The sequence below is a fragment of the Paraburkholderia sp. RL17-383-BIF-A genome, from assembly GCF_046028015.1.
Lineage (GTDB): Bacteria > Pseudomonadota > Gammaproteobacteria > Burkholderiales > Burkholderiaceae > Paraburkholderia.
The window spans coordinates 57,672-115,342 of record NZ_JARESR010000007.1 but is presented as its reverse complement, the minus strand read 5'-3'; the positions used below and the strand labels follow the sequence as shown (position 1 = coordinate 115,342).

The 57,671-nt window shown below is 63.1% G+C and carries 49 protein-coding genes (2 of these 49 cut by a window edge); 27 read left to right on the top strand and 22 right to left on the bottom strand.

Features of this window, described 5'->3' with window-relative positions; translation table 11 throughout:
• The 5 genes in view from P0D71_RS10830 to cobC are tightly spaced (at most 36 nt apart) and all read left to right on the top strand, a layout consistent with a single transcriptional unit that may run on beyond the window.
• Positions 1-574 carry the 3' portion of a FecCD family ABC transporter permease gene (locus P0D71_RS10830; protein WP_408479942.1) on the top strand. 491 nt of this gene lie to the left of the window's left edge, so the window shows 574 of its 1,065 coding nt (coding positions 492-1,065); the start codon falls outside the window, past its left edge; its stop codon occupies positions 572-574.
• A complete protein-coding gene (locus tag P0D71_RS10825; protein ID WP_408479941.1) occupies positions 574-1,410 on the top strand; it encodes an ABC transporter ATP-binding protein in 837 nt (278 codons plus the stop codon). The genes P0D71_RS10830 and P0D71_RS10825 overlap by 1 nt, the downstream gene beginning before the upstream one ends.
• A 36-nt stretch (positions 1,411-1,446) precedes the next feature.
• Entirely contained in the window at positions 1,447-2,508 is a 1,062-nt protein-coding gene (gene cobT, locus P0D71_RS10820) for a nicotinate-nucleotide--dimethylbenzimidazole phosphoribosyltransferase (protein ID WP_408479940.1), read from the top strand.
• 33 nt (positions 2,509-2,541) lie between these two features.
• Positions 2,542-3,318: an adenosylcobinamide-GDP ribazoletransferase gene (locus P0D71_RS10815; protein ID WP_408479938.1), complete on the top strand. Its 777-nt coding sequence runs from the start codon at positions 2,542-2,544 to the stop codon at positions 3,316-3,318.
• On the top strand, positions 3,303-3,893 hold the full coding sequence (cobC, locus tag P0D71_RS10810) for an alpha-ribazole phosphatase (RefSeq protein ID WP_408186375.1): 591 nt from the start codon (positions 3,303-3,305) through the stop codon (positions 3,891-3,893). Before P0D71_RS10815 ends, cobC begins: the two co-directional genes overlap by 16 nt.
• A 28-nt stretch (positions 3,894-3,921) precedes the next feature.
• On the opposite strand, the gene P0D71_RS10805 is transcribed toward cobC, so the two are convergent.
• The 4 genes from P0D71_RS10805 to cobU are packed head-to-tail and all read right to left on the bottom strand — an operon-like array spanning position 3,922 to position 7,454.
• Complete coding sequence (locus P0D71_RS10805) at positions 3,922-4,833, bottom strand: cobalamin-binding protein (RefSeq protein WP_408479936.1); 912 nt, start codon at positions 4,831-4,833, stop codon at positions 3,922-3,924.
• A gap of 59 nt (positions 4,834-4,892) precedes the next feature.
• Positions 4,893-5,972: a threonine-phosphate decarboxylase CobD gene (gene cobD, locus P0D71_RS10800; protein ID WP_408479934.1), complete on the bottom strand. Its 1,080-nt coding sequence runs from the start codon at positions 5,970-5,972 to the stop codon at positions 4,893-4,895.
• Complete coding sequence (cbiB, locus tag P0D71_RS10795; RefSeq protein WP_408186373.1) at positions 5,965-6,900, bottom strand: adenosylcobinamide-phosphate synthase CbiB; 936 nt, start codon at positions 6,898-6,900, stop codon at positions 5,965-5,967. Before cbiB ends, cobD begins: the two co-directional genes overlap by 8 nt.
• Positions 6,900-7,454: a bifunctional adenosylcobinamide kinase/adenosylcobinamide-phosphate guanylyltransferase gene (cobU, locus tag P0D71_RS10790; protein WP_408479932.1), complete on the bottom strand. Its 555-nt coding sequence runs from the start codon at positions 7,452-7,454 to the stop codon at positions 6,900-6,902. The genes cbiB and cobU overlap by 1 nt, the downstream gene beginning before the upstream one ends.
• 278 nt (positions 7,455-7,732) lie before the next feature.
• Between cobU and P0D71_RS10785 the strand changes: the two genes are divergently transcribed.
• Positions 7,733-9,193 (top strand): cobyric acid synthase, encoded by a 1,461-nt coding sequence (locus P0D71_RS10785; RefSeq protein ID WP_408480079.1) that lies wholly within the window; start codon positions 7,733-7,735, stop codon positions 9,191-9,193.
• Positions 9,194-9,336: 143 nt separating this feature from the next.
• Positions 9,337-9,753, top strand: a complete 417-nt coding sequence (locus P0D71_RS10780) for a DoxX family protein (RefSeq protein WP_091796431.1) — start codon at positions 9,337-9,339, stop codon at positions 9,751-9,753.
• Between the two features lie 79 nt (positions 9,754-9,832).
• Here P0D71_RS10780 and P0D71_RS10775 read toward each other — a convergent pair whose 3' ends face one another.
• Positions 9,833-10,252 (bottom strand): PaaI family thioesterase, encoded by a 420-nt coding sequence (locus P0D71_RS10775; protein WP_091796430.1) that lies wholly within the window; start codon positions 10,250-10,252, stop codon positions 9,833-9,835.
• Positions 10,253-10,462: 210 nt separating this feature from the next.
• On the opposite strand from P0D71_RS10775, the gene P0D71_RS10770 reads away from it, so the two are divergent.
• Positions 10,463-11,101 carry a ParA family protein gene (locus tag P0D71_RS10770; RefSeq protein WP_408186370.1) on the top strand — a complete coding sequence of 213 codons (639 nt, stop codon included), beginning with the start codon at positions 10,463-10,465 and terminating at the stop codon, positions 11,099-11,101.
• A 158-nt stretch (positions 11,102-11,259) separates the two neighbouring features.
• Here the strand turns inward: P0D71_RS10770 and panD are convergent, their stop codons facing one another.
• From panD to P0D71_RS10750, 4 genes are all read right to left on the bottom strand, one after another.
• Positions 11,260-11,646 carry an aspartate 1-decarboxylase gene (gene panD, locus P0D71_RS10765; RefSeq protein ID WP_012432059.1) on the bottom strand — a complete coding sequence of 129 codons (387 nt, stop codon included), beginning with the start codon at positions 11,644-11,646 and terminating at the stop codon, positions 11,260-11,262.
• Between the two features lie 51 nt (positions 11,647-11,697).
• Positions 11,698-12,531 (bottom strand): pantoate--beta-alanine ligase, encoded by an 834-nt coding sequence (gene panC, locus P0D71_RS10760; RefSeq protein ID WP_091796428.1) that lies wholly within the window; start codon positions 12,529-12,531, stop codon positions 11,698-11,700.
• A gap of 187 nt (positions 12,532-12,718) precedes the next feature.
• Positions 12,719-13,594 carry a segregation and condensation protein A gene (locus P0D71_RS10755; RefSeq protein WP_408186369.1) on the bottom strand — a complete coding sequence of 292 codons (876 nt, stop codon included), beginning with the start codon at positions 13,592-13,594 and terminating at the stop codon, positions 12,719-12,721.
• A gap of 4 nt (positions 13,595-13,598) precedes the next feature.
• The gene (locus tag P0D71_RS10750; protein ID WP_007175923.1) at positions 13,599-13,784 is read right to left on the bottom strand and encodes a DUF3460 family protein; all 186 of its coding nucleotides are present in this window, start codon (positions 13,782-13,784) and stop codon (positions 13,599-13,601) included.
• A 584-nt stretch (positions 13,785-14,368) separates the two neighbouring features.
• On the opposite strand from P0D71_RS10750, the gene P0D71_RS10745 reads away from it, so the two are divergent.
• Together P0D71_RS10745 and P0D71_RS10740 are read left to right on the top strand one after the other, a co-directional pair.
• The gene (locus tag P0D71_RS10745; protein ID WP_408299272.1) at positions 14,369-16,204 is read left to right on the top strand and encodes an autotransporter assembly complex protein TamA; all 1,836 of its coding nucleotides are present in this window, start codon (positions 14,369-14,371) and stop codon (positions 16,202-16,204) included.
• A 28-nt stretch (positions 16,205-16,232) separates the two neighbouring features.
• Positions 16,233-20,537 carry a translocation/assembly module TamB domain-containing protein gene (locus P0D71_RS10740; protein ID WP_408479929.1) on the top strand — a complete coding sequence of 1,435 codons (4,305 nt, stop codon included), beginning with the start codon at positions 16,233-16,235 and terminating at the stop codon, positions 20,535-20,537.
• 106 nt (positions 20,538-20,643) lie between these two features.
• On the opposite strand, the gene metG is transcribed toward P0D71_RS10740, so the two are convergent.
• Positions 20,644-22,776, bottom strand: a complete 2,133-nt coding sequence (gene metG, locus P0D71_RS10735) for a methionine--tRNA ligase (RefSeq protein WP_408186366.1) — start codon at positions 22,774-22,776, stop codon at positions 20,644-20,646.
• Between the two features lie 389 nt (positions 22,777-23,165).
• Positions 23,166-23,819: a YiaD family glycine zipper/OmpA-like lipoprotein gene (locus tag P0D71_RS10730; RefSeq protein ID WP_408299278.1), complete on the bottom strand. Its 654-nt coding sequence runs from the start codon at positions 23,817-23,819 to the stop codon at positions 23,166-23,168.
• A gap of 349 nt (positions 23,820-24,168) precedes the next feature.
• On the opposite strand from P0D71_RS10730, the gene apbC reads away from it, so the two are divergent.
• The 5 genes from apbC (at position 24,169) to P0D71_RS10705 (ending at position 29,976) form a co-directional block, all read left to right on the top strand.
• A complete protein-coding gene (gene apbC, locus P0D71_RS10725; RefSeq protein ID WP_408479927.1) occupies positions 24,169-25,257 on the top strand; it encodes an iron-sulfur cluster carrier protein ApbC in 1,089 nt (362 codons plus the stop codon).
• 141 nt (positions 25,258-25,398) lie between these two features.
• Positions 25,399-25,932: a superoxide dismutase family protein gene (locus P0D71_RS10720; RefSeq protein WP_007175917.1), complete on the top strand. Its 534-nt coding sequence runs from the start codon at positions 25,399-25,401 to the stop codon at positions 25,930-25,932.
• A 367-nt stretch (positions 25,933-26,299) separates the two neighbouring features.
• Positions 26,300-26,869: a dCTP deaminase gene (gene dcd / locus P0D71_RS10715; RefSeq protein WP_007175915.1), complete on the top strand. Its 570-nt coding sequence runs from the start codon at positions 26,300-26,302 to the stop codon at positions 26,867-26,869.
• An 87-nt stretch (positions 26,870-26,956) separates the two neighbouring features.
• Positions 26,957-29,242: an arginine/lysine/ornithine decarboxylase gene (locus P0D71_RS10710; RefSeq protein WP_091796420.1), complete on the top strand. Its 2,286-nt coding sequence runs from the start codon at positions 26,957-26,959 to the stop codon at positions 29,240-29,242.
• 2 nt (positions 29,243-29,244) lie between these two features.
• Positions 29,245-29,976, top strand: coding sequence for a lysozyme inhibitor LprI family protein (locus tag P0D71_RS10705; RefSeq protein ID WP_408479925.1), 732 nt, complete (start codon positions 29,245-29,247; stop codon positions 29,974-29,976).
• Positions 29,977-30,012: 36 nt separating this feature from the next.
• On the opposite strand, the gene P0D71_RS10700 is transcribed toward P0D71_RS10705, so the two are convergent.
• A complete protein-coding gene (locus P0D71_RS10700; RefSeq protein ID WP_408186363.1) occupies positions 30,013-30,939 on the bottom strand; it encodes a bestrophin family protein in 927 nt (308 codons plus the stop codon).
• A 70-nt stretch (positions 30,940-31,009) separates the two neighbouring features.
• A complete protein-coding gene (locus P0D71_RS10695; RefSeq protein ID WP_408186362.1) occupies positions 31,010-31,852 on the bottom strand; it encodes an EamA family transporter in 843 nt (280 codons plus the stop codon).
• Positions 31,853-32,042: 190 nt separating this feature from the next.
• Between P0D71_RS10695 and gcvA the strand changes: the two genes are divergently transcribed.
• Together gcvA and P0D71_RS10685 are read left to right on the top strand one after the other, a co-directional pair.
• Complete coding sequence (gcvA, locus tag P0D71_RS10690; protein ID WP_408479923.1) at positions 32,043-32,963, top strand: transcriptional regulator GcvA; 921 nt, start codon at positions 32,043-32,045, stop codon at positions 32,961-32,963.
• Between the two features lie 544 nt (positions 32,964-33,507).
• Positions 33,508-34,659, top strand: coding sequence for a porin (locus P0D71_RS10685; RefSeq protein WP_408186360.1), 1,152 nt, complete (start codon positions 33,508-33,510; stop codon positions 34,657-34,659).
• Positions 34,660-34,801: 142 nt separating this feature from the next.
• On the opposite strand, the gene P0D71_RS10680 is transcribed toward P0D71_RS10685, so the two are convergent.
• From P0D71_RS10680 to P0D71_RS10660, 5 genes are all read right to left on the bottom strand, one after another.
• Positions 34,802-37,627, bottom strand: coding sequence for a 2-oxoglutarate dehydrogenase E1 component (locus tag P0D71_RS10680; RefSeq protein ID WP_408480077.1), 2,826 nt, complete (start codon positions 37,625-37,627; stop codon positions 34,802-34,804).
• Between the two features lie 493 nt (positions 37,628-38,120).
• On the bottom strand, positions 38,121-39,662 hold the full coding sequence (locus P0D71_RS10675) for an efflux transporter outer membrane subunit (RefSeq protein ID WP_408479921.1): 1,542 nt from the start codon (positions 39,660-39,662) through the stop codon (positions 38,121-38,123).
• On the bottom strand, positions 39,659-40,735 hold the full coding sequence (locus P0D71_RS10670) for an HlyD family secretion protein (protein WP_408479919.1): 1,077 nt from the start codon (positions 40,733-40,735) through the stop codon (positions 39,659-39,661). The genes P0D71_RS10675 and P0D71_RS10670 overlap by 4 nt, the downstream gene beginning before the upstream one ends.
• A gap of 11 nt (positions 40,736-40,746) precedes the next feature.
• Entirely contained in the window at positions 40,747-42,372 is a 1,626-nt protein-coding gene (locus tag P0D71_RS10665; protein WP_408479918.1) for an MFS transporter, read from the bottom strand.
• 104 nt (positions 42,373-42,476) lie between these two features.
• Positions 42,477-43,151 (bottom strand): antibiotic biosynthesis monooxygenase family protein, encoded by a 675-nt coding sequence (locus P0D71_RS10660; protein WP_408479916.1) that lies wholly within the window; start codon positions 43,149-43,151, stop codon positions 42,477-42,479.
• A 422-nt stretch (positions 43,152-43,573) separates the two neighbouring features.
• Between P0D71_RS10660 and P0D71_RS10655 the strand changes: the two genes are divergently transcribed.
• Positions 43,574-44,506: a LysR family transcriptional regulator gene (locus P0D71_RS10655; protein ID WP_408186356.1), complete on the top strand. Its 933-nt coding sequence runs from the start codon at positions 43,574-43,576 to the stop codon at positions 44,504-44,506.
• Here P0D71_RS10655 and mug read toward each other — a convergent pair.
• Positions 44,467-44,997, bottom strand: a complete 531-nt coding sequence (mug, locus tag P0D71_RS10650) for a G/U mismatch-specific DNA glycosylase (protein ID WP_408186355.1) — start codon at positions 44,995-44,997, stop codon at positions 44,467-44,469. The genes P0D71_RS10655 and mug overlap by 40 nt on opposite strands.
• Positions 44,994-46,019 (bottom strand): GlxA family transcriptional regulator, encoded by a 1,026-nt coding sequence (locus P0D71_RS10645; protein ID WP_408479914.1) that lies wholly within the window; start codon positions 46,017-46,019, stop codon positions 44,994-44,996. Before P0D71_RS10645 ends, mug begins: the two co-directional genes overlap by 4 nt.
• A 509-nt stretch (positions 46,020-46,528) precedes the next feature.
• On the opposite strand from P0D71_RS10645, the gene P0D71_RS10640 reads away from it, so the two are divergent.
• The 7 genes from P0D71_RS10640 (at position 46,529) to P0D71_RS10610 (ending at position 54,671) form a co-directional block, all read left to right on the top strand.
• Positions 46,529-47,107, top strand: coding sequence for an AraC family transcriptional regulator (locus P0D71_RS10640; protein ID WP_408479912.1), 579 nt, complete (start codon positions 46,529-46,531; stop codon positions 47,105-47,107).
• A gap of 76 nt (positions 47,108-47,183) precedes the next feature.
• Positions 47,184-49,049, top strand: a complete 1,866-nt coding sequence (gene ilvB, locus P0D71_RS10635) for a biosynthetic-type acetolactate synthase large subunit (RefSeq protein ID WP_408479910.1) — start codon at positions 47,184-47,186, stop codon at positions 49,047-49,049.
• A 122-nt stretch (positions 49,050-49,171) separates the two neighbouring features.
• Entirely contained in the window at positions 49,172-49,471 is a 300-nt protein-coding gene (locus P0D71_RS10630; RefSeq protein WP_408480075.1) for an ArsR/SmtB family transcription factor, read from the top strand.
• 230 nt (positions 49,472-49,701) lie between these two features.
• A complete protein-coding gene (locus tag P0D71_RS10625) occupies positions 49,702-50,139 on the top strand; it encodes a MarR family winged helix-turn-helix transcriptional regulator (RefSeq protein WP_091796389.1) in 438 nt (145 codons plus the stop codon).
• Positions 50,140-50,177: 38 nt separating this feature from the next.
• Positions 50,178-51,719, top strand: a complete 1,542-nt coding sequence (locus P0D71_RS10620) for an efflux transporter outer membrane subunit (RefSeq protein WP_408479909.1) — start codon at positions 50,178-50,180, stop codon at positions 51,717-51,719.
• A 44-nt stretch (positions 51,720-51,763) separates the two neighbouring features.
• Positions 51,764-53,017: an HlyD family secretion protein gene (locus tag P0D71_RS10615; protein WP_408479907.1), complete on the top strand. Its 1,254-nt coding sequence runs from the start codon at positions 51,764-51,766 to the stop codon at positions 53,015-53,017.
• A gap of 94 nt (positions 53,018-53,111) precedes the next feature.
• Positions 53,112-54,671, top strand: coding sequence for a DHA2 family efflux MFS transporter permease subunit (locus P0D71_RS10610; protein ID WP_091800719.1), 1,560 nt, complete (start codon positions 53,112-53,114; stop codon positions 54,669-54,671).
• A 42-nt stretch (positions 54,672-54,713) separates the two neighbouring features.
• Here the strand turns inward: P0D71_RS10610 and P0D71_RS10605 are convergent, their stop codons facing one another.
• Positions 54,714-55,247 (bottom strand): cytochrome b, encoded by a 534-nt coding sequence (locus tag P0D71_RS10605; protein ID WP_408299309.1) that lies wholly within the window; start codon positions 55,245-55,247, stop codon positions 54,714-54,716.
• Entirely contained in the window at positions 55,244-56,305 is a 1,062-nt protein-coding gene (locus P0D71_RS10600) for a catalase family peroxidase (protein ID WP_408479905.1), read from the bottom strand. The genes P0D71_RS10605 and P0D71_RS10600 overlap by 4 nt, the downstream gene beginning before the upstream one ends.
• Positions 56,306-56,636: 331 nt before the next feature.
• Here P0D71_RS10600 and P0D71_RS10595 point away from each other — a divergent pair, with 331 nt between their 5' ends.
• Positions 56,637-56,939 (top strand): hypothetical protein, encoded by a 303-nt coding sequence (locus P0D71_RS10595; protein WP_286161975.1) that lies wholly within the window; start codon positions 56,637-56,639, stop codon positions 56,937-56,939.
• 78 nt (positions 56,940-57,017) lie between these two features.
• Positions 57,018-57,671, top strand: the 5' portion of a protein-coding gene (locus P0D71_RS10590; RefSeq protein WP_408479904.1) for an IS630 family transposase. The gene runs 435 nt beyond the window's last position; only the first 654 of its 1,089 coding nucleotides appear in the window; it begins with the start codon at positions 57,018-57,020; its stop codon lies beyond the right edge, outside the window.

Here is a 57,671-nt window from a genome sequence, read left to right as displayed (position 1 = left end):
CGGCGAGCCGCAGGACACGTCGCCGCGTCTGCTGCTCACCGGCGCGGTGATCGCCGCGGGTTGGGGCGCGCTCATCACCTTGCTGCTCAATCTCGCGCCCGACAACCGCTTGCGCGGCATGCTGTTCTGGCTCACGGGCGACCTCAACGGCGGCACGATGCCGTGGACGGCGCTCGCCGCGCTCGTCATCGTGCTGGTTGCGATCGTGCCCGCCGCGCCGCGTCTGAACGTGCTGCTGCGTGGCGACGCCGCCGCGCAGGCGTTAGGTGTCGCGGTCATGCCCTTGCGTTTGCGCGTATATCTGGTGGCGTCGCTGGCGGCGGCCGCGGCGGTGACGACGGCGGGCACCATCGGCTTTGTCGGACTGGTCGTGCCGCACATGCTGCGGCTCGCGTTCGGCAACGATCAGCGCATGCTGCTGCCGGCCGCGGCGCTCGGCGGCGGCGTCGCGGTGATGGGCGCGGACCTGATCGCGCGCACGGTGATTGCGCCGGCGCAATTGCCGGTTGGCGTGATCACCTCGATCATCGGCGTGCCGGTGTTTCTGTGGATGCTGTTGCATAGGCGCCGATAATGCAAACCTTCAACGCATCTCAAGCCACACTCAGCGCGCAACATCTGACCTTGCGTGCCGGCGCGCGCACTTTGCTCGACGCCTTCACGCACACGTTCTACGAAGGCGAGATCTGGTGCGTGGCCGGACCGAACGGCGCGGGCAAGACGACCTTGCTCTCCACCCTTGCGGGTCTGTTGCAACCGTCGGCGGGCCATGTCGAACTCGACGGCGTACGCGTGGCCGACTGGCCGCCGCTCGCGCTCGCGCAGCGCCGCGCGCTGATGCCGCAAAGCGCGCCGGACGCATTCAGCGCGAGCGTGTTCGATATCGTGATGCTGAACCGCTTTCCGCATCTCAGCGGCTGGGGCTGGGAGCGCGCGGCCGATCGCGCAGCGGCGCATGCGGCGCTGGACCTGCTGGGCCTCGCCGCCTTTGCCACGCGTGATGTGCTCTCGCTCTCCGGCGGAGAGCGTCAACGCGTGGCGCTCGCGGCGGTGCTGTGCCAGGACGCGCCGTTGCTGCTGCTCGACGAACCGTTGTCGCATCTCGATCTGCATCATCAGATCGACTGCCTCGAGGCGCTCGCCGCGTGGACGCGCGAGCCTCGGCGTACCGTGATGTTCTCCTGCCACGACCTGAACCTCGCGCGCCGCTTCGCAACGCATGCGCTGCTGCTCGACGGCGCCGGCGGCGTTTATGCCGGACCGGTCCGCGACGTATTGACGCCCACGCTCGCGAGCCGGGCGTTCGGTTACCCGTTGATCCTGATTCGCGACGGCGAACACGAGGCGCTGATTCCTGCGCCGCGCGCCCGTCACGAATCGCCTGCCGGTCATGACACAGCCGCAGGCTGATTGCTTCATCCCAACATACTCTTTGCAGACACGCTTATGACTTCATCGCCACGCTTGCCCGGACTGCCCGAAGTCGAACCGCTCGATCAAACGCTGCGTGCCGAGCTGCAGCACATCATCGATACCAAGACCAAGCCGCCCGGCAGTCTCGGCCGGCTCGAAACGCTCGCGCGTCAGATGGGCCTGATTCAGCGCACCACGCATCCCACCGTGACACGTCCGGCGATGATCGTTTTCGCCGGCGACCACGGCGTGGCCGACGAGGGCGTGAGCCCGTATCCGCAAGCGGTGACCGCGCAAATGGTCGCCAACTTCCTCGCGGGCGGCGCGGCGATCAATGCATTGAGCCGCGTATCTGGCATCGAGCTCGAAGTGGTCAATGCGGGCATCGCGACGCCGCTGCCTTCGGTGGAGGGACTCGTCGACATTCCGATTGCGGCGGGCACGCGCAACTTCGCGCGTGAACGGGCCATGACCCGCGACCAGGCACTCACCGCCATGCAAGCGGGCGCGGCGCGCGTGCGGCATCACGCGGCGCTCGGCACCAATGTGATCGGCTTTGGCGAGATGGGCATTGCGAATACGTCGGCGGCTGCGTGTCTGATGAGCCGCTTGTGCGGCGTGCCGATCGACGAATGCGTCGGCCGTGGGACGGGTCTCGACAACGCGGGGCTCGCGAGGAAGCGCAACGTGCTGGCCTCGGCGCTTGCGTATCATCCGGTGTCCAGCGATCCGCTCGACGTGCTCGCCACCTTCGGCGGCTTCGAGATCGCGATGATGGCGGGCGCCTATCTCGCGGCGGCCGAGGCACGCATGACGATTCTCGTCGACGGCTTCATCGCGGGCTCGGCCTTGCTGATCGCCGACGCACTCACGCCGAGCGTGCGCGAGTACTGCGTGTTCGCGCATGCGTCGAACGAAGCGGGGCATCGTCGCATGCTCGATCATTTCGGCGCGCTGCCGTTGCTCTCGCTCGATATGCGGCTCGGTGAAGGCACCGGTGCGGCGCTTGCGGTGCCGCTGCTGCGCGCGGCAGTGGCGTTCGTCAACGAGATGGCGAGCTTCGAATCGGCCGGCGTCGCGAATCGCGATGCGTGATCGTTCGGATAGACACGCTCGCGCGGCACAGTCATGAACCCGCTCACGGAGTTGCGCTATTTCTTCACGGCGCTCGGCTATTTCACGCGCGTGCCGGTGCCGCGCTGGGTCGGCTATGAACCGCATTATCTGAATGCGGCGGCGCGTTATTTTCCGCTCGTCGGCGTATTGATCGGCGGATTGAGCGCGCTGGTCTATCTCGCCGCGCTGCACGTATTGCCGGCTGGCGTGGCGGTGCTGCTCTCGATGGCCGCGTCGCTCATCGTGACCGGCGCGTTCCATGAGGACGGCCTCGCGGATTGTGTCGATGCGTTCGGTGGCGCCTATACGCGCGAAGATGCATTGCGAATCATGCATGATTCGCGCATCGGTGCTTTCGGCGCCATCGCGCTCGTGATTGCGTTGGCATTGAAGTGGCAAACGCTCGCCGCCATGCCGCCGATGCGTGCCGCAAGTCTGATGATTGCCGCGCATGCGGCGAGCCGAACGTGTGCGATCAGCTATCTGGCCACGCTCGACTACGTGCGAGCCGAAGGCAAAGCCAAACCGGTGGCGCAACGCCTGAACGGCGGTGCGTTGGTGTGCGCCGCGCTATTCGGCTTGCCGTGGCTGCTGTGGCCGAACGGACTCGCTGCGCCGGACTGGCGCTTCGCGGGCTCGGCGCTGGTGGTTCTGGTCGTACTTCGCGTGGCAATGGGCCGTTATTTCGTCAGACGCATCGGCGGTTATACCGGCGACTGCCTCGGTTTCGCGCAGCAAATTTTTGAGTTGAGCATTTATCTGGTGGGGCTGATATGGATATCGTCCTGATTCGTCATCCCGCGGTCGCGCTCGATGCGGGCGTGTGTTACGGCCACAGCGACGTGGCGCTCGCCGAAGCTGCCGAGGTGTCGTCGACAGCGCTCGCCTTGAAGCTCGCCACTTTGCAGGTGCCCGCGCCACGCGTGCTGTTGTCGAGTCCTTTGAAGCGCTGCTCGGCGCTGGCTGCCGAGATGGCGAACGACTTCGGCTGTGTGATCAGTCACGACGATCGTCTGATGGAAATGAACTTCGGCGATTGGGAGGCGCAACGCTGGGACGCCATCGATCGCGAGCTACTCGACGACTGGGCGGCCAACTTCGAACATGCGCGTGCGCACGGCGGCGAGAGCGTGGCGCAGTTCGTCGCGCGGGTGCGGGCATGGCTCGACGCCTTTGCGCTCACGCGCGAGTTGTCGCCCGCCTATGTGGTTACGCACGCCGGCGTGATGCGGGCCATCGCGTCAATCGTGCTGGACGTGCCGCTGGAGCGCTGTCTGCGATGGTCGCTCGATATGAGCGGCATTGTCTGGTTGCGCAGAAACGATGAGACGCAGCACTGGTCGCTGGTGCGGTGGAATGCGTAAGTGGTGCAGGGCGCTGATCGCCCTGGCATCATGGCGTGGCGGACTTTCTGCGTGAGCGCGCCGCGTCGAGGTCTTCGCACATTTGCTTCGCGCCTTGCGCGATGCGTGGCGCCGGGCGGTTGATCAGATCGCCGTCGATCGCAAAGAGGTTGTTGTTCGTCACCGCGGTCAGGCTCGGCCACGCTCGCCATGCGCCGAGTTGCGGCAAGGTGGTATCCGGTTTCGTCGCGCCCGGTGCTGCGGTGACGATGGCTTCCGGATTCGCCGCGAGCACCGCTTCGGTCGAGACGGTCGGCACCAGCGGTTCGAGTCTCGCGAATACATTGCGGCCGCCGCACAGCGCGATCACGTCGCTGACCATATGCTCGCCGTTGAGCGTCATCAACGGTTGATCCCACACCTGATAGAACACGCTGACGGGCGGCCGGCTCGCATACCGGCTGCGCAGCGCCGCGATGTCCTGGCGGTAGGCGGCCGCCGCGGCATTCGCCACTGGCGACGTGCCGAGCAATTGTCCAAGCTTCGTCAGCGAAACGGCCACGTCGTCGAGATGGTGCGGTTCGCTGAAGAACAACGGAATGTGCATTTCGCGCAGGCGATCGAGCTGACGCTGCGCATTGCCGTGCCGCCACACCACGATCAGATCGGGCTTCAGCGCGACGATGCGCTCCAGATCGAGCGCCTTGTTATCGCCGACGCGCGGCAACTGTTTTGCTTCCGGCGGATAGTCGCTGTACGACACCGCACCGATCACCTTGGCGCCGCCGCCCGCCGCATACAGCAATTCGGTGACGTGCGGCGCGAGGCTGATCACACGTTGCGCGGGAGCGGGCAGGGTGACGGTCGCGCCGGTGTCGTCAGTCACTGAGATGGCGGCAAACGCATGCAACGCGTAGCTGAAGAGCGCAGTGGCGAGGGTGAAGCGGACGAGTCGGTTCATCGGGCGAAATTGCGGCAGACGTTTGATGAGCGTGGCAAGAATGCGAGGTCTGTGCTGCATCAACCCGCTCGCGTGGGATCGATCTCTCGAACGGCGTCGCGCAAACTCTCGTTAAAGCGGGTCCATTCGGTCTCGCTCGCAGGCAAGCCGAATCGAACGCTGCCCGAGGGCATGAACAGACGCGTCCACACGCCGCGCCGCGCCAGCGCTTCATGCAAAGCGGCGGCGCGTGCGTCGACGGTCCACGCGAAGAGCGGCGTGCTGCGCGTGTCGAAACCTTGCGCATGCAACAGGCCGACGAGGCGCGCGCTTTCGGCGTCGAGCCGGGTTCGCATGTGCCGTTGCCAGGCTTCGTCGGCAAAGGCGGCTTTAACGGCGTGACGGGCCGGGCCACTGACCGTCCACGCGCCGAGCGTGCTGCGCAAACGTTCGAGCAGCGCAGGCGCGCCGAGCACGAAACCCGCGCGTACGCCCGCTAGGCCAAAGAACTTCCCTGGCGAGCGCAGCACGAGCAGGCCGTCGCGATAGGTGCTCGCCGCTAGCGACGCCGCCGGCATCGTATCCGCAAAGGCTTCGTCGACCAGCAGCGTGCCGCCGCGCGCGCTCAACTGGGCATGCCAATGCAACAGCCTGGCGGCGCTCAAACGGGTAGCGGTCGGATTGTTCGGATTCACGACGACTGCATGCGTGAGCGCGTCGGGCAACGTTTCGTGAGAGACGTCGAGCACCATCGTCTGATGGCCGGCGCGTTCGAATGCGGGCGCGTATTCGCCGTACGTGAGCGGCGCGATGCCAACCCGTGCACGCGGCAGCAGCGCGGGCAGTGCGCGAATCGCCGCCTGGCTGCCCGCAACGGGCAGCACGTGCGCGGCATCGGGTGCGCCGTAGTAGCGCGCGGCGCAGGCGGCAAAATCGTCGCCGTCGTCGGGCAGGCGGCGCCACGCGTCGGCGGGAACCGGTGGGACCGGATAGCCGTGCGGATTGATACCCGTCGACAGATCGAGCCACGCTGCGTACGGAATGCCGTAGCGCCTTGCCGCTTCGTGCAGGTTACCGCCGTGCGCGACGGTGTCGATTGCGGTGGCCCTTTCGGTCGGCTCATTGGCTTCGTTCGCACAGCCGTTCAGTCGATCAAACATGGAACGGCACGCTCAGCAACGCCAGCACGATCAGCACGGCAAGCCAGAGAATGACCGTGCGCTCGACCAGCATCAACGCGGCGTTCACGTCGCCGGCGTTGGCCGCGTGTCCGAAGCCGAGTGTCGGCCGGTATTCGACGGCGCCGTGATACACCGCCGGGCCGCCGATCATAACGTTCAGACTCCCCGCGCCGGCCGCCATCACCGGTCCGGCGTTCGGGCTGTCCCAGCGTGGCGCCTGGTCGCGCCAGCAGCGCCACGCGGTGTGCGTGTCGCCGAGCAGCGCGTAGCTGGCGGCGGTCAGTCGCGCGGGAATCCAGTTGAGCACGTCGTCGATACGCGCCGCGGCCCAGCCATAGCGCAAATAGCGAGGCGTGCGGTATCCCCACATCGCGTCGAGGGTGTTGGCAAGACGAAACCCGAGTGCGCCCGGGCCGCCCGCGATGGCGAACCAGAACAGCGCGCCGAAGATCGCGTCGTTGCCGTTTTCGAGTGTGGATTCGACGGCGGCGCGTGACAGCGCGCCTTCGTCCGCATGCTCCGTTTCGCGCGAAACGATGCGCGCGGTCAGCAGGCGCGCCTGGGGTAGGTCGCGCTGCGCCAACGCCTGCGCGATCGGCGCAATGTGATCGTGCAGACTGCGCGCGCCGAGCGCGAACCACAGCAGCGCGATATGCACCGCGCAGGCCGCGAAAAACGGCAGCACGGCAACCAGACACCAGGCGATCAGCACCGGCGGCATCACGGCTAGCGACCACGCCAGCAGACCCTTGAGCCGCAAGCGCCGGCCGGTGTTGTAGCGCGTTTCGAGACGCAGCGCCCATTTGCCGAATCCCACCAGCGGATGAGCGATGCGCGGCTCGCCGAACCAACGGTCGACCACCACGCCCGCGGTGGCCAGCGTCACGAGTAGCGGGAGCGAGAGCATTACGCGTGGCTCGCGGTTTTCAACGCGAGCGGCAAACCGGCGACCATCATCGTGGCTTGCGTGCTCAGCGCGGCGATGCGCTGGTTGAGCCGCCCAAGTTCGTCGACGTAAAGACGCGTGGCCGCGCCGAGCGGCACGACGCCCAGGCCGATTTCGTTGCTGACCACGATGACCTTGCCTTTGGCGTTGACGAGCGCCGATTCGAGCGCGGCGACGCGTGCATGATATTGATCGACCGGCATGGCGTCGCCTTTAGGCGGACAGAGCAGGTTGGCGAGCCACAGCGTCAGGCAATCGATCAGCATGCAGTGGCCGGGCGCGTCGCATTGCGTCACCGCGCCGGCGAGATCGACGCCGGCTTCAACTAGTTGCCAATGCGCCGGACGCCGTTCGCGATGGTGGGCGATGCGCGCGTTGAATTCGGCGTCGTCCGACGAGGGCGCGGTGGCGATGTAGGTGACGGGCAGGGCGCTGCCGGTGGCAAGCTGTTCGGCGTGCACGCTCTTACCCGAACGGGCGCCGCCGAGAACGAAGGTGAGGTCGCGGGAAGTCATCGCGTGATTGTACCGGCGTGCAGTGCGGGCGGGCGCGATGGGATAATGCCGCGTTCCATGCATAGCGCGGCAGCGCATCGCATGCGGCCGACGCTGCGCGGCTCCTTACGGGCACGCGCTGATGCCTGATGAAAACGCTCGGCTGGCGCCCCGCATGAGCGCTGCGTTGCCGCCTGTTTCATTGTCTTGCTTCATTATCTGTCTACCGCCAAACCCGACACTCCGTGACCACCACTTCGACCTCGCATGACGCCGTATCCCTGCCGCGCGGCACGCTGATGATCCAGGGCACCACGTCCGATGCCGGCAAGAGCACGCTGGTCGCCGGTTTGTGCAGGCTCGCGCGCCGCGCCGGGGTGCGGGTCGCACCGTTCAAGCCGCAGAACATGGCGCTCAACAGCGCGGTGACCGTGGACGGCGGCGAGATCGGCCGCGCTCAGGCTTTGCAGGCGGTGGCCGCGGGCATTGCCGCGCACACCGATCTGAACCCCGTGCTGCTCAAGCCGACCAGCGACCGCGGCGCGCAGGTGATCATCCACGGCAAGGCGCGCATGAATCTCGACGCGCGTGCGTATCACGACTACAAGCCCGTCGCCTTTGAAGCGGTGCTGCAATCGTATGCGCGTCTGCAGGCGGCGTACGACACGATCTTTGTCGAAGGCGCGGGCAGCCCGGCCGAAATCAATCTGCGCGACCGCGATATCGCCAACATGGGTTTTGCGGAGGCCGTGGATTGCCCGGTCGTGCTGGTGGCCGATATCGATCGCGGCGGGGTGTTCGCCCATCTCACGGGCACGCTCGCGTGTCTGTCGGAGAGCGAGCAGGCGCGGGTGCGCGGTTTCATCATCAATCGCTTTCGCGGCGACATCAGTTTGCTGCAACCTGGTTTGGACTGGCTGGAGGCGCAGACCGGCAAGCCGGTGCTCGGTGTCGTGCCTTACCTGCACGGTCTGACGCTGGACGCGGAAGACATGCTGCCGCCCGAATTGCGCGCGGCGCACAGTGGCGGCGCGGCGCGCATGCTGCGGGTGGTCGTGCCGGTGCTGCCGCACATCAGTAATCACACGGATTTCGACGCTTTGCGCGCGCATCCGCAGGTCGATTTTCATTACGTGCGAAGCGGCACGCCGTTGCCGCCGGCCGACCTGATCATCCTGCCGGGCTCGAAGAACGTGCCCGGCGACCTGGCATTTCTGCGCGCGCAAGGCTGGGATGCGGTACTGCAAAAGCACTTGCGCTATGGCGGCCGGGTGATCGGCATTTGCGGCGGCATGCAGATGCTGGGGCGCGAAGTGGCCGATCCGCATGGCGTGGAGGGCGCGCCGGGCACGTCCGCGGGACTCGGCTGGCTCGATTACTCGACGGTGCTCACGCGCGACAAGACGCTGAAGAACGTGACCGGCCGCCTCGCGTTGCCCGGCTCGCCCGACGTGGCCGGCTACGAGATCCATATGGGCGAGACTCACGGGCCGGCGCTGGACACGCCCGCTGTGCAACTGGACGACGCGCGGGATGCCCGCCCCGACGGCGCGATCTCCGCCGATGGCCAGGTTCTCGCTACCTATGTTCACGGCCTGTTCGACACACCGTCCGCCTGTGCCGCGTTGCTCGCGTGGGCCGGTTTGAGCGATGCCGAGGCAATCGATTACCCGGCGTTGCGCGAGGCGTCGCTGGAACGCCTCGCGGACACGCTCGCCGAGCACCTCGATCTGCCGAGACTTTTTGCTGCGATTGGTTGATCAGGATCAACGAGGAAGGCTGGATTAAATCCTATAGGGAAATAATCAAAGCTTGGGTGGTAGTTTTTCGCGTCATATGGTTCGAATAGAGTGCTCACATCGACGGCCGTTTTCCGCGCCGTCTCTCTCTTCGAGGACCTGTCATGAACCCGAACCGTTCCGCCGATCTGGCCGCTCTACTCCTTCGCGTCGCCTTGGGCGTGCTCTATCTCGCTCACAGTCTGCAAAAGATTTTCGTCTTCACGCTGCCGGGCACGGCGCAGTTCTTCGTCTCGCTGGGCTTGCCGGGCTGGCTCGGCTATGTGACGGCATTCGTCGAACTGTTCGGCGGCATTGCGCTGCTGCTCGGCGTGCAGGTCCGCTGGGTCGCGCTCGTGCTGCTGCCGTTCATGCTCGGCGCGATGTCGCAGCATCTTCAAAATGGCTGGGGTTTTGCGTCGCCGCACGGCGGCTGGGAATATCCGGCGTTCTGGGCGGTGACGTTGGTGGTGCAGGCGCTGCTCGGCGGCGGGGCGCTGTCGTTCGCTGGGGTGAAGGCGCCACGGGCGGTGGCCGCCTGAGCGGTTAGCTGGATCGTTGAAAAGGCACGCGCCGTAAGGCCGCGTGCCTTTTTTCATGGCGCCGTCCTAGCGTCGCCCATCAATACAACACGATTTGCGTACACCGGAACAACGCCATCGTCTTGCCCTTCGGATCCGTGACCGTGGCGTCCCACACCTGCGTGCTGCGTCCCAGATGCACGCTCTTCGCGACCGCTCGGATCGTCCCCTCGGTCGCCGTGCCGAGAAAATTGCTTTTCACCTCGATGGTCGTGAAATTGCGCGCCGTCTCTGGCAAATGCGCGAGGCAGGCGTAGCCGCAGGCGGTGTCGGCGAGGCCGATCACGGTCGCGGCATGCAAAAAGCCGTTCGGCGCGAGCAACTCCTTGCGCACGGTCAATTCCGCGATCAACTCGCCTTCGTCCAGCGACAGGACATGCACGCCCAGCAGGCCGGGCAGCGAGCCTTTCTGGCGTTCGTGGAGGCGTTCGACGGTGTATTCCGGGCGCAGTTTGCTCATGAGATTCGGGTCCTGGTTGGATAAATCGGCAGCGCACGGTGGCCAATTAGCCGTCAGGGGGCTTCGGCCAACGTGCATTTGTCGATATTATCAACGGCTGGATCGGCAGGTGTGCCTGAAAACCGGTCCGGTTCCGGGCACACTTGCGCATGTCAGAGCAATACGCGGCAAACCGGCTGGCGGGGCCCAGCCTTCTTTCCGGGAGAATTCATGACGGTGATCGTGGTGGCGAATCCGAAGGGCGGCGTGGGCAAAAGCACGCTGTCGACCAATCTGGCCGGCTATTTCGCCGCGGCTGGCGAATGGGTCGCGCTGGCGGACCTGGACAAACAGCAGTCCGCGCACGCGTGGCTGTCGCTGCGGCCCGACACGCTGCCGGCCATCGAGACCTGGGAAGTCAATCTGGACGAGCCGGTCAAACCGCCCAAAGGGCTGGAGCACGCTGTCGTCGACACACCGGCTGGCCTGCACGGCAATCGCCTGAGCATCGCGCTAGATCTGGCCGACAAGGTGATCGTGCCGCTCCAACCGTCCATGTTCGATATTCTCGCTACTCAGGAATTCCTCGAGCGGCTGGCCAAGGAGAAGGCGGTCAGAAAAGGCGCCATCGAAATCGGTGTGGTCGGCATGCGCGTGGATGCGCGCACGCGCTCGGCGGAGCAACTGCATCGCTTTGTCGAGGGGCTGAAGCTGCCGGTGCTGGGTTTTTTGCGCGACACGCAGAATTACGTGCAACTGGCGGCCCACGGGCTGACTTTGTGGGACGTCGCGAAAAGCCGTGTGGAGAAGGATCTGGAGCAGTGGCAGCCGATCATCGAATGGACTAGCGGAGCCGGCAAGAAGGGTTGAGGCGGCAGGGCTGGTGGCCGCGCCGCCGGCCGGATCAGGCCGTCCACGCAGTGAGTTCCCTCGCGGATCGCCTGCGCGGCAGGCGTGTCAGCGAACTACAGAGCGGGACGATGAAGCTAAGCTACGGCGCTGAACGAAAGAGCTGAACGACAGAGCGTTCAGGTCCAGTTCTGCGTCGGCACGTGATCGCGGCTGCCCTTGATCTTGTTGTTGTCGTCCACGAATACCAGGTCGGGCTTCCAGCCGGCCTTCAGTTCCGCTTCATCCACCACCGCGAACGCCGCGATGATCACCAGGTCGCCCAGCTGCGCGCGCCGCGCGGCCGAGCCGTTCAGCGAGATCATGCCGCTGCCGCGCTCGCCCTTGATCGCGTAGGTCGAGAAACGCTCGCCGTTGTTGATGTTCCAGATGTCGATCCGCTCGTTTTCGACGATGTTCGCCGCTTCCAGCAAATCTTCATCGATCGCGCACGAACCTTCGTAGTGCAGTTCGCAATGCGTGACCGCGACGCGGTGGATCTTCGACTTCAGCATGTTGCGTTGCATGACCAATCCTGTGTGATTTCTTATGCGTGTCGACGTCTGTCCAAGACGACTTCAGATTTCGAGGTTGTCAATGAGACGAGTGGCGCCGAGCTTGGCGGCAGCCAGCACGACCAGTTCCTCGTTCGCGTCTTGCGGACCCGGCGGCAGCAGGTTCGAACGTTTGCGCACCGCGATGTAGTCGGGTTGCCAGCCGCGCGCGGCCAACGCCGCCATCGCCGCCTGTTCGATCTTCCTGAAGTCGCGCTCGCCGCCGAGCACGGCTTCGCGCACGCGGTTCAGTTCAGCAGCCAGCACCGGCGCCTCGGCGCGTTCGGCGGCCTGCAGATAGCGATTGCGCGAGCTGAGCGCGAGGCCGTCGGCGTCACGCACGGTTTCGGCGGCGATGATGTCGGTGGGCAGCGCAAACTGGTTGCACATGCGGCGCACGATCATCAACTGCTGGTAATCCTTCTTGCCGAACACCGCGACGCGCGGCTGCACGCACGACATCAGCTTCATCACGACCGTGCACACGCCCTGGAAGAAGCCCGGCCGGAATTCGCCTTCGAGGATGTCGCCCAGATCGTGCGGCGGATGCACGCGGTACTCCTGCGGCTCCGGATAGAGGTCTCGCTCCGTCGGCGCGAACAGCACGTAGACGTTTTCCTTCTGGAGCTTTTCGATGTCCGCTTCCATCGTGCGCGGGTATTTGTCGAAATCCTCGTTCGGACCGAACTGCAGCCGGTTGACGAAGATGCTCGCCACGACCGGATCGCCGTGCTGACGCGCGAGACGCATCAGCGACAGATGGCCCTCGTGCAGATTGCCCATGGTCGGCACAAAGGCGGTGCGATTCTGGCCGCGCAACTGGTCGCGCAATTCATGGATCGAGCTGATGACTTTCATGATCGGACAGGGATTTCCTCGCGCGGCGCGAGACTGGGTGGACGCAAAACCCTAAGGAATCGCGCGGGCCGCCGCCTCACTGGTAATGACAGGTTCGGAGCGCGGGATTGTAGTGGATTTGAGCGGCTGCCGCACCGAAAAGAGGCTTACTCTCCCGTGCAGCGGAATTGTGCCCCGTTTGAGGGCCTCAGGCGGGCAGATAGGCGAGGCGCACATAGATCGGTGCGAACGGTTCCGCCTGGGTGATTTCGACGAGCGATTCGCGGCACAGTTCGAGCACGGCGATGAAATTCACCACCACCACCGGCACGCCTTTGCTCGTGTCGAACAGGTCGGAGAACTCGACGAAGCGGGCGTTTTGCAGCTGCCGCAGGATCGAGCTCATATGCTCGCGCACCGAAAGCTCTTCGCGCGAAATCTTGTGATGCTGGACCAGCTTGGCGCGCTTGATCACGTCGGCCCACGCGGCGCGCAGGTCTTCGCTGTTCACGTCGGGAAAACGCGGCGTGATGCTTTGCTCGATATAAACCTCGGCGCGCAGGAAATCGCGCCCGAGCTGCGGCAACTGGTCGATGCGCTGCGCGGCGAGCTTCATCTGCTCGTATTCGAGCAGGCGCCGCACGAGTTCGGCACGCGGATCTTCGGCTTCTTCGCCGCTGTCGGCCTTTTTCACCGGCAGCAGCATGCGCGATTTGATCTCGATCAGCATCGCGGCCATGAGCAGATACTCGGACGCGAGTTCGAGATTGGTCTGGCGCAACTGATCGACGTAGCCCAGATATTGCACCGTGACGTCCGCCATCGGAATGTCGAGCACGTTGAAGTTCTGCTTGCGGATCAGGTACAGCAGCAGATCCAGCGGTCCTTCGAACGTTTCGAGAAACACCTCGAGCGCATCCGGCGGAATGTACAGATCCGTCGGCATCTTGAAGAGCGGCTCGCCGTACAGGCGTGCAAAAGCAATGCCGTCGACGGTGTCGGGTGTCGAATCGGTGGCGGGCGCGGCGAGCGCGGCGTCGGCGGGGGCCGGCGGTGCGCCGTGGGCCTCGTCGGCGTGACTCACGCGCTTAGAAGTTTTGATAGTACGAGTAAGGCGTCTGTTCTACGCGCGAAGCTTTCTGCTCGGCGCGTTCCTCGAGATCGATCGGCTGTTTGTCCCACAGCAGCGCGCGGCCGCGGCGTTGTTCGGCTTCCAGATTGGGTTTCTGTTGCTTGAGCTGGTTCAGGAACTGGGTGATGTCCGATTGATACATGGCTCGACGTCCGTGGTATGGAAATTGGCGGCTGCCCGGCGGTCATTCGCCAGACACCACTGCTATCCGATAATTTTACCGCATGCGCGGCGCGCGGTCGAAAAACGGCGGCGGTGCCGGGCGGCCGGCGCACCAGAATGTCCGGAACCCGTGCGGCGCGGCGGGCGTCAAAGGCGGGCGCGGCGCTGGCAGGGTGGCTTGCAGGCGGCGTTGGGTTTGCGTCGAGGCGGCTGGGTGCGACGTGGGGTTTGCGTCGAGGCGTCTTGCAGGCGACGTTGGGTTTGCGTCGAGGTGGCTTGCAGGCGGCGTTGGGTTTGCGTCCAAGGTGGCTTGGAGGCGGCCTTGAGTTTTGCGCCCAAGGTCGCCTGGAAGTGGCGTCATCGCAGCGGTATCTCCGTCGCGGGCGTCAGGGTGCTGCGCGGCGAGTCGCGGCGCGCGCGAACCGGACGGGGAGGCCCGCCCGCACGCCGCGGACGCATTTTTAGAGATCTCGCGGCAGCTCGCCGATGTGGTCAAATAGCGAGCTTCGGCCGCCGCGGCGCGCCCGAGCGATAAAATTCATCAACCACGGCCGGAGGTCCTGTTTGGCGGGGTGTGCGATCGACAAGCCGCGGCTGCGGCGCGGCAAGGCCGGTGACGGGCATGGGCTTGTCACGCCCATGCGGCACTGGCTGCGCGCGTGGCTGGCATTCGGCCTCGTCATGCTGACGCTGGCGGCCGGCAACGCTCATGCGGCGAAAGCCGCGGCCAGCTACAAGGTCGATATCGAAGCCACGCCGCGCGCTCTGCGCAAACTGCTCGAAGCCCATCTGGATATCGCGCGTTTCGCCAAACGTCCCGATATCAGCGACGACCAGTTCGAGTTTCTGATCACCGCCACGCCTCAGCAGGTGCGTGATCTGGCTTCCACGCAGGGCTATTTCACGCCGGTCGTGCGCACCGACGTGCGCACCGTCGACGATACGAAACGCGTCACGGTGAGCGTCGATCCCGGCCCGCAAACCCTCATCACGTCGATTTCGCTGTCGTTTCGCGGGCCGGTGCTGACCGAGGATCCGGCGCAGGAGAATGCCGCACGCTTCGCGTTTTCGTTGCACGAAGGCGATCCGTTCTCACAAGGCGAGTGGGACGACGCGAAAAATGCGTCGCTCAAGGCCTTGCAGTCGCGCCGCTATCTGGGCGCGAAGATTTACCACTCGGAGGCGCGCGTCGATCCGCGCACGCACGAGGCGAAACTGTCGGTTACGTACGAAAGCGGGCCGACCTTCACGATGGGCAAGCTCGACGTATCCGGCACGCGGCGCTACCCGGAACAGATCGTCGACAATGTGAACCCGATTTCGGTGGGCGATATTTACGACGTGCAGCGCGTCGCCGAATTACAGCGCCAGTTGCAAAACACGCCGTACTACGCAAGCGTCGCGATCGACGTGGATAGCGACCCCGCCAAACCGGTCGAGACGCCCATGCACGTGAAGGTGTCGGAGTATCCGTACAACAGCATTCGCGGCGGCGTAGGCTATTCGACGGACAACGGCCCGCTGGTCCAGGGCGCCTATTCGTACCTCGACACGTTCGGCAAAGCGTGGCCGTTCACGGTCCAGGGCCGCGTCGACCAGGTTCAGCAATACGGGCAAATCGAACTCTCCATGCCGCCTGGGCAGCGTGCGTGGACCAACAGCATGTTGGCGTCCTACACCACGACCGACGTTTCCGATACGCGTATCTACAGTATTCGCGGCGGCGTGCAGCGAGCCCGGACCTCGCAATTCATCGACTACAACTACGCGCTGCTGTTCTACCAGGACCGGCTCGATCAGAACTCGGCCGCGCCGACTACGAGCCGCGCGCTGGTGCCGTCCTGGTCGTGGACCCGGCGCAACACCGACGACCCGCTGTTCCCGCGCAAGGGCAACCTGATTCACGTCGAGGCAGGCTTCGCGGTCAAAGGCGTGCTCACCGACCAGACCTTCATCCGCGGCTACGCGCGCGGCCAGCAGTATCTGCCGATCGGCAAGGAAGACCTCGTGCTGATTCGCGCCGAACTCGGCGGCGTGTTTACGAGCGGCAGTTCGAGCGGTATTCCGGCCTCGCTGCTGTTTCGCGCGGGCGGTTCGAATTCGGTGCGCGGCTATAGCTATCAGAGCATCGGTAATAACGTCGATGGTTCGGTGCTGCCCACCAAGTATCTCGTCACGGCAACCGCCGAATATCAGCATTGGTTCAACCACGACTGGGGCGCGGCAGCGTTCTTCGACGTCGGCACCGCCACCGACACGTGGGGCGAAAAGGTCTTTTATCCGGGCGTAGGCGTTGGGGCGCGCTGGCGCAGCCCGGTCGGCCCGGTCAACGTCGATGTCGCCTACGGGATTCGCAACAGGAGCGTGCGACCGTACCTGACGCTCGGCATTGCCTTCTGATGGAAACCTGCTTCTACATGATCCCCGCATGACCACGGACGTTTCCGCCCAACCTCCCGCGCAGCCGCCCGGTGCTCCACCAGGAGAGCCGCCCGGACAGCAGCCGCCACCCGAGCCGCCGAGGAGGCGCAGGCTCGGCCGGCTGCTGCTGAAAACATTCGCGTGGACGGTGGCCGTGGTGGTGCTGTTGCTGGCGTTGGCAGTGGGTTTGCTCTACGGCGCACTGACGACCGAACGCGGTACCGCCTATGCATGGCAGGCGGCGGTGAAGCTGCTGGGCGGCAAGCTGAGTGGCACGCTCGAAAGCGGCGCGCTCGCCAACGGCCTGCAATTGCGCCAGGTGCGCTGGCGCAGCCTCGACGGCAGCGGCACCGATATCCAGATCGACCGCGTGGCGGGCCGCTGGGCACTCACGCGCGAACCGTGGCGGTTCACCATCGAGTATCTGCATGTCGGCACGGTGGACGCGCGCATCGGCGCATCGTCGTCGAGCAGCGGGCCGATGAAGCTGCCGCAAGACTTGCGCTTGCCCATGCAGCTCGACGTCCGCGATGTCCAGCTCGACAAACTGCTGCTGCATCAGGGCGCGTCGACAACCGAATTGTCGCGCTTCGTGTTTCATGGCCGCAGCGACGGGCGCCATCACGAGGCCGCGATCGAGCGGCTGGATACGCCGTTCGGCGCGGTGACGGCGGCGGCCAGACTCGACGGCGTGCGGCCGTTTCCGCTGAGCGGGGACGTCGGCTATTCGGGCAAGGTCAACAACGAGGCGGTGAAGGTGGGCGGCCATCTGAGCGGCTCGCTGGAAAATCTCATCGCTGAACTCGATGCGAGCGGCATGAAGCTCGCGGGTCACGCGAGGGTCGAGGCCGAGCCTTTCGGCGACGTGCCTTTACAGCGCGCCACGCTGACTTTCGATCACATCAATCCGCAGGCCTTTGCGCCCGGCGCGCCGCAGGCCGATCTGGCCGTGCGGGCGGAATTGCAGCCGGTCGGCCAGGGTGCAGACGTGGCGGGGAAGAGCGAGGCGGGTGCGGCCAGCACAGCACAGCCTCCCGTTGCCGCAGACGGCAAACACGGCGCTCAGTCCCACGCGTCCGGCAAAAGCACCGCCGGGTTCGCGGTTGCCGGGCATGTTTCGATCGTCAACGCCAAACCCGGCGCGATCGACCAGAACCTGCTGCCGCTGATCGACGCCAACGCGGACGTGCGACTCGACGCCCAGACGCAGCGCATCTCGAACCTGAACGTGCGCCTCGTGAAGAGCGCCACGCTCACCGGCGGCGGCGCGCTGAGCGGCAAGCGCGGACAGTTCGATCTGCGGGTCGCCGGGCTCGACCTGAACGCACTGCAAGCGACGGTGCGGCCCGCGCAGCTTTCCGGTCCCATCGGCGTCCGCCTGAACGACGACGTGCAAAGTCTCACGCTCGACCTGGCCGACCCGAAGGCAGCGCTACGTGCCCAGGGCAAGATCACCTTCGATCCAGCCCGCATGAGCTTCAACGACGTGCGCATCACGTCGGGCAAAGGCCGCATCGATCTATCCGGCGCCCTCAAGCACGACGCGAATTCCACCTACAACGTGAAAGCGAAACTGACCGATTTCGATCCGTTGACGCTGGCTTCGCAGATGCCGTCGCGCACGCCGGTGGCCGGCCCGGCGCCGGCGGCGAGCAGTGCGAAAAAGAGCGCAAGCGCGGAGGCCCCGGCGCAAGCCGGCAGTACCGCCGGCGCGAAAAGCGCCGCGCCCGCTGACAAAGCCGCCGCCGCCGTGAAAAACACCGCGAAGGCGGCGGTCAAAACGGAAGTGGTCCAGCGCAAAACGCCGGCGCCGAAACGCGGCGCGCCACCTGCCCGCAAGATCGAGGCGCGCGTGAACGGCACGCTCACCGCGGCCGGCATGCTCGGGCCGGTCTTCACGACCAAGGCCGACTTCAAGCTCGGCCCGAGTGTGTACGACGGCCTGCCGCTAACCGGCGGCGGCACGATTCAACTGGCGGGCTCGCGCATTCTGCCGAGCCGCGCGACCCTCTCGGTGGCGGGCAACCAGGTGGATCTGCAAGGCAGCTTCGGCGCGCGCGGCGACCGGCTGAAGTTTCGCGTCGATGCGCCGGAACTGGAGCGCCTCGGCTTCGGCCTCGCGGGACTTGTCGCTGCCGATGGCGACATCACCGGCTCGTTCGCGCATCCGAATGTGGTGCTGAACTACAAGGCGGACAGCGTGGTGTTCAGCAGCAACCGCGTCGGTCATGCGGAAGGGCACGCTGAATTGCGCGACGGCGCGAACGGCGCGCTCGTCTTCACCACCGACGCGCGCAATCTCAGCGCGGGCGGCGTCGATCTGAGCACGCTCACGGCGCGTTTGTCCGGCACGCGCGCCAATCACACGCTCGAGGCCGCGGCCACCGGCAAGCTGCAGGACCGTCCGCTCGATCTCGCGCTCGCCGCCAACGGCAAGCTGACCGAAGCGCGCGACGGCACGCGCTGGGACGGCACCGTCACCCGCCTGCAGAATCGCGGCACGCCTTCGCTGAATCTGGAGTCGCCGCTCGCCGTCAGCGCCGGGCCAAGCCACCTGACGCTCGGGGCAACGAGGCTCACGCTCGAAGGCGCGGTACTGAGCCTGAAAACCTTCGCCTTCGACCATGGGAAGATTCAGTCGACGGGCAGCCTGACGGGCATTTCGGCCGTGAGGTTGCAGGATCTGCGGCGCGAGATCACCGGTGAGCCGCCCGTCGTCAAAACCGATCTGGTGTTCGACGGCGACTGGGACTTCGCGCTCGGCAGCACGGCGAGCGGCCATATCCAGCTGAAGCGCCGCAGCGGCGACGTCACGGTGGAAATCGGCCGGGGTCTTGCTTCGCTGGGTATCACGGATATCACCGCGCGCGCCGAGTTCAGCGGCGGCAATCGCCTCAACGCCACCGTGCACGCGCAGGCGAGCCGCATCGGCGTGATCGACGCGGATGCGCACACCACGCTGGTCATGCGCGACGGCTTCCTGACCGTCAGCGAAGAGGGCGCGCTGACCGGCAATGTGAATGCCAATGTGCCGTCGCTGAAAACGACCGGCGGCCTGTTCGGTCCGAGCTATCTGCTCGACGGGCACCTCGCGCTCAAACTCGCGCTCGGCGGCACCGTCGCCAAACCGAACCTGACCGGCTCGCTGCTCGGCGAGGGCCTTTCCGCGACGATGGTCGACCAAGGCGTGCAGTTGAAGGACGGCGTGGTGCGCATCGCGTTGTCGCACAATCTGGTCGACTTCCAGCAGGTCGAATTTCATGGCGCGAGCGGCACGCTGCGCGCCACGGGCCGCGTGCGCCTGGACGGCGCCGAGCCGGACCTGACAGCGAGCATTGTTGCGGACAAGCTCGAACTGTTTGCGGCGCCGGATCGTAATCTGTCGCTGTCGGGCAGCGCGAGCGTGGCGAATGGCGGGACGCTGGGCGGTATGGAGATCAACGGTAAATTCATGGTCGATCACGCGTTGTTCGATATGCCGGAGCAGTCCGCGCCGAAGCTCGGCGACGACGTGGTGGTGGTGCGTCCCGACGGGTCGGTGGCGGGCGAACGGACACGGCCCGTGGCGGGCACCAACAAGCCGATCGGCCCGTTCGCGCCGCGCGCCAATATCGACATCAACCTCGGCAACAGCTTCCGTTTCCGCGGGCAGGGCGCCGATCTGGGCCTGAGCGGCACGATCACCGCCATGAGCGCGCCGAATCTGCCGCTGCGCGCGGTGGGGAACGTGCGTGTCACGCCGGGTTCGACCTACACCGCGTTCGGCCGCAAGCTCAACATCGAGAACGGCTTTTTCACGTTCAACGGTCCGGTGGCCAATCCCGGCATCAACATCCTCGCCATGCGCCGCAATCAGCAGGTGGAGGCGGGCGTGCAGGTCACGGGCACGGTTCAGTTCCCGACCGCGAAGCTGGTGTCGGAGCCGAGCGTGCCGGACAACGAAAAGCTCTCGTGGCTGCTATTCGGTCACGGCACGGATCAGGGCAACAACCTGGGTCAGCAGAGCACCATGACCACGGCGCTCGCGTTGCTCGGCAGCGCGAGCGGCAAGCGGATTGCGCAGACCTTCGGGCTGGACGAGTTTTCGATCGGCCGAAGCGAAGTCGGACTGACCGATCCGCAAGTCGTGATGGTGTCGAAGGCGATCAACGAGTGGCTCGTGATCGGCTACGAACAGGGGCTGCAATCGGCGAGCAATGCGATCAAGGCGACGGTCAACCTCACGCGCTACTGGTCGGTCGCGGCTTACGGCGGCACGTTCGACGGCGTCGATCTGCTCTATACGCGTCGCTTCGACCGGATCCGTTGGTGAAGCGCGTAATGCGGACTTGAACCGCCGCGCCCAGGCAAAAAAAAACGGCACGCCCTTTGGAGCGTGCCGTTTTCATTCGTGCCTGCGGCGTGAGCCGCCGCGCGCTTTACTTCACGCGCATGCCCGGCTTTGCGCCGCTATCCGGTTCGAGCACGTAGAGGCCCGGTTCGGCTTTCTCATCGGTCGCGGAGGCGGCCAGCACCATGCCTTCGGACATGCCGAACTTCATCTTGCGCGGCGCGAGGTTGGCCACCATCACCGTCAGCTTGCCGACCAGTTGCTCCGGCTGATACGCGGACTTGATGCCCGAAAACACGTTGCGGGTTTTCTCCTCGCCGACGTCGAGCGTGAGTTGCAGCAGCTTGTCCGACCCTTCCACCGCCTTGCAGTCGACGATCTTCGCAATGCGCAAATCGATCTTCGCGAAGTCGTCGATCGAGATGATGCCAGGCGTTTCCTCGTTAGCGGGGACCGCTTTGGTTGCCTTCGATTTGGACTTGGCGTCGGCCGGCGCGGCGGCTGCTGGCGTAGCTTGCAGCGAGTCACGATTGGCCGCGATCAGCGCTTCGATCTGCTTCGGATCGACGCGCGTCATCAGATGCTTGTACGCGTTGATCGGCCGGGTGGAACTGAGCGGCACGTTGGCGTCCGCCCACACCAGCGGCTCGATGCCGAGGAAGCCTTCGACCGCTTCGGCGAGCTTCGGCAGCACCGGCTTGAGCGCCAGCGACAACAGGCGGAAGGCTTCAATGCTCACGGTGCACGTTTCGTGCAGCGCGACGCCGTTCGCCGGGTCTTTGGCCTGATCCCACGGCTTGGCGGTGTCGACGTACGCATTCACGGCGTCGGCCAGTTCCATGGTCTGACGCAGCGCGCGGTTGTACTCGCGGGCTTCGTAGTTCGCGGCGATTTGCGGCACGGCGGCGCGCAACGAGGCGAGCAGCGGATGCTGCATCGCGCTGTCCTGCACGCGGCCGTCGAAACGCTTGATCAGAAAGCCGGCGGCGCGGCTCGCGATGTTCACGTACTTGCCGACCAGATCGCTGTTCACGCGTGCCTGGAAGTCGTCGAGGTTCAGGTCGAGGTCTTCCATCGTGCTATTCAGCTTGGCCGCGAAGTAGTAGCGCAGCCATTCCGGATTCAGGCCCGTTTCGATCACGCTTTGCGCGGTGATGAAGGTGCCGCGCGATTTCGACATCTTCGCGCCGTCCACGGTCAGGAAGCCGTGTGCGAACACGTTGGTCGGCGTGCGGTGGCCCGAAAACTCGAGCATGGCCGGCCAGAACAACGTGTGGAAATACAGAATGTCCTTGCCGATGAAGTGATACTGCTCGGCCTTCGAACCCTTGCGGACCCACGCGTCGAAATCCAGACCGCGCTTTTCGGCGAGGTTCTTGAAGCTCGCGTAATAGCCGACCGGCGCGTCCAGCCACACGTAGAAATACTTGCCCGGCGCACCCGGAATTTCGAAACCGAAATACGGCGCGTCGCGCGAGATGTCCCAGTCGGCAAGCTTGGCTTCGCCGGCGTCGCCGAGCCACTCGCGCATCTTGTTGGTGGCTTCCGGCTGTGCCAGACCGCCCACCCACGCGCGCAGGAAATTCTCGCAACGCGGATCGGAGAGACGGAAAAAGTAGTGCGTCGAGGTTTTGCGGATCGGCGTGGCGCCGGAGACGACCGAGTACGGATTGATCAGTTCGGTGGGCAGATAAGTCGAACCGCATACTTCGCAGCTGTCGCCGTACTGGTCTTTCGCGCCGCACTTCGGGCATTCGCCCTTGATGAAGCGATCCGGCAGGAACATTTCCTTGACCGGGTCATACGCCTGTTCGATGTCGCGCGCGTCGATCAGGCCGGCTTCCTTGAGCGCCAGATAGACGTTTTCGCTGAGAACGCGGTTCTCTTCGGAGTCGGTCGAATAGTAATTGTCGAACGAAATCCCGAAGCTGTCGAAATCGCGCTTGTGTTCCTGCCAGACGCGGTCGATCAGCTGCTTCGGCGTGAGACCCTCTTTCTCCGCGCGCAGCATGACCGGCGTGCCGTGCGTGTCGTCGGCGCCAACGTAGTAGACCTCGTGCCCGTGCATTCGCAACGTCCGGACCCAGATGTCCGTCTGGATATATTCGACCAGATGGCCAATATGGATTTGCCCGTTCGCATACGGAAGGGCCGACGTGACGAGAATCTGGCGGCGGCCTGAGGGCGCGCCTACGGAGAGATCGGTTGCGGGTGCTGACATAAGGATGATGGGAGCATGCGGTGGGACGAAGGGTTGATTCTAGCAGGGGAGGCACCCGGCGCGGGGCGGGCCGGGTGGGGCGCGGCCTGAGTCGTTGCCGGCCAGGACGGTATGTGCCCGGGAGGACTTCCACCGTGCGTAAACCGAGCGCCCAAAAAAAACCGGGGCTATTAACCCCGGAGCAACAACGACAAGAGGAGAATGGTGACGCGGCGGCATCGCCAGCCACGTACCGTAAAGACAGACAGCGGATTTTCCGCAGAGTTCGAAATTTTTTTCGTTCTCGCGCGAGATTCCTTTCTCCCGCCTTCCACTGCTTTCTCAAGCAGAGCGCTCGCCGGCGGTGCAGCCCCGGCGAGCGGTTTCCTCAATCTCCCCAAGTCCTGTGCTTATTGCGTGGCGTGCTGGGCCGTGGCGCGCAGATAGATTTCCACGCGGCGGTTTGCGGCACGGCCGGCTTCGGTGTTGTTGTCGGCGATCGGCTGGGTTTGGCCCATGCCTTGTGCCGACAGGCGCTGCGGCGCGACGCCGCGCTGGCCCAGGTAGCCCGTCACGCTTTCGGCGCGGTTGACCGACAGCGTCTGGTTGTAGGCCGGCTGGCCCGTGCTATCCGTGTGGCCGACCACCTGAGCGATCAGTTCCGGATTTTGCTGCATGGTTTGCGACAGTTGGTCCAGCACCGGCGCGAACGACGGCTTGACTGCGTAGCTGTTGGTGTCGAACGTCACCGAGCTCGGAATGTTCAGCTTGAGCGAGCCGTCCGGTTGTTCGGTGATCTGTGTGCCGGTGCCCTTGGTGGCGCCCGACAGCTTGTTGTGAATGGCTTGCCAGTTGTAGCCGGTAATGCCGCCCACCGCCGCGCCGACACCCGCGCCGATCGCCGCGCCCTTGCCGCCGCCGAAGATGGCGCCCAGCGCCGCACCAGTCCCGGCGCCCACCCCCGTACCTACCGCCGTATTGGTGCCCTGTTGGGTGGCGCAACCTGCCAGAAATGAACCGGCAACGGCAAAGACAGCCAGGCGAGTCATGATTTTTGCATTCATTTTTAATTCCTCTTGAGTAAAGCGAGTCAGGCAAAAAAGGCGGCGACAAGCGACCAATCTATACGGCGAACATGACGGCAGTAAAGCCGTCGGCTCGATAATAGGAGAAGTCCTACACCTTATTCAGCCTCGGTCCGACAGTGAAGAAGGGTCTTCCGGCAAGGCGTGGCGCCAGCCACTACAATGGTGGCTGAAGCACGCAGCGATGCGGCCCCATTGCGTTCCGCCTGCCCGAAGGGTGCCCGGCGCACCGGGTTTTCGCAATGCTGTCTAACAATTTCTTTCAAATTCCGGCGCGTGGCCGAGACTTCGATTCCGCTGCGCCGCAGGTGTTCCCCACGGAGTGTCAATGAGTATCGATCGGGCTTTGGTCGACGCTGCCCTCGCAGCCGTCGCTGACCCCAACACCGGCCGGCCGTTCGCGGCGGCCAGGAACGTCAAGAACGTCGCCGTGCAGGGTGACACGGTTAGCGTCGAGGTGGTACTCGGCTATCCGGCCATGCGTCAGTTCGACGCTATCCGCGCGCAGTTCGCCGATGCGCTGCGCGCCGTGCCCGGTGTGGCCGACGTGCAGGTGCAGGTGTCGCAGGAGATCGCGGCGCATACCGTGCAGCGCGGTGTGAAACTGTTGCCGAACGTCAAGAATATCGTCGCGGTGGCGTCGGGCAAGGGCGGTGTGGGCAAGAGCACCACGGCCGTGAACCTGGCGTTGGCACTGGCGAGCGAAGGCGCATCCGTCGGCATTCTCGACGCGGACATCTACGGCCCGTCGTTGCCCATGATGCTTGGCATCGTCGGCCGCCCGGAGTCGCCCGACGAAAAGTCGATGAACCCGATGACCGGCCACGGCTTGCAGGCCAACTCGATCGGCTTCCTGATCGAGCAGGACAACCCGATGGTGTGGCGCGGCCCGATGGCCACTTCCGCGCTGGAACAGCTGCTGCGGCAGACCAACTGGCACGATCTCGACTATCTGATCGTCGACATGCCGCCGGGCACCGGCGATATCCAGCTGACCCTCTCGCAACGCGTGCCGGTGACGGGCGCCGTGATCGTCACGACGCCGCAGGATATCGCGCTGCTCGACGCGAAGAAGGGCCTCAAGATGTTCGAAAAGGTCGGCATTCCGATTCTCGGCATTGTCGAGAACATGGGCATGCATATCTGCTCGAACTGCGGCCACGAAGAGCATATCTTCGGCGCCGGCGGCGGCGAGCGCATGGGCAAGGAATACGGCGTCGACGTGCTCGGCAGCCTGCCGCTCGACATCGCGATCCGCGAGCAGGCCGACTCCGGCAAACCGACCGTGGTGGCGGACCCGCAGGGCCGTATCGCGGAGATCTACCGGTCGATCGCGCGCAAGGTGGCGATCCATATCGCCGAGCGCGCGCGCGACATGACGTCGAAGTTTCCCAACATCGTCGTCCAGAACACCTGAGAAAACGCCGGGGCGCTCTTGACAGCTCCTCGGACACGGGCCCAAGGCGTCTGTTTGCGCCTGGTCTCGCGGTATCATGTCGACTTCACGAGTTCGGCTCGGCGGCCGCAGGGGCGGCCACCAGGCCGGCAAGAGGATCGCATGGGAAAACGAATCGACGGGCAGGCGGTGCATGCGTTCATCGTCCTGGCTGCCACCAGTGTGCTGTTATGCGGCTGCAGCGCGTTCCTGAGACCACAGGAAAAACGCGCCGACGCGCAGCTGCTGCCCACCGTGGGCAATCAGGCGCGCGGCCTCGTCACGTTCATCGAGCGCTCGGACGGCGTGCAGGTCACCTACAATCTCGCGGGCATGCCGCCCAATAGCGACCACGCATTGCAAGTGCACGAACGCGGCGACTGCAATGCCGCGGACGGCTCCAGTGCGGGCCAGGTGTTCTCGCCGGCCGCCGAGCGTCTGAAAACCGGCGCGCGGGTCGAAGGTGATCTCGGCAACATTCACGCGGACGCGAACGGTGTGGCCACGGGCTTCATCGTCGCGCCGGACGTCTCTCTGGACGGCATCCGTTCGGTGCTGCAGCGCGCGGTTCTGCTGCATCACGACGCGACCGATCCGTACGCCTACCCGCAGCATGGCGCGGGCCCCGCGCTCGCTTGCGGATTGATTCGTCAATGAGTCGCCAGATCAGCCGCGAATGAACCGCGAACGCGCCGCGCAGTCGCGGGCGGTGCGCCTCGCGAGTGCTCGGCAAGGCGGTCTCGAGACAGGCCCAGAAAGCGTTCCCGGCCCCACCCGCAGCAGCATTCTCACTATCGCGTAAAATAAGCGCCTTTCGTTCGGCTGCCCGGCCGGAGTGCCCGCCCTGGCCACGCTGCCACGGCATTCAGCCGGGAGCGTAGCGCGTCTGAACGGCACGCCGTCAGGGCCCGCACCCGCCAGTGAGCGTAGTGCGGGCGCGCACGCAGTTAGCCCCAAGTGACCCGGGACTTACCGGGTTGTTATCCGTCACACCCCTGTCATTCACGTCGAGCAGCGTTCACCTATGACTATCAAATCCGACAAGTGGATCCGGCGCATGGCCGAGTCGCACAAGATGATCGAGCCGTTTGCGCCCGATCAGGTTCGCGTCTCCGAAGACGGCCGGAAGATTGTCAGCTACGGCACGTCGAGCTACGGCTACGACATCCGCTGCGCCGACGAATTCAAGATCTTCACGAACATCAACTCGACCATTGTCGATCCGAAGAATTTCGACGAGAAGTCGTTCGTCGACTTCAAGGGCGATGTCTGCATCATCCCGCCGAATTCGTTCGCGCTCGCGCGCACGGTCGAGTATTTCCGCATTCCGCGCAGCGTCCTGACCGTGTGTCTGGGCAAGTCCACGTACGCGCGTTGCGGGATCATCGTCAACGTGACGCCGTTCGAGCCGGAATGGGAAGGGCACGTCACGCTCGAATTCTCGAATACGACACCTTTGCCTGCGAAAATCTACGCGAACGAAGGCGTCGCTCAAGTGCTGTTTTTCGAAAGCGACGAGATTTGTGAAACGTCGTACGCGGATCGCGGCGGCAAATACCAAGGCCAGCACGGCGTCACGTTGCCGAGAACGTGACGTCCGCAGCGTACTGAACCACCAGCCATAGCGGGTGACCGCTGCAATTGACACAATGCAGCGGTCGTTCTTTTTGGAGAATCGCCCATGAAGTTTCGTTTTCCCGTCGTCATCATCGACGAAGATTTCCGCTCCGAGAACATCTCGGGTTCCGGCATCCGGGCTCTGGCCGAAGCCATCGAGAAAGAAGGCGCGGAAGTGCTCGGGTTGACGAGCTACGGCGATCTGACCTCGTTCGCGCAGCAGTCGAGCCGCGCCTCGTGCTTCATCCTTTCGATCGACGACGACGAGCTGCTGCCGTACGTCGATAACGTGGTGGTGGAAGGCGAGACGCCGGAGCTTGCGGCCGCGATCGTCGCGCTGCGCGCGTTCGTGACCGAAGTGCGCCGCCGCAACGCCGACATTCCGATCTTCCTGTACGGTGAAACGCGCACCTCGCGTCACCTGCCGAACGACATCCTGCGCGAACTGCACGGCTTCATCCACATGTTCGAGGACACGCCGGAGTTCGTCGCGCGCCATATCATCCGCGAAACGAAGGTGTATCTGGATTCGCTCGCGCCGCCGTTCTTCAAGGAACTGGTGCAGTACGCGGACGAAGGCTCCTACTCGTGGCACTGCCCGGGACACTCGGGCGGCGTCGCGTTTCTGAAGAGCCCGCTCGGCCAGATGTTCCACCAGTTCTTCGGCGAGAACATGCTGCGTGCGGACGTGTGCAATGCCGTCGACGAACTCGGCCAGCTGCTCGATCACACCGGACCGGTGGCGGCGTCCGAGCGCAACGCGGCACGCATCTTCAGCGCGGACCACGTGTTCTTCGTGACCAACGGCACGTCCACGTCGAACAAGATCGTCTGGCATGGCACGGTCGCGCCGGGCGACATCGTGCTGGTTGACCGCAACTGCCACAAGTCGATCCTGCACGCGATCACCATGACCGGCGCGATTCCGGTGTTCCTCACGCCGACGCGCAACAACTTCGGCATCATCGGGCCGATTCCGCGTAGCGAGTTCGAGCCGGAAAACATCAAGAAGAAGATCCTCGCGAACCCGTTCGCCCGCGAAGCCCTCGCGAAGAATCCGGAACTCAAGCCGCGCATTCTGACCATCACGCAAAGCACGTACGACGGCGTGATCTACAACGTCGAGATGATCAAGGAAATGCTCGGCGACTGGCTCGACACGCTGCACTTCGACGAAGCCTGGCTGCCGCACGCCGAATTCCACGAGTTCTATCAGGACATGCACGCGATCGGCGCGGGCCGTCCGCGCATCGGCGCATTGGTGTTCGCCACGCACTCCACGCACAAGCTGCTGGCCGGCATTTCGCAGGCTTCGCAGATCGTCGTGCAGGATTCGAAGAACAGCCGCTTCGACAAGCATCGCTTCAATGAAGCGTATCTGATGCATACGTCCACCAGCCCGCAGTACGCGATCATCGCCTCGTGCGACGTGGCCGCCGCCATGATGGAAGCGCCGGGCGGCACGGCGCTGGTCGAAGAGTCGATCGCCGAAGCGTTGGATTTCCGCCGCGCGATGAGCAAGGTCGACGCCGAATACGGCGACGACTGGTTCTTCAAGGTGTGGGGCCCGGAGACATTCGCCGAAGAAGGCATCGGCTCGCGCGAAGACTGGATGCTGCGCCCGAACGACGCGTGGCACGGTTTCGGCCCGCTCGCCGAAGGCTTCAACATGCTCGACCCGATCAAGGCGACGATCGTCACGCCGGGTCTGGATATGGACGGCGGCTTCGGCGAGTCGGGCATTCCGGCCGCGATCGTCACGAAGTATCTGGCCGAGCACGGCATCATCGTCGAGAAGACCGGGCTGTATTCGTTCTTCATCATGTTCACGATCGGCATCACCAAGGGCCGCTGGAACTCGATGGTCACCGAACTGCAGCAGTTCAAGGACGACTACGACAACAACCAGCCGCTGTGGCGCGTGCTGCCCGAGTTCGTCTCGCATCATCCGATGTACGAGCGCGTCGGCCTGCGCGATCTGTGCGAGCAGATTCACAGCGTCTACCGCGCGAACGACATCGCGCGTCTCACGACCGAGATGTACCTGTCGAGCATGGAACCGGCCATGAAGCCGTCGGATGCGTTCGCCAAGCTCGCGCACCGCGAGATCGACCGCGTGCCTATCGACGAACTCGAAGGCCGCGTCACGTCGATCCTGTTGACGCCGTATCCGCCGGGCATTCCGCTGCTGATTCCGGGCGAGCGCTTCAATAAGACCATCGTCAACTATCTGCGTTTCGCGCGCGAGTTCAACGAGCGCTTCCCGGGTTTCCACACGGACATCCACGGGCTGGTCGGTGAAACGATCAACGGGCGCATCGAATACTTCGTCGATTGCGTGCGCGGCTGACGATGCGGCCAGTGACGTCCCCGTCGGGCACGCGCCCCGCTCGGCGCGTGGTCTGCGCGCTGTCGCTGGTCGCGGCGGCGGTATTCGGCGCGGCGTCGTTGCCGGCGCATGCCGAAGTCGCCGCCGCCGATCCGATCGATGCGTCGATGCGCGCGTGCCTCGCGCGCAGCGACATGTCGTCGACGGCGGGGCAGGTGCAGTGCATGGACAACGCGCGGATCGGCTGGAAGACCGCGTTGGACAATGCATGGCAGCAGCTTCAGCAGAAGTTGCCGCCCGCGCAGCGTAAGCAGTGGGAAAAGAGCCAGGCGAGCTGGCAGGCGTCGCGCGACGCCGAGAAGCAGTTGCTCGCGGCGGTGTTCGCCACGACGCACGGCTCCATGTACGTGCTCGCCGAAGCCGATATGCAGTTGCAGCCGGTACGCGACCGCGCGCTCGTGCTGCGCAGCGCGGTTGCGAAGGCGAACGCGGGCGGCGATCCGCCGCGCCGGGTGCGTGCCTGCGGTGCGGACGCGCAGTGCGAACACGCCATGTTCGATCTGAACCGCTACTACCGCCGCTTGCAGTCGAAGATGCCGGCGCGCACGCGTCCCACGTTGACGCGCGCGCAGAAGGCGTGGACCGCGTACCTGAATGCCACGACGCCGGTGATCGACGAGCGCGGCCGCATCGATATCATCGGCGCGCGGGTGGCGACGCTCAAGCGCTTGTCGGAAACAGCCGGCAACAGTTGAGCATGCGTTGGGCGGCGCGCTTCAGTTGAGGCGCGCTCAATTGAGTATGTAGCCTTCGGCTTCCGGGTTCGGCAACGGGAGAGCCGGTTCGCCGAGCAGGTCGCGCATGGAGTCCTCGATCACCGTCGACATCATGTGAAGTGCGAGGTCGTTGTCGTCGGTGCCGAAAGGCTCTTCGATCTGCGACGCAATGGCTTCGTGCGCCATGAACGTGTACGCCACGAACACCGCGAACACGGGCGTGAAGATGCCGATGCTGTCCACCAGTCCGAACGGCAAGGACGCGCAGAAGAAATACACCGTGCGGTGAATCATCACCGAGTAGGCGAACGGCAGCGGCGTCGAAGCGATGCGCTCGCATCCGCCGATCACATTCGAAAGTCCATTCAAATTCCGATCGAAAGCGATGACCGCCATCGGATCGATCGCGCCTGCGCGAGCCTGTCGTTGCACCCATTCGCCAAGGTAGAGCATCAAGGTGGCCGGCTTGTAGCGCGACGCCATGACGCGCTCGAAAAGCGCTTGCGGCAGGCGTGCGGCGAGGTCTTCGTGCGGGTCGCTGCTGCGCAGTTGATGACGCAGCGCGTGGGGAAGGGCGCTGAGCGCGGTGAAAAATTCCCGGACGTCTTCTTTCGGCAACGGCCGGGATGGCAAGGTGAGCACCTGACGGATGAGCGAGCGCGACTCGTTCAGCAGTTGTCCCCAAAGCTTGCGAGCTTCCCACCAGCGGTCGTAGCTGGCGTTGTTCCGGAAGCCGAGAAAAACCGCGAGCGCAATGCCGATCAAGGAGAACGGCGCGGTGGTGTTGAGATTCAGCGAGATCGGCAGCAGATGGTCGTGAGCCGCCACGGCCACGATCGAAATGCAGAAGATCAGAAAGAGCCGCGGGAGCAATCGCGGCAGGACTGAGCCCTGCCAGGCGAGCAGCATGCGAAACCAATGGAGATGCGGGCGGATGATCATTGGGGTGTTCTTTGCGCCTGAGGCCGCGGGATGCCTATTATCGCTTTTTTGTGTTCCGAGTTTTGCGGCTTTAAAGCCCCAGACAAACCGCCCCCGCCGCAACGATCACGCACGCGAGCCAGCGCTGTGCGCTGACTGTTTCCCGCAGCAACACCCGCCCGATCAGCACCGCGAACACTACGCTGGTCTCGCGCAACGCCGATACCGCGCCCATCGCGCCCGACTGCATCGCCCAGATCACGATGCCATATGCCGCGATCGACACCAGGCCACCGGCGAGCGAGGAGCCCACGGCCATCGGCGCCACCCGAACCGGTGCCCACAGCGCCGAGCTTCCGCGCATCGCGATGAACAACACGGGCATCAGCCAGTAGAACAGGAACATCCACGCGGTGTAGGCGAGTGCGCGGCCGTCCGATAACCGCACGCCCATGCCGTCGACCACGGTATAGAGCGCGATCGTCGCGCCGGTTGTCAGCGCGGCCAGCGCACTCGCGCGCGATACACGCCCCCCCTGCAGCGCGATTGCGATGATGCCGCCGGAGATCATCACGATCCCGAGCGCGTGCAAGGGGCCGATCGCTTCGTGAGCGAAGAGCGCCGCGCCGAGCGTGACGAGCAGCGGCGATGAGCCGCGCGCGATCGGATACGCTTGCGCCAGATCGCTGCGCCGGTACGCCCGCACGAGGGTCGCGTTGTAGACGATATGCAAGAGCCCCGACGCGACGATATACGGCCAGGCCGCGCCGCTCGGCGACGGCGTGAACAGGACCACGAGCGAGGCGACCGCCGCGATGGCGATGCTCATCCACGTCATGGAGAGGAAGCGGTCCCGGTTGCCGTGCAGCATCGCATTCCAGCTTGCGTGGAGCAGGGCGGCAACCAGAACGAGACCGCCGGTGTAACTGAGCATTGAGGCTCCAGACTCGAAAGGGTGTGGGAGATTGCGCGCCGCGAAAGGCAAGAAGTGGCCGTCCGATGTTCTCGCTGACCGTTTATGGCTGTCGCCGCTCAAATCGGCAGTGCAGCAAGCAGGATATCTATCTTGTCGTTCGTCAACAAACGAGATAAATTGGGTCGTCGTGTTAGATAAACTATCGTGAATGAAACGGGTTCTGCCTCCACTCAATGCATTGCGTGCCTTCGAAGCTGCAGGGCGGCTCGGCAGCTTCAAGGAAGCGGCAGCCGAATTGCACGTCACGCATGGTGCGGTAAGTCAGCACGTGCGTCTGCTCGAGGAGTGGCTGGGCGCACCGTTATTCGAACGGCACAACCGGCGTGTGGCGCTGACTACCGCGGCGCGGGCGTACCTGGAGGAAATCGGTCCGTTGTTCGAGCAGTTGTCGCAAGCAACGGCGAGATATGGCTTCCCCGCAACGCTCTCGCGAACCTTGACCGTGAATGCGCCCGCCACGTTCACGCTGCGCTGGCTGGTGCCGCGACTGGCCGCGTTCCGCGCCGAGCATCCGGACGTGGAGGTCAACGTGGTGACCTCGAACGAGTCGGCGGAGAGTCTGAAAGACGTCTATGACATTGTCATCCGGGGTGGTCCGGATACGTTCTATGGCTATTCGATGCGGCCATTCCTGTCCGAAGAGCGGATCCCGGTCTGTAGTCCGGCGCTATTGCAGCGACTGGCGCTTCGAATACCCGACGATATGCGGCAGCATACGTTGCTGCACACGTCGAGTCTTCCGCGGCTTTGGCCGGACTGGCTGGCAAGCGCAAAGCTTCCCGAACTCAGGCCGGCTGCCGCGCTCACTTTCGACCATTTCTATCTGACGTTGCAGGCTGCCATCGACGGGATAGGCATTGCGATGGGGCCGACTGCGCTGGTATCCGACGATCTTGCGGCTGGCCGGCTTGTCGCGCCTTTCGCTGGGCCGCGTCTGCCGTCGCGGAGCTATTGCACCTATGTTCCGGATGGCAAGTCCGCGGACGACCTGGTCATGCTGTTCCGCTCATGGCTGGAACGCGAGGGAATGCGGTCCCAAACTGCGACGCCGCGCCAAAACGCGGATTAGTTGATCGATCTGCCGGCAGAGTGTCCGGCTTTCTCAAGCGCACTCGCAACGAGTAGGCGCGAGGTGCGACTCGACTATCAACTCATGGTATCCGACAGCTCTGTCTGACGCATGGCTCGCGTCGATGCGGACGACGGCCTTGTCCGGGAATGCCGCTCATTAGCCTTCACAGTCGATCACGGAATGGTGAAGTCCGTGTCGCAAACTGGAAGGGTCTGTTACACGGCATAGATGAATCGCAGTAACCCGGTTCGCGCGAAGACTAATGAGAATCTGTTTTCTTGCGCTTTGCAGTGCAGAGAGGATGAGTGGCTGGTCAAGCGAAAAGCGCCACCCGTCAACGGTTTTCACAACATATCCTGTACCGGCAAAGTAATTAGGATGCCGTTATATAAAGTCCTCACGAAGCCATCGTCAAAAAACCAATAACACGATCGGTGATTTGTATATGACAAGAGATCAGTTCCGCTGCAGCGGACAGACTTCTAGCATCGACTCCCTCTAACGGCACAACTCGCACTGTCACCATTTCCCGGAGTCAACTTTGACCAAGAAGCTCTTCCTGGGCGCTACTGTCGCGGCCAGCCTGATCGCTCCGCTGGCGCATGCCCAGAATTCAGTCACACTTTATGGCCTGATTGACGCCGGCATCATGTACACGAACAACGTCAAGAAAGGCTCAAGCGCAGGCTCTCTCATTCAGGCGACGAGCGGCAACATCAACGGTAGTCAGTTCGGCCTGCGCGGCAACGAGGATCTCGGTGGCGGACTGCATGCGATCTTCGTGCTCGAGAACGGCTTCAACATCCAGAACGGCAAGCTCGGGCAGAACAACCGCCTGTTCGGGCGGCAGGCTTACGCCGGTATCGATGCGGCTCAGTACGGCACGCTCACATTCGGCCGCCAGTACGACTCGGGTGTCGACTTCGTCGCGCCGCTCTCCGAGGTGGCGTCGACGTTCGGGAAGACGGGCTTCGCGCACCCATTCGACAATGACAACCTGGACTACTCGGTACGCATCAACAACGCCGTCAAGTTCAATAGCCACAGCATTGCGGGGTTGAAATTCGGAGCGCTTTACGCGTTCTCGAACAGCACGGACTTCAGCTCGAATCGCGCCTACAGTGTCGGTGCAAGTTACGGCAACGGACCGTTGAACTTTGCCGCCAGCTATTTGCAGATCAATGGATCGAATAGCACCAACACGTCGGGCGCAATCGACACGGCTGAATCGACAGCCAACGGCACCGGTGGATTCGTGCTCGGCGCGGATGTGCAGCGCGTTGCGGCCGCGGGTCTGAACTACGCGTTTGGCCCGGCCGTACTCGGCTTCGTGTATTCCCACAGCCAGTACCAAGGCACGAAGTCATTCGGGTCGGCCGGTGGCACAGTGCGCTTCGACAATTTTGAAGTCAACGGCCGCTACGCACTGACGCCAGCGCTGAAGCTGGGCGTCGCTTACGTCTACACCGACGGTCATGCCACTCGCACGACGACCTACGGCGCAGACCCCAAGTGGAATCAGGTCAATGCGCAACTGATCTATTCACTCTCGAAGCGAACCGATGTCTACGCGGAAGGGATGTTTCAGCATGTGAGCGGCAAGCAGTACGTTGCGTTTATCAATACATCGGGCGGCGCGTCGTCGACTGCAAACCAGGTGGTTGGAACCGTCGGATTACGAACCCGGTTTTGAGGGGCTCAGCGAGGAGGGCGGCACGCCGTGAAGATACATCGTGATCGAAAGTCAGGGGCACGCGAATTCACATCCGCGCCCTGCGAGCTTGCCAGCGAAGGCGAATCAGCGACATCGTCTCCGATTCGCCTTCACGGCCGCCTTACTCCTCGATAGCCGCATGCAGGAATTTTTCCTGACGCGCAGCATGCATCGACCGGTAACCCGGTGCAGTCGATGCCGTCGCCTCCGGCCCGACATAGCGCAGCGCCGCAGGTGCCTTCACAATTTCCAACAGCGGTTCCAATACGAAATTCCACGCACCCTGGTTTTTCGATTCTTCCTGACACCACACCACATCCTTCAGATTCGGATACCGCTCCAGTTCCGCACTGATCCGCTTTCCAGGGAACGGATACAACTGTTCAACGCGAATCAACGCGATATTGTCTTTCTGGGCCCTGCGCCGACGCTCCAGAAGTTCGAAGTAGACCTTGCCCGAACACAGGATGACCCGGTCCACCTTGGACGCTGCTTCCTGGGTAGGCGACTCGCCAAGAATCTCGTTGAATCGGCCTTGCGCGAGATCCTCGAGGTTGCTGACAGCCTCAGGGTGGCGCAGAAGCGACTTCGGCGTCATCACAATGAGCGGCACGCGATCACGCAGCACGGCTTGCATACGCAACAGATGGAAAATCTGCGCCGGCGTCGTGGGCTGCACAACCCGCATGTTTTCCTGGGCACACAGTTGCAGATAGCGCTCGAGTCGGGCGGACGCGTGTTCCGGACCTTCACCTTCCTGACCATGTGGAAGCAGCATCGTCAAGCCACTGTGTTGCCCCCACTTTGCAGCGCCCGCGGACAGAAAGTTGTCGATCACAACCTGCGCGCCGTTCGCGAAGTCGCCGAACTGCGCTTCCCACATCACGAGCGCGTTTTGTCGAACAACCGAGTATCCGTATTCGAAGCCCAGCACCGCAGCTTCCGACAGAACCGAGTTGGTGACCGAGAATCGCCCCTGGTCATCCGACACGTTCTCCAGCGGCACGTAGGTGCCCTCTCCCCGAATCGACCGCTTCTGATCGTGAAGCACCGCGTGGCGATGGCTGAACGTGCCCCGTTCACTGTCCTGCCCACTCAGACGTACGTCGATTCCGGCGGAAAGCAGGGAAGCGAAAGCGAGATGCTCGGCCATACCCCAATCTAGTGGACGCTTGCCTTCCGCCATCTCGCGGCGGGCGCTCATCACTTTCCCAACGAGCGGATGCAGCGCATATTGCCCAGGTACGCTCGTGATCTTCAATGCGAGCTTCTGAACGAGATCTGGCAACGGAGCCGAGTAATAGATGCGGTCGACGTTTCCATCGAGCAACTGCGGCCAGGTCACCTCTTCGCTCTTTGTATCGACCGGCTTCTTCTCTTCGTTGGCTTGCGCAGCGTCAAGATGCTCACGGTAGTCGTGGACATATTTCTCCACGTCTTCCGTCGTCACGACCCGTTCGTCCACGAGCTTCTTCGCGTAGAGCGTACGGACACCCGGATGGCCTGCAATGGAGCGATACATCAACGGTTGGGTGATGTTCGGCGTGTCCTGTTCCTGGTGACCATGACGGCGGAAGCAGACCAGATCGATAACGACGCTCTTCCCGAACATGGCGCGAAAATCGATCGCGAGGCGCGTCGCCGCAACCACTGCCTCGGGGTCGTCGCCGTTCACGTGCAGGATCGGCGCCTCGATCATCTTGGCAATGTCGGTGCAATAGAACGACGAGCGCACATCGCGCGGGTCGGACGTGGTGAAGCCGACCTGGTTATTCACCACCACATGGATCGTGCCGCCGGTGCCGTAGCCTCTGGTATTCGACAGGTTCATCGTTTCCATGACGATACCTTGCCCTGAAATCGCGGCGTCCCCGTGAATCTCCACTGGCAGGACCGCAGCCGCGCCTTGCCCCAATACTTCGGCGCGCGCGCGCGCGATCCCTTGAATAACCGGGTTTACAATTTCGAGGTGCGAAGGGTTGAACGCCAGCGTGACTTCCGCCGGCCCGGTTGCAGTCGGGAGCAGGCCGGTAAAGCCCTTGTGATATTTGACGTCACCTGCCGGGAGAAGATGCGCGGTTTTCCCGTCGAACTCGTCGAACAACGCGGCCGGCGGCTTTCCGACAATATTGACGAGAACGTTCAGTCGCCCACGGTGCGCCATGCCGAGAATCGAGCTTTTGATGCCCTTGGTGGCGCCGTATGCAACCAGCTCATCCAGCAGCACGATGAGCGACTCGCCACCCTCGAGCGAAAAGCGTTTCTGACCGACGTAGCGGGCATGGAGGTATTTTTCAAGGCCCTCGGCTGCTGTCAGCCGTTCGAGGATGTGCAGCTTGTCGCCGGTATCCAGGGTCGCCTTCGCACGAGAAGACTCGAGACGCATCTGCCACCAGCCACGCTGATCGGGATCGGCGAGATGCATGAACTCGGCGCCCAGCGTCCCGCAATACGTTTCTGTGAGCGCCTGCACCAGATCGCCGAGCGTCGCGTCTTCGTCGGAGAAGTAAGTGCCGGACATGCTGAACTTCGTGTTCATGTCCGCGTGGGACAGATCGTAGAAGCCCGGGTTCAGATCACGCACCGGCGCCGGCGCGCTCCAGCGCAGTGGATCGAGATGAGCATTGCGGGTGCCGACCATGCGATAGGCCGAAATCAGTGCCTGCACCGCGACTTGCTTCTGCGCGAACCGGAGTACGTCGTCCTCCGAGCGTCCTCCGGTCCGCACCTGTCTGGCCAACTCGACAAAGCGCGATACGACCGGTGCGTGTGCAACGTCGCCTGCGTCTGATCCATCCACCGCGGGCACGCCCTGCAACGCGTCGAAATAGCCTCGCCATTCATCCGACACTGTGTTCGGGTCGGCAAGGTATGCCTCGTATTGCTCCTCGACGTAAGGAGCGTTGCCTCCAAACAGGAAGGAGGTACTGCGATTGCGCATCATCATGATGACTCTGTCCTCAGCCGGGACCATGCCCGATATCCGCCACGAATTTACCCAGGGCAGCACCCGTTTCCGCCTTGGCCACGCCAAAGCTTTCGCAGGGACACGAAGACAAAACTTGGATGCGAAACGAGGTGAGATTCCACGCCACGTAATTCGCGTCAACTTGTGCAAGACCCCGTGACTCATGCCACCAGGTCCCTGTGCCCGCCAGGACCAGCAGTCTCCTGACTGCTGGTAAACACAGTCTATGTTTTGCGGGTCCTTTCTGACGCTTCAATTGTGATGGCTTTGGGACACTCTTCGTTGATTTCTGGCCACGACGCCAGCGCTGCCAGAATATCGTATGTGTGCAAGGTCGAGCTGGTTCGACGCGAGATCGAGCCGCCAGAAACGGCGTTCAATCTCGCCCGATGCGACGCTTCGGCTCTGCACAGGCGCGCAGTGGGAACACGCCAGGCCGACGCCCGTCACTCAGCAGTCGGCCGCGCTCCAATCAACGCGACGCCTGGGGGTTGGCGTAAGTGGACTCCCAGCCGCCGCCCAGCGCTTTGCAGAGGGTGATCAGGTTGGCGGCTGCGCTCGCCTTGCTTTGTTCCAGGTTGCTCTCGCCGTCGAGCAGCTGCTTCTGCACGTTCAGCACGTCGAGATAGTCGAGCGCCCCGGCCTTGTAACGCTGCTGCGCTATCGAGAGCGCGCGCTGGTTGAGCGCAACCACCGTCGTCAGCTTGTCGCGGCGCAGCTGCTCGGCATCGTAGACGACAAGCGCATCGTCCACTTCGCGCCAGGCGTTGAGCACGGTGTGTTTGTATGCGACCGCGGCTTCCTGTTGTTGTGCCTCGCGCAGGTTCAGTGTTCCCTTGAGGCGGCCGCCCTCGAAGATCGGCATCGTGATGGAGGGGCCGACAACAAACTGTCCGGACGCCCAGTTGGCAAGACTCGAAAGCTGAAGACTCTGAAAGCCCGCGCTGCCATTCAGCGATATGCGCGGATAGAAGTCGGCTTTCGCCATGCCGATCGACGCCGTGGCCGCATGCAACTGCGCTTCCGCCTTGCCGATGTCGGGTCTGCGTTGCACCAGTTCAGACGGAAAGCCGATCGGCACCTGTAGCGGCAGATCGGGCACGTCGCGCGGTTCGGCGAGCGTTTGCCGAAGCGCGCCTGGCTCCTCGCCGAGCAATACGCCAATCGCGTTGATCGTGGTTTCGCTTCGCGACTCGAGTGTCGGAATCAGACTTTCGATCGACGCCACCTGCGCGGATGCGTTGGCCACGTCGAGATCCGTCGTCACGCCTTCATGCGCGCGTACTTGCGTGAGCTTCGTGGCGTTGCGAGCAATCTCCAGATTCTGTCTCGCGATCCGCAGCAGCGACTGGGTGTCGCGCAACTCGATATAGTCTCGCGCGAGTTCGGCACGAGCAGACAGCAAAATTGCGTTCCGGTCCTGGTAAGAAGCATCCGCCAGCGCGGACGCGGCTTCGACACCGCGTCGAACTCCGCCCCAGATATCGATTTCCCAGGACGCGTCGAAACCGGCTTGATAGAGGTTGTATGCCGGCGAACCTTTGGAGCCCGGCAGCGGCGCCACGCCAAGCGGCGCGCTGCCCGAAGCGGATTGCGGCTGGGATTGGGTCGGGCTGACGCCGAGCAGCGACAGAATGCCATTCGGACTTCCGCGTTCGCGGTTGTACGAGGCTGCACCGTCTAGCGTCGGATATTCCGCTGCCCCCGCAACGCGCTGTTCGGCCCGGCTTTGCCGAAGGCGTGCCGACGCCGCGGCCACATCGAGGTTCGCATCGGCCAGTTTCTGTTCGAGCGTGTTCAGCGTGGGGTCGTTGAACAGCGTCCACCAATCGGGATTGAATCCGGCCTCGACGGCCTTGCTCGAGGCTTGCGCGGATTGGGTGCGCTCAAAGACCTGCGCGGGCGTCGACGCCGTTGGACGTTCGAAATCCGGTCCAACGGTACAACCTGCTATCACCAGACACGCCAGTATCTCCAGCGCCAACACGCGGAAGGAAAAGTCGCTCGCATTCATTTTCTATCTCCCGCCTCCGCCAACGTGTCGGCGTGCTGACCGACGGCGACTTCCGTTTCGACAGACAGCCCCACGCTCAGCGCGGACGCCGCCTCCTGGCCTCGGTCGATGGAGATCTTGACAGGCACGCGTTGGACCACCTTGATGAAGTTGCCCGTCGCGTTATCGGGTGCGATCGGCGCAAAGCTCACACCGGTTGCGGGAGCAAGACTATCGACACGGCCGCGGATCACAACGCCAGGAAAGCTGTCGACCTTGATCCGCACACTTTCGCCAGGCCGCATGTGGGTGATCTGGTTTTCCTGGAAGTTGGCGACAACGTAGGCGTCGGAAAGTGGCACGATCGCGAGAATCGTCGCGCCTGGCGTCACGAATGCGCCAACTCGCGCGGAACGCCGTCCGACCTTGCCGTCCACCGGCGCATGAATCTCCGTATACGACAGGTTGAGCTTTGCCTGCTCAAGCGCCGCCCCGGCACGTGCAAGCGCGCCGGCTGCCTTATCGCGCTGGGTGCGCAGCACGTCCAGGTTCTGCTCGGTCGATGCCAGCACGGCCCGATCGTGCGCCTCGTGCGCGAGTTGCTCGGCGAGCGCGCTCGACGTGTGCTGTTGTTCCTGCGCTGTCCCCGCACCGGCTTCCGAGAGGTTCTGGTACCGCGCGGCGTTGGCCCGTGCGAATTCGATCGACGCGTCGTCGGCCTTGAGCGTTGCGCGCGCCTGCTCGACGAGCGAGGGCTGCCGCGCGATCTCGGCGTCATAGTTCGCGACGGCGGCCTGTGCCGCGGCCACGTCCGCCTCCGCACTCATCAAAGCGGCCCGGAAGTCGCGGTCGTCGATGCGGACCAGCAATTGCCCCGCTTTGACCGCCTGGTTGTCGTTGACGAATACGTCGGATATCTGGCCGGCGACACGCGGCGCCACGAGCGTGAAATCGGCCTCGACATAAGCGTCGTTGGTGGATTCGGTATTCGAGCCGCCTGACAGGCTTGAGCAAGCCCATGCGCCTACGCCGACCGCGACGACCAGCGCGGCGATACGAACGATTTTGAGGGGAGATCGAGCAATGGTTGACATGATATCGGCCCTTAATGGGAAGAGGGCGGCGTAGTGCTCCACGGCGGGTAAATACGCACGGGCAACACTGGCACGAGGAAAAGAAGCGCGATGGCCACACCAGCCATCACGCGATAGAGATCCGCCGAGGTCAGTACCACTGCCTGTTCGTGGATCCGGTGAGCGAGTTCGCCGAGACTGTGAGTCGCGTCGACACTCTGGCTAGTCACGAGCGCGTGGTTGCCTAAATGGTCCACGAGCATGTTCGAGTGAAGACGTTCGCGATGCGTGCCCAACCCTTCGATGAGCGCCGTCGCCACGGCGGCGGAAAATGTCTTGAGCGAATTGAACATGGCTGAAGCGAATGGACCGTCGGTCGGCGCCAGGCCCGTCGTGACGCCCATCAGGATCGCGAGGATCACCATGGGCTGCGCGACGATCTGTATGGATTGAAACCAGTAGAAGTTGTCGCGGATCCACTCGGACGTGATGAAACTACCCATCAGGCACGTGGTGATCATGAGAGACAAGCCAATGGCCATGACCCAGCGGTGGTCGACCCGCCGCAGGTTCAGGACGGCAGCTGTCAGAGGCAGTGCGATCAACAGCGGGAGCGCGACCAGCAACGACAAGGGGGCGGTCTGCAGCGGCCGGTAGGCGTGAACCCTGGCGAGATATTGGCCGGGGATGGCCGCCACGCCGACCAGCAGTATGACTGCGCCCAGGAGTGTCGTCAGTCCATGCGCGAAGTTTCTGCGCGACAGCAATTGCAGCTTGAAGAAAGGCAGCGGGTGAAACCACTCGTTGACAAGGAACGTGGCGAACAACAGCGCCCCGCCAATAAACATCACGCGAATGAACCCGCAGTCGAGCCAATCGAGACGATCACCTTGTAGAAGGCCGATCACGAGCATGGCGACGGCCGGGAATCCCGTCAGAAAGCCGGTCCAGTTGAATGCGCCGAGTCGTTCGAGTTTGAGCGGATCCGCCGGAAGACCTTGCTGGATCGCCACGCAGCTGACGATGCCAAGCGGCACGATTTGCCAGAAGGCCATTTGCCAGCCGACATACTCGGTCCACAAAGCCGCGAGCGGTGTGCCGAGCGCTGGTCCGAAGGTGGCCGTGAGCGCGTACCCGGCGAGTCCGTATAGTTTTACTTTCGGCGGAAGATAGCGCAGCGCCACGATGATCAACATTGGGGGAAGGCATCCGCCGGCCATCCCCTGAAGAACGCGCAACACATAGAGCGTGAGCAGGTTCGGTGCAAAGGGGCAAAGGATGCCGAGGAGCATCGTTGCGATTACGGCGGCGATCGTAAACCGCTTGAGCGTGAAGGTGATCCCGAACCACGGAGCGAACACCATCGTAGCCACGTTAGCCGCTTCGAACAGGGCGGTCAGCCAGGTGCCGTCGTCGTGACCGATCGAAAGCGCACCCTGGATATCCGCCATCGACACGGCAGTGACCTGCTCGTTGAGAATAGCCAGCAGCGACGCGAGCAGCATGCCGACGAGGCCGGTGGCGAGTCGAAGCGAAAGCGCGGATTGACGGGGCGTCGGCTGCGCAGGAGCCGCTGTCCCGGGCACGGCGGCGGGCGCTTGCGACCGCTCGACGATCGGTGCGTGCGCCTCAATGCTCGAAGGATTGCCAGTAGTCATAGGGGCCTCGTTGCTGCTCGTGTTCGATAGGCTATCTAAGGATTGGCGCAGGAACTGGTATGAGAGAGAAGATGCCAGGACCCGCGCTCAAACGAATCCAATCCTCACGGCTTACGCTGTACCTCTTCAAAGTATTGCGGCGCTTCGCGGCGATCGAACATGCCGTATTCGCGGACAATACGGATACTCCGCCGGCGCGAACCATCCGCCGTTTGCGCAGCGCGTTCGAATGCTTCAACCGTCGCCTGGTCTTGCCAAGTCACCACCACGATCACGTCGCCGGGTGTCATCAGTGCGTCGAATACGTCCCATGAAACGAGGCCGGGCGCGTTCGTATCGACGCCAAGCGACTTCGCCACTCCTTCTGCGCCGGTCTGCTTGAGCCACGCCGGCGAGCACTTCGCATCGAGCAGCGTCACTGCGGTGCCACTGCCCGCTTCAGTGACATCCAGGCGCTGCTCGCGCAACACCTGTCCGGCGGGCAGCTGGTTATCGCTGACTACCTGGCCAATGCGCAAGCGGTAGTCGGCAAATACGCGGTCACGCGCGGCTTGTTGTATCTTGTGGTGCGCCGTCGTGGTGCGCCAGCGCACGAGCGATTTCTCGTCGCGCCAGCTCGACAGCGAAAGAAGCCATCCTTCGCGCGTGAGACTCGCATAGCGGTTGTTATCGATAAACCCTTCGATCTTCTCGAGTTCAGGCCGCAACATTTTGGCCATGCCGAGGTAGGCGTCGAACTGTTCGGGTTTCGGGTTGACTTCAAGCATTGCGGAGAACATGAGGACCTCTTACATTGAGTTGGCAATACGACGCGACGTGTCGAATGGAATGCGCGCCGCGGGCGCCTTTGGCTGATTCGTTGCGGCATTGCAGATAGCAGGCGCGTGCAGTCATTGTGCAGGATAGGCCGATTAATCGGAGTCCAGGCTAGTTGAGTATTGGGCCAATGAATTGGCGATTTTTGCCAATCGGCAATGAATCGCCGGATAACCCTCACTGCCTGAAAGAGTCTCTTTCGAAGCGGTGAGGCGATTGATTCGGTATGGAAAATATGAGCGGGCGTTTTTTCAAATGTGGAAAAAATCTGGCCTTGGACAATTTGTGTCGTCTTTGAGCCATTCGGCGACGCGGCTCGTTACTATGCGGATCACAGCGCATAGAATCACGACGTGTTGGCGTGGTGACAAGGGTAGGAAGCGGAATGGAAAGATTGCGTGAGATGGAGGTATTCGTTGCCATCGTCGATCGAGGCAGCTTTACCGGTGCGGCCGAAAAATTCAGCATGTCAGCCGCAGCGGTGTCGCGAGCGGTCAGTGCGCTGGAAGCGCGTCTCGGCACGCACCTGCTCGCCCGCACGACCCGCTCGGTTCGTCCGACCGATGCGGGCATGACATACCTTGAAGCCTGCAGGAAGGTGCTGGACACCATCACGGACGCGGAATCGATCATCGCAGCCGACCAGCTCAATCCCGTCGGTACGTTGACCGTCTCCGCGCCGGTGCTGTTTGGCCAGCGCTATGTCGCTCCTCTGGTCAACGCCTTCGCACTGCGTTATCCGGACGTCAACATCAATGCCGTGTACGTCGATCGAACTACGCGGCTCCTGGAGGAGGGGGTGGATATTGCGATTCGTGTCGGCCACCTTGGGGACTCCTCGACATTCGCCATACCTTTGGGATTCGTGCGGCGTTGCACGTATGCCGCGCCGTCTTATCTGGCGAGGCATGGGGAACCTCTTCACCCCAGAGATCTGACCCATCACCACTGTGTGTCTTTCACCGGCGTCTCGCTTCCACTCGAGTGGGTGTTCAGCGAAAATGGTTCGAGATTGCCCGTCAGATTCCGGCCGCGGATGATCGTCGACCTTGGCCCCGCTGCCGTTCTCGCGGCCGTCGAAGGTGTGGGGATAATCCAGTTGCTGTCGTATCAGGCGGCTCCCGAGGTGCTCGAAGGCAAGCTCCAACCTGTCCTGACGTCATTCGAACCCGAGTCGATCCCGGTGAGCCTGCTTCACGTCGAGCGGCGAAGCAGCAGCGGCAAGATTCGCGCGTTCGTGGATTTCGTTACGGAGACCTTACGCAACAACGCGCACCTTCAAGGCGTGGACGTGACTGCGATACGAACTTCCCGATAAGCGGACACCAGTGCATCAAGGTCGAAGCCCCTGTTCAGTCCACTCGGATTGGGCAATACCCACGCGCATGCACCGCCGAATGGCTCTGTTTGTCGCCCCCAATCGATAGAGCGACTGCCCGAGATCGCGGCAAGCGCCATCTTTCCGAGGAAAGCGACGTGCCTTGGCGCGTACCGTTCGACCTTCCGCCGGAAACCATCGCCGGCCAGTTCGATCTCCGATCGCACAAGCTCGTCGGCACGCGCCGTCGGACGTGAAACCACCGTGGTGAGACCGTAGCCGTATCGGAGAACCGTGTAGTCGTCTTCGGGCTGAATCTGTTCGGGAGTGAAGCCTGCGAGATGCATGACCCGCCAGAAGCGATTGCCTCGGCCTGCAAAGTGGTGACCCGTGGATGCCGCACGAATGCCTGGATTGATTCCACAGAAAACTAGCGTCAAGCCTGGTTCAAGGAGATCGGGAAGAGCCTGAGGGTAGCCGCCGTCGGTCACGGATGAGACAGTCCTTGAAAAGAGACCTGCTTGTCGGCACCGTTGGTTCCCCATCGCTGCGTGGCTGTCTCGCCGCGAAATCGCTGCCGATATTGTTTTGGTGTCACCGCGAGCCGCCGGGAGAAGGTGGTGCGCATATGCGTGGCGCTACGGAAGCCGCATTTGAATGCGACGGTCTTCAGCGGGGCATCCGAGTCTTCGAGCAACTTCCTCGCCGTGTCGACGCGAACCTGCTCGACAAATACGGACGGCGTCACCTTTGCATGCTTCGCAAATAATCTGGAGAAGGTCCGCCGGCTCACGGCAACCGCGCTCGCGAGTTGTTCGATGGATAGCGCATCGGCTATATGCTCGGTCACATACCGGTGCACTTTGCCGATAATCGGATCTTCGTCCCGCCCGGTGCCAATATACGGGCTGTACTGAGACTGGCCGCCTTCCCGCTGGATATAAACCACGAGGCGTTTCGCGACACGCACCGCCAGCTCGTGTCCCCAGTCTTCCGCGACTAGCGACAGGCACAGATCGATGCCGGACGTCACGCCTGCCGACGTAAAGAGGCGTCCGTCTCGAACGAAGATCTTGTCGGGCTGCACACAAGCCTGCGGAAATTCATTGGCGAGACGGCCCGCGTCCGCCCAATGCGTCGTCACTTCCTTGCCGTCCAGCAGTCCCGCATGCGCAAGCACGAATGCTCCATTGCAGACAGAGCCAAACCGCGTCGCGTCGCGTGCCTGACTCTGCAGCCACGCCAGAAAGTCACTGGAAGGCTGAGCATTGGGCAATTGGGGACCTCCTGCGATCAGAAGCAGATCCCATTGCGTGTCGAGGTCCATATAGCCGAACGGTACGTAGAGCTGCATTCCGTTCGAGCAGGTCACGCCGCCGGCCTGAAGACCCACCAGGGAGACTTCATATCTCTGTTGTTCGGGGAGGATCGTGTTGGCTTCCGCGAACACGTCGAGAGGGCCCGCAACGTCGAGCGCCTGAACACCATCGAATATGACAATGGCGACTTTCATGCCGTGACCTTCATGGAGTGAGTAGGCCCGTCTCCGATACCGGCGATCCGATTGGCTTTAACTGAAAGAGCGGGCCAAGCCTCTCAGCCTCTACTGACGAGCGGTAACCGAGCTTAACGCAACAGGCGGAAAACAGGGATGCACAGGGCGGTAACTCACTTTTGCGTCCAGGTTACAAAACAACCGGGTTCTAGCGATGCCAAACGGACATGGACCCTCCGGACGCAGCGCAACATAACGCAATGCGAGCGACAACATCACCACGTTGGCGCGGTTGGCCCAAATCTCACGTGGATTGGCCCAGCATGGCGACAAGCACGTGTTTCCTCTGCCGTGCCGGCTCATTAGACTGGGTCACCAGCCTGACGAAGAGCCGGACGCCGGGAAAACAGGCAGCCATTAACGGATTTGTCATGCTGAAGGAACGCCATACTTCGCACCGCCTCGCCGGGCCTGACGCGGCGGGATGCGCGGCGCTTATGTTCAGTGAATTCACGGAGTAACGGAGCATGCATGTCGCGATGATGCTGTACGCCGGATTCCGGCTGCTCGAAGTGACGGGGCCGATGGATATCTTTCACGAAGCGAACCGTCTGTGCGGTGCAACGTTGTACGAGCAGCATCTCGTGGGACCGTCGCCGGGGCCCGTCATGTGTTCGAGCGGTGTAGCGGTCCGCACGACGGAGAGCCTGCTGGATGCACATGCTGCTTTCGACATTGTCGTCGTGCCGGGTTGTCCGGTGCTCGGGTCGAGCCTGGAACATCATGAATTGGTGGACTGGCTCAGGAATGCCGGACGCGGAGTACGAAGGCTCGCATCCGTGTCCAACGGGGCTTTTCTGATCGCGCGCGCCGGCCTCGCTGATCATCGTTTGTTGACCACGCATTGGCGCGACGCGCAGCGTCTGTCCATCGAGCATCCGTTCGTGCACGTCGCGAGCGATCAAGGTTGTCTGAAGGACGGCAATCTGTACTCGTCATGTGGCGTAAGTGACGGTATTCAGGTGGCCTTGGACCTGGTCAGGGAAGACCTTGGCGAAGAGTTCGCCAGAAGCATTACGAAGTCATTGTCGAGGCGCCGCGAATGAGCGCCAACTGGAAAGGAAGTTGTTCTTTGATTCAGGCTGCTGCTCCTGTCAGCGCCGATTTGCCCGCGAGCCAACCATGAGCCGAAACCCAATCATTGCTTCACACGCCGATCTGACGCCGGCGAATGCGACCGAAACGCTGTCGGGCGCGGACATCATTCTGCGCGTGCTCGCCGAGCAGGGCGTCGACACACTATTTGGATATAGCGGTGGGGCAATCTTGCCGACCTACGACGCGGTGTTTCGCTACAACGAAATGAACGCGGCCCATGTGGAGCGTCAGATCAAGTTTGTCGTACCTGCCAATGAACAGGCCGCGGGCTTTATGGCCGCCGGTTATGCGCGAGCCAGCGGAAAAGTCGGCGTGTTCATGGTGACGTCGGGGCCGGGCGCGACAAACGCGGTGACCCCAATCGCCGACTGTAACGGCGATTCGGTGCCTGTCGTGCTCATCTGCGGGCAGGTGCCGCGTGCCGCGATAGGCAGCGACGCGTTTCAGGAGGCGCCCGTCTTCAACATCATGTCGGCGTGCGCGAAGCAGGTGTTTCTCGTCACCGATCCGTTGAAGCTCGAGCCAACGCTGCGAACCGCATTCGAAGTTGCCCGCACCGGTCGGCCGGGTCCGGTCGTGGTGGACGTGCCTAAAGACATCCAGAACTGGACGGGGCCCTATCATGGGCGAGGCACACTGCATTTTCGCGGCTACTCCGATCGGCTGCGCATGGTGGCTAAAGGCGCACGGTTGGAAAAGGCCAAAGCTGCCGACTTTTTTGATCTTCTGCGGCAGAGTGAGCGGCCGCTGCTTTATGTCGGCGGCGGCGTGATCACGGGGCGTGCGACTGCGGTGCTAAGGGAGTTCGCCGAGCGTCACGGCATTCCAGTCGTGACGACACTCATGGGTCTTGGCGCCCTATCTGCAAAACACCCGCTGTGTCTCGGCATGCTCGGCATGCATGGGGCCGCCTGCGCGAACTACGCCGTTGAAGACTGCGATTTTCTCATTGCTGTGGGCGCCCGATTCGATGATCGCGTCGCCGGTGGACGGCCTGACTCATTCGCTCCCGGTGCGCGCCATGTCGCGCATATCGATATCGACGAGGCGGAGATCAACAAGGTCAAGCGTGCGCACTGGACTCACGTTGGCGATGCGAAAGATGCCTTACTGTCTTTGCTCGAGCACGGTCCGGCGAAGCAGTCGTCTTCTGGCTGGCTCGACCATGTGATGGCGTTGAAGCAGACCTTCGGAATGAACTACGACCGCAAGAACCTTGCGATTCAACCGCAGTGGGTTATCGAAAAGCTCAGCGAAATCACCGACGGACGAGCGATTATCAGCACGGGCGTGGGCCAGCATCAGATGTGGGCCGCGCAGTTTTTCGAGTTCGTCGAGCCTCGAAGCTTCCTGACATCAGGAAGCATGGGGACGATGGGTTTTGGGCTGCCCGCGGCGATTGGTGCACAGCTGGCGCGACCGGATGCGCTCGTGATCGACATCGACGGCGATGGAAGCATCCGGATGAATGTCGGCGAACTGGAGACGGCAAGCACGTACGGCATTCCCGTCAAGGTACTGCTGCTCAACAATCGCGGTGACGGAATGATCCGGCAGTGGCAGCGTCTCTTTTACGGCGGGCGAATGTTTGTCAGCGACAAGGCGCTCTATCGCAAGGACTTCGTGATGGCGGCACAGGCCGATGGATTCGAGTTTGCCCGTCGCGTCGAGGCGCTGTCCGAACTCGAGCACGCGTTGCGGGCGTTCGTTGAATTTAAGGGACCGGCTTTCCTGGAGGTGATGATCGACGAGAACGCCGATGTGTTTCCGATCGTAGGTCCGGGGCAAAGCTACGCGACGATGAATACCGGTCCCTTTATCCCGTCTCGAACCGGGGAGGGGACACCCATTCAGAGCGTAGGACGAAAAAGTGCTGCGGACATGTTCTAACGAAAAGGGCGCCGGTATTCCAAGGCGTGGCACGACCTTGGCCGCGATCGCGATAGGTGAAGCATTTCGTCCCTACCCGTCGCCTGGTTGAGCAGCTTCTATCGAGGCGTTTTTCGAAAGCTATGGTTAACGAGAATTTGATTCATAAGGCACTCGCAAACCCGTTCCGGCGCGAGATTTTGCGGTGGCTAAAGGCCCCCCGCGAATACTTCGCGCAAGGCTACATCGATCTCGATTGCGGGGTGCCGGCGAACGCAATCCTCGCGCGCAGTGGGCTATCTCAATCGACCGTCTCGGCGCACGTTGCGGCATTGGTCGCGGCGAAACTGCTGGTGTCGACCCGCGTTGGTCAGTGGATGTTTCTGTCGCGAAACGAAGACGTCATTCGCGCCTTTGCGGAACAGATAAGGTCGCATCTATAGCCACAGCGTGTGTCGACCGAAGTGCCGCCCACCTTGGCAGGCTCGCTGCCGTGCGGCGCTTCGTGCTCGCTTCTATTGCGACTGCCAAACCCGCGAGGCGGATTCGTACGGAGAAACGCCCACTTCAGGACTCTTTGCCCCGGATTGACCCCCAAAAAATATTTCCGCACTCAAGTTGACAATATCTGACTTTGCAGATAGTGTTGAGTCTGTCGATTGAGGAGCGCAAGATGAACCACTACACGAAGGACAACTTCCGGGCGGAGCAGAGCATTGGCCTTGCGCTCACCAAAGCCCGCAACGTTCTGGTGGCGGAAATGGACAATGCCTTGAAGGACCTGGATATCACCTCCCCGCAAATGGGCATCCTGTTGTCGCTCAATGGCGGGGTCGCTTCCACGCCGTTTGAGTTGTCGAAGTTGCTGGGCGTCGATACCGGCCTGATGACGCGTTTGCTCGACAAGCTGGAAGACAAGGGCTTGCTCGAACGCTCGCGCAGCCTGGAGGATCGCCGGGTAGTCAACCTGACGCTGACGAAGAAAGGCAAGCAGGTCGCCGCACAACTGCCGGAAATCGCACCTGGCGTCCTGAATGGTCGTCTGAAGCACTTTACGAAGCAAGAGTTCATCGAGCTGGGCCGCCTGCTTAACAAATTCCTTGAGGACTGAGCGGCATTTTTTTACCTATATATCTGACAGGTCAGAAAATGAAATCGCAATTAAATGGAATGGCGCTCGGCAGGCGAGTGGCGAAGGCTAGCGTTTCCGTGATGTTCGCCGCCGTGTTGTCGGCGTGCGCGAACTACGCCGGCATTACGAGCGACAAGCAAATGACGCCGCCGCAAACGCTCGCTACCCAGCAGAGCATTCCGTCGGACGACGGACATTGGCCGGCCGCCGATTGGGCCGACCAGTTTGGCGACGCGCAGTTGAAGGCCCTGTTGGCAGAAGCCCTGAAAGGCAGTCCGTCGCTCGCTCAGGCGCGCGCCCGTGTGGCGGCCGCCGCCGCTTATACGGAGACGGCGAAGGCGAGCACGCTGCCGAATGTCGGCGCCAGCTACTCGTTCACGCGCCAGCAGTATTCGGGTAACGCTCTGGTCCCGCCGCCGTATGCCGGCTCGTGGCAATCGGAAAACAAGGGGCTGCTGTCGGCCTCCTACGACCTCGATCTGTGGGGCAAGAATCGCGAGGCGCTTAAGGCTGCCATGTCGCAGTTGCAGGCGAGCGAGGCGGATGCCGAGGTCGTCAAGCTGACGCTCACCTCGGCTATCGCCCGCAACTACAACCAGCTCGCCCGCCTGTACGCGTTGCGTGACATTGCGCAACAGGAAGTCGGGCAGCGCGAACAGATCGACCGCATCACGGCCGGCCGTATCGCCAGCGGGCTGGATACCGAAGTGGAGCGCAAGACCGCGCAGGCCAACCTCGCCAGCAGCCGGGCCGCGCTGGCTTCGCTCCACGGCAGCATTGTCACGACGCGCTATCAGCTGGCCGCGCTCCTCGGCGCGGGTCCGGACCGTGGCCTGTCGATCGCCCGGCCTGCACTCGGTATCGGCGACGAGGTGCGGTTGCCCGATAACGTGCCGGCCGATCTGGTGAGCCGCCGCCCCGATCTTGTCGCGGCCCGCTGGCGTGTCGATGCGTTCACGCACGACGTGAAGGAAGCGAAGGCCGAGTTCTACCCCGACATCAACCTGAGCGCCGCGATTGGGCTCGATGCGTTCGGTTTCGGCCGCTTCCTGACCGCTGCGAGCCGCACCGTCAGCGCGGGCCCGGCGATCCATCTGCCGATCTTCGACGGTGGCGAACTGCGGGCGCAACTGAAAGGGCGATACGCGGACTTCGACAATGCGGTGGCCGGTTACAACCAGACGCTCGTGACGGCGCTGTCGGAAGTTGCCACGCAGTTCGCCGAGATCCGTTCGACCGACGTCCAGCTCGGCGATGCGCAGGCCGCCCAGGAAGCGGCGCGCAGTGCCGACCAGTTGGCGCTCACGCAATACAAGGCCGGCCTCACGAACCAGCTCACGGTGCTGAACGCCGATACCAACGCGCTCGCCGCCGACCAGGCGGTCGCCAACCTGAAGATGAACCGCCGCGATCAGCAGATCGCGTTGGCTGCGGCACTGGGAGGCGGGTATGTCGACACCGCTGCCGCCAGCGCAGGCAACCCGAACGCAACCTCGAGCGCCAACACAAACGCAACCGCAACCGCAACACAGATCAGCCCAGTCGTCGCCGCGCGCTAATACGACTGTCGCGCCCCCTTCATATACTGCCAGGAGTGATTGAAATGAGCGATACGACCGCCGCCGAGCGCACTACGGCGCAAGCAGAACCCGTCGAGGTTGAAAAGCCCCGCAAGCGCAAGCTGATGCTGGCGCTCCTTGCGGCCGCCGTTATCGTGTCAGGCGCTGGCTATGGCGCTTACTATTTCACGGTGGCGCGCTTCTACCAGTCCACCGATGACGCGTACGTGAGCGGCAATCTCGTGCAATTGACGCCGCAGGTCAGCGGCACGGTGGTCGCCGTCAACGCCGACGATACGCAGGTCGTCAAGCAGGGCGACCCGGTGGTGACGCTGGACGCCGCCGATGCAAAGATCGCGCTGTCGAACGCGGAGGCGACGCTCGGTCAGACAGTTCGGCAGGTGAGCGGGCTGTACGTGAACAACGATTTCTACGCGGCAAATATCGCGCAGCGCGAGGCCGATCTGGTTCGCGCCAACGACGACCTGAAACGCCGTCAGGCGATTGCGGGAACCGGCGCAGTGTCGGGCGAAGACATCGCCCATGCCCGCGACGCCGTCAGCTCTGCTCAAGCCGCGCTCGACGCCGCCCGCCAACAGGCCGAAGCGAATCACGCGCTGACAGACCGCACCACGATCGAACAGCATCCAAACGTGCAGGCTGCGGCATCGAAGGTACGCGACGCCTACCTGAACTATGCGCGCAATACCTTGCCCGCGCCGGTCACCGGTTATGTCGCGCGGCGTTCGGTACAAGTGGGCCAGCGCGTGGCGCCCGGCACGCCGCTGATGGCCATCGTGCCGCTCAACGGAGTCTGGGTGGACGCGAACTTCAAGGAAGGCCAGCTCACGCACATGCGGATCGGCCAGCCGGTCACGCTCACGGCGGATGTCTACGGCTCCAGCGTCGAATACCACGGCAGGATAGAGGGCTTTTCGGCCGGCACGGGCGCCGCCTTCGCGGTGCTGCCGGCGCAGAACGCCACCGGCAACTGGATCAAGGTGGTGCAGCGCCTGCCGGTGCGCGTGCTGCTCGATCAGCGTGAACTCGATGCGCATCCGTTGCGGATCGGTCTGTCGATGCAGGTCGATGTGGATACCCATGACGAGTCGGGCACCCAACTCGCCGCGGCCACGAACACGACGTATCGCACGGATGTGTTCGCCCAGTATGGTGCGGCTGCCGATGCGGAGATCGCCCAGATCATCGCGCAGAACATGCCGGCCTCGCGCGTCGCCGCATCAGCCGCGCCGCAAAAGACCGTCGCGCACCGCGACGCGTCACGCCATGCCGGCTGAAAGCAGTAAGCGCGGAAATTTTTTTATCGAATTAGCTGACTGGTCAGATAGCTGGCGGCGACCCTGATCCTCGCATCTCAAGATGGGTGATGAAATGAATCAATCCAATCCCGCTTCACTTGCGCCGCTGACGGGCGGCAAGCTGGCGCTGGCGACGCTCGCGGTGGCGTTGGCCACTTTCATGAACGTGCTGGACTCGTCGATCGCCAATGTCGCGATTCCGACCATCGCCGGCAACCTCGGGGTGTCGGTGGACGAGGGTACATGGGTGATCACGCTGTTCGCCGCCGCCAATGCCATTTCAATTCCGCTGACCGGTTGGCTCACGCGGCGCGTCGGGCAGATCAAGCTGTTTGTCGGGGCGATCCTGTTGTTCGTGCTGTCGTCCTGGTTGTGCGGTATTGCGCCGAATCTGCCGGTGCTGCTCGCCGCGCGGATCGTCCAGGGCGCGGTGGCCGGCCCGCTGATTCCACTGTCGCAGGCGATCCTGCTCGGTTCGTATCCGAAGGAAAAGAGTTCGACCGCGCTCGCGTTATGGGCGATGACCGCCACCGTCGGCCCGATTGCCGGCCCGGCGCTGGGCGGCTGGATCACGGACAGCTACTCCTGGTCGTGGATCTTCTACATCAATATACCGGTGGGGCTGTTCGCCGCCGGCGTGACGTGGGCGATCTACCGCGACCGTGAAACGCCGACCATGCGTCTGCCGATCGATAAGGTCGGACTGCTCTCGCTAATCGCCTGGGTCGGCTCGTTGCAGGTGATGCTCGACAAAGGCAAGGATCTCGACTGGTTCAACTCGCCGGTCATCATTGCGTTGACCGTGTTCTCGCTGGTCAGTTTCGTGTTCTTCCTGATCTGGGAGTTGACCGAGAAGAATCCGATCGTCGATTTGAGGCTCTTCGCCGGGCGCAACTTCCTGGGCGGCACGGTGGCGATCTCGGTCGCGTATGCGGTATTTTTCTCGAACCTGGTCCTGTTGCCGCAATGGATGCAGGAGTATCTGAGCTACCGCTCGGTGGATGCCGGGCTCGTCACCGCGCCGCTCGGTATCTTCGCCGTGCTGCTCGCACCGGTGATGGCCAGAATCATGCCGAAGTCCGACGCCCGCGTGCTCGCCACGCTCGCGTTTCTCGGTTTCGCGGCCGTGTTCTTCATGCGCTCGCGCTATACGACCGGTGTCGATACGTTCACGCTCGTAATTCCTACCTTGCTGCAAGGCATTCCCACCGCGCTCTTCTTCGTGCCGCTGACTTCGATCATTCTGTCCGGCCTGCCCGCGGACAAAATTCCCGCGGCTGCCGGTTTGTCCAATTTCGCCCGGGTTTTTGCGGGCGCCGTGGGCACGTCATTGTTCAGCACGGGTTGGAACGATCGCACGATCCTGCACCATGCACGCCTTGCCGAGCAGAGCAGCGTCAACAATCCGACCTTCGTGGGAGGGCTCGACTCGCTGCACGGCATGCTTGGCGGCAGCACGCAACAAGCGCTGGCGGCGTTTGAGAACTCGCTCAACGGCCAGGCGGCGATGCTCGGTCTCAATGACATCTTCTGGCTCTCGGCAGTAATCTTCATCGCGATCATTCCACTGATCTGGTTGACGAAACCCGGCAAGGGTGGTGGCGGGAGTGCCGCGGCCGCTGGTGCGCACTGAGCCGGGGGCTCGCCGACCAAAGCTGACCCGCGTTGGCGGCCCTCAACGCCAGGGCGCCATTGCCTGGAAAACACCGTCACGCCTGACCAGCGCGTGCAGAAGCGCCGCTGCCAGATGAAGCACGATCAGCGCAAAGAAACATAGCGCGAGCGTTCTGTGCGCGTTCCACAACAGCGTGTGCAACGCATCGCTATGCGGCAGGAAGGAGGGCAGATGTATCCCGAACACCACAACGGGATAGTCCGCGGCCGACAGCATGCCCCATCCGATCAGCGGAAGCCCGATCATCAGCAGGTAGAACGCGAGATGCGACAGGCGGGCGGCGAGTTTCATCGGTTCCGGCATCGACGCCGGCAGCGGCGGCGCGCCACGCATGAATCTCACCACCAGGCGAATCAGCGCCAGCACAAGAATCACGATACCCAGCGGCTTGTGGATGGACACCAGCGAAAGATAATCCGGGCGAATGGTGGACACCATCCCGACACCGATAAATAGCATCGCCAGAATGCAAATTGCCATGAGCCAGTGAAGAGCGCGCTGCAGCGGTGTAAAGCGATCGTGGATCGGGGTCATTGCGTGGCTCCTTCCGCCGGATGGCGCGGATAGTCCTTCTCCTCGGCGGTCCGCCGGTTGAACGATACGGAATAGGCGGCCGAGCGCGCGGCGGGAAACGGGTCGTCCGACACATGCATGCCTGACGGCAGCACGGTGGGATCGAAGTTGAGATCGCGACATGGCCCGTCAGCCTCGGGTTCGATGGCGTTGACCACCAGCGTGCCGGCCTCGACTTTATGGCGATCTTCAGGCCAGGCCTTGCTGGGGTCCGCGGTCGGGTCACCGGGGTTGGCGACCGTGACGACCATCGTCCACCGTTGCGGCGCGCTGTGTACCCGCTGCGTAATATCCGCGGCGAGGAAGTCGGCGGCGCGCGCCTTCAACTGGTCGGCGGCCACGGTCTCGGGTTGCGCGGCGGGCACGAACGACCAGCGCACGGCCTGGTCCTGGCCTGCGGCGTTGGTGAAGATAAAGCTATTGAGACTGTTATACCGCTCCTGCGCATAGGAGCCCGTCCAAGGCGCGCTGCCGGCCCACGCGACAAAAGCACCGAATTCCGGATGCGCGGCGGCAAAATTCTTCATGGCGTCCGGGTCGCTCTTGTCGGCCGAGGCTTGAAGCAGGCCGTAAAAGGCCTGCGGCGTGGCGACCGGGAAGACGGGAGCGTCGATCATTGCCGTACGCCATTCGCTGCCATCCGGCGCGACGATGCGCAGACTCAGGCCGCGCACCCGAACGGTGGCGTCCGGGGCCTTGGGATCGGCCGTAGCGAGGTTGAAACGTCCCGTGACCGGATAGGAGCCGGACGCGAGCATCGGGGCCTTGGACAAGGCCGCAGCCGCGCCATTCGAGTCGAAGGTGCCGGTGAAGCAGATGCCCTTGGCGTGATTGCGCCGGAAGCCGAGAGCCGCGCCGCCCGGCGGCGCTAATCCGTTGACGATCTTTGCGGGCGTCAGGCGTCCCGGCGAGAGCCAGCCGGCCGTGAAGGCGAAGGCCGCGACCAGTGCGGCCACGACGATTGCTATCAGGACCAGCGAACGGAATGTGGACGCACTGGAAGTTGGTCTGTCGGCCATCGATCTCTCCTGATCAATGATTTGGCTGAGAGGAAACCTAACGAGGTGGCGACAATAGTGCCATTGTTCTATCGATTTTGCTGAGAGGGGTACCCGGCGACGCAACGCGCGAAAAACCCGCTGCGAGCGGCGAGTTTCGCGCGGGCGCCTGGCTCAGGCGGACGCGCCACATGGCAAGTGCGACGTAGGCGAACCCCTACAGCGCACGATGTTCGGCTACGTCATTCTCGGGCTGCTCTGATTTAACTTCGTGAGTGCCTAACCAATACTGAATTCACAGACCTGTGGAGCGAATGTCCTCCTCAGCCCAACTGGAATTCAGGAGCACGACATGAATGCCGACAGCCTTTCCTTGCGATCTCTCGTGGATAAATGGCTTGCGCCAACGCGTTCGATGCCCGCGCGGGTGACGCAGATCGGCCGGTTGCTCGCAACGCATGGTCGCTATGTGCGACTGGAAGGTTGCACTTCGAGCGGGCCGCTGACGATCGTGTTCTTCCGGCATGACAACGGCTCATGGTTTGTGTTTCCGCCCGCCCCCGCAGCGCCCGCCATGTGTGGGCATGTCTTCGTGCTGCCGTTGGAATGTTCCGCGCCATTTGCCATGAGTCGCGGCGACCGCGTTCAACACTAGTGTCCTGAGTTAAAAATTCATTGCCTTATTTGCGTTGTGTACTAACCTGGGTTGCAGGGTTCGCAAATAAGCGAGGCGATGATGAGAGGAAGACCGAAGGCGCCACTGATCTTGAGTGAAGCGGAACGTGAACAGCTCACGGCGCTGACAATGCGGCGCAAGACCGCGCAGGCGCTGGCCTTGCGCGCACGCATTGTGCTGGCCTGCGCCGAGGGCATCGACAACAAGACGGTCGCGACAAGGCAGCGTGTCACCTCGCATACGGTTTCGAAGTGGCGTTCGCGATTCATCAATCATCGCGTGGACGGGTTGCTCGATGCACCGCGCCCGGGAGCACCGAGGACGATCGAGGACGCCCAGGTAGACGCGCTCATTGCGCGCACGCTTGAGTCCGTGCCCACGGGAGCGACCCACTGGAGCACGCGCACAATGGCCCGCGAGATGGGGCTGTCGCAGACGGCCGTGACGCGAATATGGCATGCCTTCGGGCTTCAGCCACACCGGCAGGAGACCTTCAAGCTCTCCAGCGATCCATTGTTTGTGGACAAGGTGCGCGATATCGTTGGGCTGTATCTGGACCCGCCGCTCAAGGCCATGGTGTTGTGCGTGGACGAGAAGAGCCAGATCCAGGCGCTGGACCGCACCCAGCCTATGCTGCCGCTGGCCCCGGGCATCCCTGAGCGACGCACGCACGACTATATGCGTCACGGCACAACCACACTGTTCGCGGCG

Excerpts from the sequence above, each read along its gene's own strand:
- P0D71_RS10825 (WP_408479941.1), top strand. The coding sequence starts at position 574 with ATGCAAACCTTCAACGCATCTCAAGCCACACTCAGCGCGCAACATCTG.
- cobT (WP_408479940.1), top strand. The coding sequence starts at position 1,447 with ATGACTTCATCGCCACGCTTGCCCGGACTGCCCGAAGTCGAACCGCTC.
- P0D71_RS10815 (WP_408479938.1), top strand. The coding sequence starts at position 2,542 with ATGAACCCGCTCACGGAGTTGCGCTATTTCTTCACGGCGCTCGGCTAT.
- cobC (WP_408186375.1), top strand. The coding sequence starts at position 3,303 with ATGGATATCGTCCTGATTCGTCATCCCGCGGTCGCGCTCGATGCGGGC.
- P0D71_RS10805 (WP_408479936.1), bottom strand. The coding sequence starts at position 4,833 with ATGAACCGACTCGTCCGCTTCACCCTCGCCACTGCGCTCTTCAGCTAC.
- cobD (WP_408479934.1), bottom strand. The coding sequence starts at position 5,972 with ATGTTTGATCGACTGAACGGCTGTGCGAACGAAGCCAATGAGCCGACC.
- cbiB (WP_408186373.1), bottom strand. The coding sequence starts at position 6,900 with ATGCTCTCGCTCCCGCTACTCGTGACGCTGGCCACCGCGGGCGTGGTG.
- cobU (WP_408479932.1), bottom strand. The coding sequence starts at position 7,454 with ATGACTTCCCGCGACCTCACCTTCGTTCTCGGCGGCGCCCGTTCGGGT.
- P0D71_RS10785 (WP_408480079.1), top strand. The coding sequence starts at position 7,733 with ATGATCCAGGGCACCACGTCCGATGCCGGCAAGAGCACGCTGGTCGCC.
- P0D71_RS10780 (WP_091796431.1), top strand. The coding sequence starts at position 9,337 with ATGAACCCGAACCGTTCCGCCGATCTGGCCGCTCTACTCCTTCGCGTC.
- P0D71_RS10775 (WP_091796430.1), bottom strand. The coding sequence starts at position 10,252 with ATGAGCAAACTGCGCCCGGAATACACCGTCGAACGCCTCCACGAACGC.
- P0D71_RS10770 (WP_408186370.1), top strand. The coding sequence starts at position 10,463 with ATGACGGTGATCGTGGTGGCGAATCCGAAGGGCGGCGTGGGCAAAAGC.
- panD (WP_012432059.1), bottom strand. The coding sequence starts at position 11,646 with ATGCAACGCAACATGCTGAAGTCGAAGATCCACCGCGTCGCGGTCACG.
- panC (WP_091796428.1), bottom strand. The coding sequence starts at position 12,531 with ATGAAAGTCATCAGCTCGATCCATGAATTGCGCGACCAGTTGCGCGGC.
- P0D71_RS10750 (WP_007175923.1), bottom strand. The coding sequence starts at position 13,784 with ATGTATCAATCGGACATCACCCAGTTCCTGAACCAGCTCAAGCAACAG.
- P0D71_RS10740 (WP_408479929.1), top strand. The coding sequence starts at position 16,233 with ATGACCACGGACGTTTCCGCCCAACCTCCCGCGCAGCCGCCCGGTGCT.
- metG (WP_408186366.1), bottom strand. The coding sequence starts at position 22,776 with ATGTCAGCACCCGCAACCGATCTCTCCGTAGGCGCGCCCTCAGGCCGC.
- P0D71_RS10730 (WP_408299278.1), bottom strand. The coding sequence starts at position 23,819 with ATGAATGCAAAAATCATGACTCGCCTGGCTGTCTTTGCCGTTGCCGGT.
- apbC (WP_408479927.1), top strand. The coding sequence starts at position 24,169 with ATGAGTATCGATCGGGCTTTGGTCGACGCTGCCCTCGCAGCCGTCGCT.
- P0D71_RS10720 (WP_007175917.1), top strand. The coding sequence starts at position 25,399 with ATGGGAAAACGAATCGACGGGCAGGCGGTGCATGCGTTCATCGTCCTG.
- dcd (WP_007175915.1), top strand. The coding sequence starts at position 26,300 with ATGACTATCAAATCCGACAAGTGGATCCGGCGCATGGCCGAGTCGCAC.
- P0D71_RS10710 (WP_091796420.1), top strand. The coding sequence starts at position 26,957 with ATGAAGTTTCGTTTTCCCGTCGTCATCATCGACGAAGATTTCCGCTCC.
- P0D71_RS10705 (WP_408479925.1), top strand. The coding sequence starts at position 29,245 with ATGCGGCCAGTGACGTCCCCGTCGGGCACGCGCCCCGCTCGGCGCGTG.
- P0D71_RS10700 (WP_408186363.1), bottom strand. The coding sequence starts at position 30,939 with ATGATCATCCGCCCGCATCTCCATTGGTTTCGCATGCTGCTCGCCTGG.
- P0D71_RS10695 (WP_408186362.1), bottom strand. The coding sequence starts at position 31,852 with ATGCTCAGTTACACCGGCGGTCTCGTTCTGGTTGCCGCCCTGCTCCAC.
- gcvA (WP_408479923.1), top strand. The coding sequence starts at position 32,043 with ATGAAACGGGTTCTGCCTCCACTCAATGCATTGCGTGCCTTCGAAGCT.
- P0D71_RS10680 (WP_408480077.1), bottom strand. The coding sequence starts at position 37,627 with ATGATGATGCGCAATCGCAGTACCTCCTTCCTGTTTGGAGGCAACGCT.
- P0D71_RS10675 (WP_408479921.1), bottom strand. The coding sequence starts at position 39,662 with ATGAATGCGAGCGACTTTTCCTTCCGCGTGTTGGCGCTGGAGATACTG.
- P0D71_RS10670 (WP_408479919.1), bottom strand. The coding sequence starts at position 40,735 with ATGTCAACCATTGCTCGATCTCCCCTCAAAATCGTTCGTATCGCCGCG.
- P0D71_RS10665 (WP_408479918.1), bottom strand. The coding sequence starts at position 42,372 with ATGACTACTGGCAATCCTTCGAGCATTGAGGCGCACGCACCGATCGTC.
- P0D71_RS10660 (WP_408479916.1), bottom strand. The coding sequence starts at position 43,151 with ATGTTCTCCGCAATGCTTGAAGTCAACCCGAAACCCGAACAGTTCGAC.
- P0D71_RS10655 (WP_408186356.1), top strand. The coding sequence starts at position 43,574 with ATGGAAAGATTGCGTGAGATGGAGGTATTCGTTGCCATCGTCGATCGA.
- P0D71_RS10645 (WP_408479914.1), bottom strand. The coding sequence starts at position 46,019 with ATGAAAGTCGCCATTGTCATATTCGATGGTGTTCAGGCGCTCGACGTT.
- P0D71_RS10640 (WP_408479912.1), top strand. The coding sequence starts at position 46,529 with ATGCATGTCGCGATGATGCTGTACGCCGGATTCCGGCTGCTCGAAGTG.
- ilvB (WP_408479910.1), top strand. The coding sequence starts at position 47,184 with ATGAGCCGAAACCCAATCATTGCTTCACACGCCGATCTGACGCCGGCG.
- P0D71_RS10630 (WP_408480075.1), top strand. The coding sequence starts at position 49,172 with ATGGTTAACGAGAATTTGATTCATAAGGCACTCGCAAACCCGTTCCGG.
- P0D71_RS10625 (WP_091796389.1), top strand. The coding sequence starts at position 49,702 with ATGAACCACTACACGAAGGACAACTTCCGGGCGGAGCAGAGCATTGGC.
- P0D71_RS10620 (WP_408479909.1), top strand. The coding sequence starts at position 50,178 with ATGAAATCGCAATTAAATGGAATGGCGCTCGGCAGGCGAGTGGCGAAG.
- P0D71_RS10615 (WP_408479907.1), top strand. The coding sequence starts at position 51,764 with ATGAGCGATACGACCGCCGCCGAGCGCACTACGGCGCAAGCAGAACCC.
- P0D71_RS10610 (WP_091800719.1), top strand. The coding sequence starts at position 53,112 with ATGAATCAATCCAATCCCGCTTCACTTGCGCCGCTGACGGGCGGCAAG.
- P0D71_RS10605 (WP_408299309.1), bottom strand. The coding sequence starts at position 55,247 with ATGACCCCGATCCACGATCGCTTTACACCGCTGCAGCGCGCTCTTCAC.
- P0D71_RS10600 (WP_408479905.1), bottom strand. The coding sequence starts at position 56,305 with ATGGCCGACAGACCAACTTCCAGTGCGTCCACATTCCGTTCGCTGGTC.
- P0D71_RS10595 (WP_286161975.1), top strand. The coding sequence starts at position 56,637 with ATGAATGCCGACAGCCTTTCCTTGCGATCTCTCGTGGATAAATGGCTT.